This window comes from Pseudomonas sp. 8209 (genome assembly GCF_028682105.1).
Taxonomy (GTDB): Bacteria; Pseudomonadota; Gammaproteobacteria; order Pseudomonadales; family Pseudomonadaceae; genus Aquipseudomonas; species Aquipseudomonas palmensis.
Genome location: NZ_JANIAH010000005.1, coordinates 394,979 through 450,041, shown reverse-complemented (window position 1 = coordinate 450,041; position 55,063 = coordinate 394,979). Strand labels below are relative to the sequence as shown.

The following is a 55,063-nucleotide window of genomic DNA, read 5'->3' as shown; positions in this document are numbered from 1 at the left end:
GTGATCGACAGCTCGTTCCAGAACGGCGTGCCGTCCTTGCGGTAGTTGAGCAGCACTTCCCGGCATGGCTGGCCGCTGCGGATGGCGTCGCGGATGCGTGCCCGGGCCGCATCGTCGCGCGGCTCGCCCTGCAGGAAGCGGCAGTCGCGGTACAGAATGTCGTTGGCCGCGTAGCCGGTCAGGCGTTCGAAGGCCGGGTTCACATAGATCAGGATGGTGTCGTCGTCGCCTTCCTGTTCGGCTACCACGATCCCGTCGTTGGAGGCATCAATCATGCGTTGCAGCAGCTTGGCGTTGATCATCGTGTCGAACCGAATGTGAAAGGGGCACCCAGGCGAAGGATTCTAGTGGATTGCCGAGCGGTCGGCATCTGCATGCGGGCCAATTGCCAGCGTCCGGTACCCGCATCAGGTGGTAGTATCCTACGCTTTTACTCAGCTTCGGGATTAGTTATGAAAGTTGCCATTCTTTCCGGCTCGGTCTACGGCACTGCCGAGGAAGTTGCACGCCATGCCGCCTCGCTGCTCCAGGCGGCAGGTTTCGAGACCCTGCTGGCCAACCGTGCCAACCTGCAGGACGTTCAGGGCTTTGCCCCGCAGGCCTTTCTGGCGATCACGTCCACCACCGGCATGGGCGAGCTGCCCGACAACCTGGTGCCGCTGTACAGCGAGATCCGCGATGTGCTGCCAGGTGCCTGGCGCGGCTTGCCCGGTGCGGTGATCGGCCTGGGCGACTCCTGCTATGGCGACACCTACTGCGGCGGCGGCGAGCAATTGCGCGAGCTGTTCGCCGAACTGGGCCTCGACGAAGTGCAGCCGATGCTGCGTCTGGACGCCAGTGAAACCGTCACTCCCGAAACCGACGCCGAGCCCTGGCTGGCCGAGTTCATCGCCAGGCTGCGCGGCTGATCACAGCGGTTGCGGGCGCTCGCGCAGCAGCGCCAGCCAGGCCTGCGCCGCCCGTGACAGGTAGGCGCCCTCGCGCCAGATGAAGGCGATGTCCCAGCGCAGGTCGCTGGGCTCGCTCAAGGTCACACGCACCACCCCCGGCCGTTCCAGGCCCCGCGCCACCACCCGTGGCAGCAACACAACGCCCTGGCCTGCCGCCACCAGTGCCGCCAGAAAATCCGCCTGGCCGCTGCGTCCGCCTTCCTTCGGGGTAAAGCCATAGGCCTGGCAGGCCGCCAGCAGGCGATCATTGAGCACGAAGCTGCGCTGGTACAGCAGAAACGGCGTGTCGGCCAGTTGCCCCAGGTTGATGCTGCCGGCAGTGGCCAGTGGGTGGGCTACCGGCAGCAGTGCATCCAGCGGTTCGTTGCAGAAGGGCTGGCACTCGAAGCCCGGTGTGGTGGGCGTGAGGCTGCCGCCCAGCTCCAGCTCGCCGCTGCGCACGGCGTGCTCCACGTTCAGGCTGCCGCCTTCGAGCAATTGCACGGTGATGTTCGGGTAGCGCCGCCGGTACTCGGCGAACAACCCGGCAAACAGCGCGTCGCTGCCCAGCAGCGGCAGCCCCAGGCGCAACTCGCCCCGCGCCAGCTGGCCAAGGTCGTCGAGTTCGTTGTGCAGTTCCTGGCGTAGCCGCAGCATGGCCTCGCCGCGGGCCAGCACGATCTTGCCGGCGTCGGTCAGGTGCAACTGCGAGCCATGGCGATCGAGCAGGGCCATGCCCAGGTCGTGCTCCAGCTGCGCCACCTGCTTGCTCACGGCCGACTGGCTGATATGCAGGGTCTGCGCGGCCTGGGTGAAGCCGCCGCGATGAACCACTTCGACAAAACTGCGTAGTTGCTTGAATTCCACTGCCTGAATTCCATTATGGAATGGGGGCCAGTCTAACAATTCGCTTTTTGCATGGGCAGCGGGATTTTAAACTGCAGACCTCAGAGGACCCCTTCGATGACTGCCGTTTCATTCAAGAAATTTTCGCGCCTGCTCGCCGAACTGGGCGTGCTGTTGGTGCTGTACCTGCTCGGTTGCCAGCTGTCGGCCTGGCTGCACTGGCCGATCCCGGGCGGTGTGGTGGGCATGGCGCTGTTGCTGCTGGTGTTCGCCACCGGGCGGGTCAAGCCGGCCACCCTGCAGACCGGCGCCACCCTGCTGATGGCAGAGATGCTGCTGTTCTTCATTCCGGCGCTGATGAGCCTGCTCGATTACGGCCCGCTGCTGCGCAGCGAAGGCTGGCGCATTCTGCTGGTGATCGGTGCAAGCACGCTGCTGGTGATGCTCGCCACTGCCTTCACGGTGGAGTGGGCGTGCCGCTGGAGGCTGCGCCATGACGCTTGAGCCGATGTCGCTGTTCTGGCTGGCGCTGACCCTGCTGGCCTACCTGGGCAGCCGCTGGCTGTACCGACGTACCGGGCGCTACCTGCTGTCGCCGCTGATCCTGGTCCCGGTGGTGCTGCTGGCGGTGGCGGTGCCGTTGCACACCGGTTACGCCGAGTACGCGCGCAACACCCACTGGCTGATGTCGGTGCTGGGCCCGGTCACCGTGGCCTTTGCGGTGCCGATCTGGCAGCAGCGGGCGCTGTTGGCACGCCACTGGCCGGCCCTGTCGCTGGGCATGCTGGTGGGCAGCGCGGCGTCCATCGGCAGTTCGTGGGCCCTGGCCCATGCGTTGTCGCTGGACAATCAGGTGAGCCTGTCGCTGCTGCCACGCTCGATCACCACACCCTTTGCCATGCCGCTGGCCCACGACCTGGGCGGTGTGCCGGAACTCACCGCGGTGTTCGTGATGTTCACCGGGGTGCTCGGTGCCCTGATGGGCGGGGTACTGCTCAAGTACCTGCCCTTGCGCACGCCGCTGGCACGCGGGGCGCTGTTCGGGGTGGGGGCGCATGGTGCCGGGGTCAGCCGAGCCCATGAGGTGGGCGGCGAAGAGGGCTCTGTGGCGGGGCTGGTGATGGTGCTGACGGGCATTTTCAACCTGTTCATGGCGCCACTGTTACGTCACCTGCTGTAACTATTTACTGCCCTGACCCGATGGGCCAATAAGCTGGCTGGCAATGCAACACCCGCCATCGAATCGCGCCTCTAGACTGACCGGCAGCAGAGCACACCCATGTGCCGAGGTGATTGCAATGACCGCCGCCAACCCTTTGCCCGACAACGCGCTGCCCCCAGGAAGTTGCAGCCCCGAACCAGGACCTGCGTGATGCCCCTCGCCGAGATTCCCTTGAGTGTCTGGCGTACCCGTGGTCGCAGTTTCACGTTTCGCCAGCAATCGATTCGCTACTGGAGCGCAGGGCAGGGCGAGCCCCTGCTTCTGCTGCACGGCTTCCCCACCGCCAGCTGGGACTGGCACTACCTGTGGCAACCCCTGGCCCAGCGCTTTCGCGTGATCGCCTGCGACATGCTCGGCTTCGGTGACTCGTCCAAGCCTTTGCACCACACCTACAGCCTGCTGGAACAGGCAGACGTACAGCAGGCCCTGCTCGAACACCTGCAGGTTCAGGAGCCGGTGCACCTGCTGGCCCATGACTATGGCGCCACGGTGGCCCAGGAACTGCTGGCCCGTCACCACGAGGGGGCGGCCCAGGTGGCCAGTTGCGCGTTTCTCAACGCCGGCCTGTTCCCGGAGTGCCACCGTGCGTTGCTGGTGCACAAGCTCCTGCTCAGCCGGCTTGGCTGGCTGGTGGCGCGCTCGTTCGGGCGCGACGACCTGGTCAGGAATGTCACCCACCTCTATGGCCGCAGCACACGCCCCAGTGAAAGCGTGCTGGATGACTGCTGGAGCCTGATCGCCTCCAACCGCGGCAATCGCATCCTGCACAAGCTGGCAGCCTATGTACCCGAGCGCGTCACCTGGCGCGAGCGCTGGGTGGCGGCCTTGCAGCAGTCAGGCGTACCGCTGCGCCTTATCAATGGCGCCGCCGACCCGGTATCGGGTGCGCATGTGGTGGCGCGCTACTGCGAACTGGTGCCCCAACCCGACACCGTGACCCTGCAGGGCATCGGCCATTATCCGCACACCGAGGCACCGGTACAGGTGCTGCGCCACTACCTGGCATTTCGGCAGCAACCCCTGCCAAGCCTGGCGCACAAGGTCGCCTGGTCCTGATCATCCCGCTGCCTTATCGCCTGCCATTCAGCGTCCGCCCGGTTGATTGTCCGGGGCCGGGCGCTGGCTGACACTGGCTGCCATATTCCTTGCAGTTAACGGAGTGCCGAGATGACCGAGTCGATTCGCCTGGACGAAAAAGTAGTGATTGTGACCGGCGCTGGCGGGGGCCTCGGGCGTGCCCATGCGCTGCTGTTCGCCCGTCATGGTGCCCGCGTGGTGGTCAACGACCTGGGAGGCTCCACCCATGGTGAGGGCGCCAGCGCATCGGCGGCCGACCGTGTGGTGGCCGAGATTCGCGAGGCGGGCGGCACGGCGGTGGCCAGCCATGACTCGGTCACCGATGGCGAGCGTATCGTCCAGCAGGCGCTGGATACCTTCGGCCGCGTGGATGTGCTGGTCAACAACGCCGGCATCCTGCGGGACAAGACCTTTCACAAGATGGAGGACAGCGACTGGGACCAGGTGTACCGCGTGCATGTGGAGGGTGCCTACAAGCTCACCCGCGCCGCCTGGCCGCACCTGCGCGAGCAGAACGCGGGGCGGGTGATCTTCACCTCGTCCACCTCGGGCATCTACGGCAATTTCGGCCAGGCCAACTACGGCATGGCCAAGCTGGGCCTGTACGGGCTGACCCGCACCCTGGCGCTCGAGGGGCGCAAGCACGGCATCCTGGTCAATGCCATCGCCCCCACCGGTGGCACGCGCATGACCGAGGGGCTGATTCCGCCGCAGGTGTTCGAACAGCTCAAGCCCGAGCTGATCAGCCCGCTGGTGGTGTACCTGGGCAGTGATCGCTGCCAGGACACCGGCGGGCTGTACGAGGTCGGTGGCGGCTGGGTGGGCAAGGTGCGCTGGGAACGCAGCCTGGGGGTGGGCTTCGACCCGCGCCAGGGCATGAGCGTGGAAGACATCGCCGCAAGTTGGGATGCCATCGGCGATTTCGAGGGCGCGGTGCACCCGCAGGACAGCCTCGAGGCGTTGCAGCAGATGATGGCCAATCTGCACAGGCACGCAGGCTGAACCGGGCAGCACAAATAAAAAAGGCCGCTGCAAAAGCAGCGGCCAAGCAAGACGTAGATCAAGGAGCTTCAAAATCAACGTCGGTGAACCTGAAGGGGGAGGGTTCAACGTGTCAGGTGGTTACTCTAGGGGGAGAGGATTAACCTGACATTAACCGCCAAACCATCGGCCCAGCGCCTGGCGAAACCGCGTTTCGCTGCAAGCCCGGCCAGCATAGCCAGCCCCCCTACCGAAAAAAATAGACGTTTCGGACATTCACTGTTGCAAAGTGGGTAACAGTGCACCAAAACAGGTCACTGTGGTTCATAGCCCATGCGCCAGCTGATTGCCTGAGCCGCCGCCTGCAGCTGCTGCGCCGCCGGGCCCTGTTCATCGGCATGGAAAATCGAGGTAGGGCCCACCACGGTCAGCACGGCAGCGATGTTGCCCATGGCGTTGAACACCGGTGCCGACAGCGCATCCACCCCCGGCATCAGCAGGCCATGCACATGGTGCAGGCCGCGTGCGCGGATCTGCGCAAACAGCGCTTCGTAGTCTGCGGCGTCCTGGCCCAGGGCAAGCAGTTCCTGGTCGCGCAACTCGATGGTCTCGCGCTGGGGCAGGTAGGCCCCGAACACCAGCCCGGTGGACGAACTGAGCAACGGCAGCACCGAGCCGATCTGCGTCACCACCGTCACGGCGCGCACCGCAGGTTCGATGTTCACCACCGTTGCGCCCTGGTTGCCCCACACCGCGATAAAGCAGCTTTCATTGAGCGCGTCACGCAGCTGTGACAACGGCATGGCCGCCACTTTGAGCACGTCCATCCCGCCCAGCGCGGCCAGGCCCACGCGCAGGGCTTCACGGCCCAGCCCGTAGTGGTTGGTGGCCGGGTTCTGCTCGGCAAAGCCGCTGGCGATCAGGGCCTGCAGGTAGCGATGCACCTTGCTCGCGGGCATCTGCACATGCTCGGCCAGGCGCGACAGCGAGGTGGCCGGCGAGAGCTGGGCCAGCGCCTTGAGAATGTCGGTACCGACCTCCGCCGAGCGGACCTTCTGTTTGCCGTTGCTGTCGGCGGTGCTGGTTTTGCTCATGGGAAAGGGGTCCGTGTTGACAGGTGGGCGTCTTTATAGCTTGACGGGTTACAGGTATCAAATTACGTTATGCGTAATCAGTTTACGATAATAATAACGCTACCTGACTGGAGGCTCGATGAACGTCGATTCCACTCCCGCCCTCGCTTACCAGAGCGGCTTCGGCAACGAATTTGCCAGCGAGGCATTGCCCGGCGCCCTGCCGGTTGGCCAGAACTCCCCGCAAAAAGCCCCGTATGGCCTGTATGCCGAGCTGTTTTCCGGCACCGCATTCACCATGGCGCGCAGCGAGCAGCGGCGTACCTGGCTGTACCGTATCCGGCCATCGGCACTGCACCCGGCATTCGAACGCCTCGAGCGCCAGTTGAGCGGCGGCCCGCTGGGCCCGGTAACTCCCAACCGGCTGCGCTGGAGCCCGCTGGACATCCCGGCCGAGCCCACCGACTTCATCGACGGCTGGGTAGCCATGGCGGCCAACTCGGCGGCGCAAAAGCCGGCCGGCATCAGCATCTACAACTACCGCGCCAACCGTTCCATGGAGCGGGTGTTCTTCAACGCCGATGGCGAACTGCTGCTGGTACCCGAGCAGGGCCGCCTGCGCCTCGTCACCGAGCTGGGCGTGCTGGACGTGGAGCCGCTGGAAATCGCCGTGCTGCCCCGTGGCCTGAAGTTTCGCGTCGAGCTGCTCGACAGTCAGGCGCGTGGCTACATTGCCGAGAACCACGGCGCGCCGCTGCGCATTCCGGACCTGGGCCCGCTGGGCAGCAACGGCCTGGCCAACCCGCGCGACTTCCTCGCGCCGGTGGCCCACTACGAAGAGCAGCAGGGCCCGGTGCCGCTGGTACAGAAGTTCCTCGGCGAGCTGTGGGGCTGCGAACTGCAGCACTCGCCGCTGGACGTGGTGGCCTGGCACGGCAACAACGTGCCGTACAAATACGACCTGCGCCGTTTCAACACCATCGGCACGGTCAGCTTCGACCATCCCGACCCGTCGATCTTCACCGTGCTCACTTCGCCTACCAGCGTACCGGGCATGGCCAACATCGATTTCGTGATTTTCCCGCCGCGCTGGATGGTGGCCGAGAACACCTTCCGTCCACCCTGGTTCCACCGCAACCTGATGAACGAGTTCATGGGGTTGATCAAGGGCGAGTACGACGCCAAGGCCGAAGGCTTCCTGCCCGGCGGCGCCTCGCTGCACAGCTGCATGAGCGCCCACGGCCCGGATGCCGAAACCTGCGCCAGGGCGATTGCCGCCGACCTTGCACCGAGCAAGATCGACAACACCATGGCGTTCATGTTCGAGACCAGCCAGGTGCTGCGCCCGACCCGCCATGCGCTTGAATGCCCGCAACTGCAGGCCGACTACGACACGTGCTGGGCCACCTTGCCGAGCACCTTCACCCCGAATCGGAGATAACCATGAACCAGTCCGCCATTGCCCGCAGTTGGGTCGAGCACGCCAACGGGCATAGCGATTTCCCGCTGCAGAACCTGCCGCTGGGTATCTTCAGCCGTGGCAGCGACGAGCGTCGCTGCGGTGTGGCCATCGGTGACGCGATTCTGGACCTCGACGCGGTGCTGGCCGCCGGGCTGTTCGACGGCCAGGCCCGCAATGCGGTGCAGGCCACCCGCGGTGGTGCGCTGAACGCCTATTTCGCCCTGGGCCGTGAGGCCCGCGTGGCCCTGCGCGAGCGCCTGCTCGAACTGCTGGGTGCCGACAGCCCGCACCAGGCTGCGCTGAAGCCGGCCCTGTACCCGGCCGCCGAGTGCCAGTTGCACCTGCCGGCGCGCATCGGCGACTACACCGACTTCTATGTAGGCATCGAGCACGCCAAGAACGTCGGCAAGCTGTTTCGCCCCGACAACCCGCTGTTGCCCAACTACAAGTACGTGCCGATCGGCTACCACGGCCGTGCCTCGACCATTCGCCCGTCGGGTACCGATGTCCGTCGGCCCAACGGCCAGACCCTGCCCGCCGGGCAAACCGAGCCGAGCTTCGGCCCGTGCGCGCGGCTGGACTACGAACTGGAGCTGGGCATCTGGATCGGCCAGGGCAATGCCATGGGCGATGCCATCCCGGTAGCGCAGGCAGGCGAACACGTTGCCGGCTACTGCCTGCTCAATGACTGGTCGGCCCGCGACATCCAGGCCTGGGAATACCAGCCGCTGGGCCCGTTCCTGTCCAAGAGCTTCATCTCCACCGTGTCGCCCTGGGTGGTCACCGCCGAGGCGCTGGAGCCGTTCCGCTGCGCCCAGCCGGCACGCCCCGAAGGCGATCCGCAGCCGCTGGCGTACCTGCTCGACCCGCGTGACCAGGCGGGTGGCGCGTTCGACATCGAGCTGGAAGTGCTGCTGCTGACCGAGCGCATGCGCGAGCAGAACCTGCCGGCGCATCGCCTGACCCTGAGCAACACCCTGAGCATGTACTGGACCGTGGCGCAGATGGTTGCGCACCACAGTGTCAACGGCTGCCAGTTGCAGCCAGGCGACCTGTTCGGTTCGGGCACCCTGTCGGGCGCCAAGTCTGGCCAGTTCGGCAGCCTGCTGGAGATTACCGAGGGCGGCAAGGTGCCGATCGAACTGGCCAGTGGCGAGGTGCGCAGGTTCCTCGAAGACGGCGACGAGATCATCCTGCGCGCGCGCTGCAAGCGTGATGACGTGGCGTCGATCGGTTTTGGCGAGTGCCGCGGCAAGATTCTGCCGGCACATTGAGAGGGTACGAGCATGGAACTGTATACCTACTACCGTTCTACCTCGTCGTACCGCGTGCGCATTGCGCTGGCGCTCAAGCAGCTGGATTACCAGTCGCTGCCGGTCAACCTGCTCAAGGGCGTGCAGCGCGAGGCCGAGTTCCTGGGGCTGAACCCCCAGGGGCGCATCCCGGCGCTGCGTATCGACTCGGGCGAGCTGCTGGTGCAGTCGCCGGCCATCATCGAGTACCTGGAGGAGGTTTATCCACAGCCTGCGCTGTTGCCGCAGTCGCCGGTGGCGCGGGCGCAGGCGCGCGCCGTGGCGGCGTTGATCGGTTGCGACATCCACCCGCTGCACAATGTCAGCGTGCTCAACCAGCTGCGTGAGCTGGGGCATGACGACACCCAGGTGAACGCCTGGATCGGCCACTGGATCACCCAGGGGCTGGCGGCGGTGGAGCAGATGATCGGCGATGCGGGGTTCTGTTTCGGCGATGAGCCGGGGCTGGCGGATGTGTACCTGATCCCGCAGGTGTATGCGGCCGAACGGTTCAATGTGGACCTGTCGGGCTGGCCACGGATTCGCCGGGTGGTGGCGCTGGCCGGTGAGCATGATGCGTTCGTGCAGGCGCACCCTTCGCGTCAGCCGGATACCCCCTGATGGGCCATTCGCCAGCCAGGCCGGCTCCTGCAGGCGCTGCGCGGCCCGTGTAGGAGCCGGCCTGGCCGGCGAAGCTTTCAGTGCACCGAAGGCGTCGGCGGCGGCAGGTGGCTCAGCCGCTCGGTCAGGCGCAACCGCTGGATCGGGTCATCCGTCAGCATCAGCGCATGCTCCAGGTCAAACCGCTCTGCCTGCGGGCAATCCAGCCGCTGATACAGTGTCGCCCGCGCCAGGTAGTCGCTGGCGCTGGCCGAGCCCAGCAACAGCACCCGCTCGGCATCCTTCAGCGCCGCAAGGTCATCATCATTGCTCGCATGCAACTGACGCAGGTTGCGCGACAGTCGTTGCAGCATCTGCTGTGCGCTGGCCGTCACCAGATGCTCGGCGCTCAACGGCAACTGCGGGCCGAACTGGCGGCTGAGCAACTCGCGACAATCGGCCGGGTACAACCGGCGCCCGCCGCAGGGGTCCAGCAGGTGATCGGCCCCCGGCACGCGCAACAGGAAATGCCCCGGAAAATTCACCCCCTCCAGTGGTATCGACAGCCCGCGGGCCAGCTCCAGCGTGAGGATCGCCAGTGCCAGCGGTTGTCCGCGACGACGTTGCAGCACCTTGTTCAGCAGCGCCGCCTGCGGGCGCAATGGGTGGTATTCGTCCTGCTGGAAGCCCGCCGCGCTGAGCGCCCGCAGCAACGGCTGCGCCAGTTCGCTCACCGGCAGCATGGGCAGGCTCTGGCTGACCTGCTGCTGCACGAGCTGCAATTCGCCCAGCACCTGGGCCGGCTGCACGCTGGCATCGTGTTCGGCAGCGATCCACAGCGCCGCCTCGAACAGGGCGGCGGGGTTGCGTTCCAGGCAGGCCAGGCAGGCTTGGCGTGGGGTCATGGCAGTCTCCGCTCAAGCTTCTGTTGTAGCGCCGGCAGGGGCGTTCGTCCAGTGCCGCAACGTGTGCCTTCGCGCCGCCTATACTGGTGGGAGCACTGACTCACGAGGGCTGGGCAATGTTCGCTCTCATGCAAAGCACGCGCACCCACTCACTGCACCTGTGCGTCGACCCGGCCACGGGCCTCAAGGCGGTGATCGCCATTCACAACCAGCGGCTGGGCCCGGCCATGGGCGGTTGTCGCTATCTGCCTTACCCGGACGACGACACCGCAATGACCGATGCCATTCGCCTGGCCCAGGGCATGAGCTACAAGGCTGCCCTGGCGGGCCTGCCGCTGGGCGGTGGCAAGGCGGTGATCATCCGCAACCCCCATGTGGAAAACCGCGCCGCGCTGTTCGAGGCCTTCGGGCGCTTCGTCGACAGCCTGGAGGGGCGCTACATCACCGCGACCGATAGCGGCACCTCGACCCTGGACATGGACTGCATCGCCCAGAGCACCCGGCACGTCACCAGTACCACCACCGCAGGCGACCCTTCGCCGCATTCGGCCATGGGCGTGTTCGCCGGCATCCGCGCCACGGCGATGGCGCGCCTGGGCACCGACAACCTGGAAGGGTTGCGCGTGGCTGTGCAGGGGTTGGGGAATGTCGGGTTTGCCCTGGCCGAGCAGTTGCATGCGGCGGGGGCGGTACTGCTGGTCAGCGACCATGACCCGGGGCGGGTGCAACTGGCCATGGAGCAGTTGAATGCGCTGCCGGTGGCCAGCGAAGCGCTGGTCAGCACGCCTTGCGACATCTTCGCGCCGTGCGGGCTGGGCCCGGTGCTCAACAGCCAGAGCGTCATGCAGCTGCGCTGTGCCGCGGTGGCCGGCTCGGCGAACAACCAGCTGACCCACCTTCAGGTCGCCGACCAGCTCGAAACCCGCGGCATTCTGTATGCCCCGGACTACATCATCAATTCCGGCGGGCTGATCTACGTGGCGCTGACCCACCAGGGCCAGGACCTTGGCACCATCACCGCGCACCTGGCGCGCATCCCCACGCGGCTGACCGAGGTCTTCGCCCACGCCCAGGCCGAGAAGAGCTCGCCGGCCCGCGTGGCCCAGCAACTGGCCGAGAAGCTGGTGTACAACGCCTGATGCCTACTCGGCGGGCTGCTCGGCAAGCAGCTCGGACAACGCGTCGGGCTGGCTCTTGAAGGCCTTGGCGAACACATCGCGGTTCTTCGCCATGTAGATACCCGCTTCCTCGACCTGCTGTTCGCTCAGCGACGGCACGGCCTTCTGCAGCACCTCGGCGAGCAGTTCGGCCAGCTCGAGCATCTTGTCGTGACGGTCTGCTTCAGCTTTATCCATGAACAAGCGCTCCAGATCGCGGCTGCTGCGGTATACCACTTCGACGGCCATTCATCACCTCACATGCCTTTCGATAATTGATGTGTACGAGTACTGTGTTTTTATACAGGTAAAAGCATAAGGCAAACCACCACGTTTGGGTAGTGGCATTTTTATAGCTCAATTTGCTCGCAATGGTGGGGTGGCGGGTGTCTTGCGGCAATCGGTCGCCTTCTCAAGCTGTGCCGCTGGCCTTTTTACTGCATGCAGGCAAAGCGTCACCTGGGTGGCGCATCCTCCCTTCGTCGTTTCCAAGGAATTCGCATCGTGAACATCAAATGGGCTGAAAAAGTGCGCAAGGGCCTGCATGGCTCGGCGGATTCGCTGGGCAACCTGTGCGTGGAGGCCTTTCATTACCTGGCACTGTTCGGCATCGGTGCCATCACCGCCTATGCGGCGGTGTCGGCATTCATCGAGATGATCGGCAAGGGTGGGGTGAGCGTCGATGACATCCTGCTGCTGTTCATCTACCTGGAGCTGGGGGCGATGGTGGGGATCTACTTCAAGACCAACCACATGCCCATCCGCTTCCTGCTGTACGTGGCGATCACCGCGCTTACGCGCCTGCTGATCGGCGATGTGTCGCACCACAAGGCCCCCGACGTGGGCCTGCTGTATGTGTGCGGCGGGATCCTGCTGCTGTCGTTCTCGATCCTGGTGGTGCGCTACGCCTCGTCGCGCTACCCCTCCACCAAGGCCATCGACGCCAGCGGCAAGGAAATCGAAGAGGCCAAGTAGCCTTGGCTCACGCCCCCGCGCGGCGCTCGCTGGCGGCGCGCAGGCCCGGGGTGCGTGCACCGTCGCGGGTCATGCTGGCCAGAATCTCCATGGCGCTGTGGCCCTGCTCGATGGCAATACCAAAGCGCACGCTCTCGATCAGGCGCGCCAGGCGCTTGGGGTCATTGCGCTGGGCCGGGCTGATCAGGCGCTTGGCCACCACGCCCTGATCGTCGGACAGGGTCAGCATGATGCTGCCATCGAGCCGCTCGATACTCAGGTTGACCCGGTAGGTGTCGGCAAATGCAGCGTTGATCTGTTGGAAGGGGTTGACCATGGGGCTGTACCTGGCAAAGACATGTTCTGATTGACCGGGCCCTGGCCAGGTTGGTTCAGGTGGCGTTGCGAGGCAGGTGCCGAGTGGTCAATAAAAAAGGCGAGCCGTGGCTCGCCTTCTTTCATTGCCTTGGCTGTCAGGCCTGACGGGCCTGCAGGGCTTGCTCGTTCTCCAGGAATTCTTCCTGCAGCAGGGCATCGGCTGCCGGGGCGGTTGCGACCTTCTGGGTCACGCCACGTTTGCCGCGCAGTTTGCCGAACAGGTGCTCGAGGGAATGCTCGAGTTTGGTCGCGGCGCCTTCGATGGCCTGCTCCAGGCTATCGGCCTTGTGGCTGACGGAAATCGGTTGATGGCCTTTGGGGCGTGCCTCCATCTGGCAGCGCATGTCGTGGGGGCCTGGCTTGTCGCCGTTCTCATCGCGCAGGTGGACTTCGATGCGGGTGAGGTCTTCTTCGTAGCGTTCGAGCGTGCTTTCTACCGTAGTGCGTACCCACTCTTCGAGACGGGCACTGCTTTGGATATGGTTGTCGCTGTTGACTTGGATTTGCATAGTTCAATCCCTTATTCAGCTAGCTCGCAAGAGAACGATGCGGGCCATTGCGGCCTGTGGAAATCATCGCCTCTTGACTACAAGGTCAGGCAGTTGGCAGAACTTTTCAAGTGCTTGAAGAAGAAAAATATTTTGTGGCAATTAAACAGGTGAAAGGTTGTCTGGGGGTGTCCTGAGTCAATGCGCGGCCCCCCGGCAAGGTGCGCTCCTGTAGGAGCCGGCCTTGCCGGCGAAGCAGGCGCTACCGATCAGAAAGCGACCGATGTCTGCAGATAGACCGTCCGTGGCTCACCCACATACTTGCCCTTGTTGTTGTCGTCGAACGAGCGCGTGAAGTACTGGTGGTTGAAGATGTTCTTCACCCCCACCGCCACGTTCAGGTTCGACAGCTGCGGCCCGAAGTCATAGCCGGCGCGGCTGCTGAACAGCATGTAGCCCGGGATGCGCCCGGCCGCGCCGTCTGCGCTTTGGGCCGAGGTGTTGGCGTTGTCGGCGAACTGGCTGCTCTGGTAGGTGCTGTCCAGGTTCAGCTTCCACGGCCCGTCGGTGTAACCCAGCCCCAGCGTGCCCTTGTGCCTGGAGGAGAACGGCACACGATTGCCCTTGTTCGGCCCATCTTCGCGGATGGTCGCGTCAACGAAGGCATAGCTGGCGTACACATCGAACCCGGCCAGCGCCGGCGTGAGGCCGTCCAGGGCGTACTTCACGCTTGTTTCCAGGCCCTGGTGGCGGGTTTCACCACGGGCGATCACGTCGTCGGTGGTCTGGTTGCTTTCGTACTGGTTGTCGAAATTGATCAGGAACAGCCCGGCCTCGGCCTGCAGGTTGCCGTTGTCGTAGCGCGTGCCCAGCTCCCAGGTGCGGGCCTTCTCGGGCTTCACTTCACCCTGGTTCACGCGGTTGGGCATCTGGCTGTACTGCACGCTGCCGAACGAACCCTCGGTGTTGGCGTAGAGGTTCCAGCTGTCGCTCAGGTGGTACATCACGTTCAGCGCCGGCAACGCGGTGTTGTAGTCGCCCTTGTATTCCAGGCCCTTGAGCTTGTTGCTCTGCTGCGACTTGATCATCTCGTAGCGGATACCCGGGGTGATGGTCCACTGGCCGATGTCGATGCGGTCATCCAGAAACAGCGCATGGGCATCGGTGCCGCCACGGGTGTCGCGGTCGTTGGGGCTGGAGGTGGTCGGCAACTGGCCGGCGCTGACGCTCTCCATGTAGCGCAGCTCGTGCCCGGCCTCGTTGATGTAGCGGTAGCCAAGGCCCACCTCGTGGTGGCTGTCGCCCAGCGCAAAGCCCTGGGTGAAACGGGTTTCGATGCCGCGCACCCAGTACTCGCGCGGCGACAGCGAGATCGACCTGTTCTGCACCAGGTAGCCACTGCGCAGGGTCTTGGTGAAGAAGCTGTTGACGCTGAACTGGCGCTCACCTTCCTTGTAGTCGTAACCGGCGTTGAACATCGTGCGCCGGCCCCAGAACTTGTCCTGCAGGCGGGTCGACTGGTACGGGTCGGCGTCGTAGTCGACCACGTTGAGGCTGCCGGGCATCTGCGCCTCGCCCTCGTAGTACTGCGCCATGGCATGCAGGCTGTTGGCCTCGTCCAGTTGCAGCTTGCCCTTGAGGATCAGGTCGTCGATCTGCGTGTCGCTGTGCTCGCGCCAGTCGCCACCGCGGGTGCCCGAATACAGGATCGCGCCGCCCAGGCCGTTGTCGGCGGTGCCGCCGGCCAGCAGGTTGGCGCTGCTCTTGAAACCGTCGTGGCTGGAGGAGGGGCTGGTCTGGGTCTGCAGGCCGGCCTTCAGCGTGGGTTCGTCAGGGATCGCGCGGGTCACGAAGTTGACGATGCCGCCCACGTTCTGCGGCCCGTAGCGCACGGCGCCGCCGCCACGCACCACGTCCACCGCGTCCATGTTGCCCAGGCTGATCGGCGCGAACGACAGCTGTGGCTGGCCATAGGGCGCAAACGGCACCGGAATGCCGTCCATCAGCACTGTGGAGCGCGAGGCCAGGCGCGGGTTGAGCCCGCGGATGCCGAAGTTCAGCGCCATGTCGTGGCTGCCGGTGCCGTTGTTTTCCGGCGCATTCACCCCGGGTATGCGGTTGAGCACTTCCCGTGCGCTGCTGGCGCCGGTGCGTTCGAACTCTTCACGGCGGATCACGTCCCGTGCGCCGGGGTGTTCGAACACGTTGTCCTGGGTGGCTTCACCCAGCCAGTCGCCGACCACGCTGGAGCTGCCCAGCTCCAGCGGCGCGCCGGCGGCCGGGGCCAGCGGTTGCAGGCTGTAGGCGTTGTCGCCTTCGGCGCGGGCCTGCAGGCCGGTGCCTTCAAGCAGCGCGGACAGGCCCTGTGCAGTGGAATACTCGCCTTCCAGGCCACGGCTTTTCACGCCCTGGGTCACCTGCGAGCCGAACGAGATCAGCACGCCGCTTTCACGCCCGAACTGGTTCAGGGCGTCTTCCAGCGACATCGGGGCGATGTGGTAGGTGCGTGCCTGGGCGGCGTGCAGGGGCGCAACGGCGCCGAAGGTGAGGCTGGCGCCCAGCAGCAGGGCATGGGCGAGGGGGCTTAGGCGAAGCGGCATGCAAAGGGTCCTTGAGAAGGTCGGGGCAAAGGGTTCTGCCTTCTCTGTCACGCGAGATGAAAAAACGGCTCAAGGTTCTGAAAATAATCTCAGGCGCGGGCTTCTACCGTGACCCAGTAGCGGGTGAAGCGCCGCACGCGCACCGGCAGCGACACCTCCAGCAGGTCCAGGATGCGTTCGCTGTCGGCCAGCGGGTAGCTGCCCGACAGCAGCAGGTCGGCCACCGCCGGATCGCACGTGAGCTGGCCGCGACGGTAGCGGGCCAGGTCGTCGATGAAGTCCCCCAGGCGCGTATGCGCAGCCACCAGCATGCCGTCGACCCAGGCGCCGGTGTTGGCATCCACCGCATGGGTGGCGCCCCAGCGTGGCCCGTCGAAACGCGCCTGCTGCCCGGCTTCCAGCGCATGCCCGGCAAGCATCGCCCGGCCCTGCAGCACCGCCACCTGGCTGTGGTCGGCCCACTGGCGCACGTTGAAGCGTCCGCTCGACAGCTGCAGCAGGCCGTTGCCGGTCACCACGCGCAGGGGGCGGGGGTCGTCGGCCACATTGAGCAGCAGTTCGCCTTCGAGCAGGTGGATCAGCCGCTGTTCGCGGTCCAGGCGTACGTCGGCGGCGCTGGCGGTGTTCAGGTGCAGGTGCGTGCCGTCGTCCAGGCGCATCTGGCGGCGCTGGCCCAGCGGGCTGCGGTAGTCGGCCAGCAGGGGCGGCAGCGGGTTGTGCTGCTGCAGGGCCAGCCCGCAGGCGCCGCCCACCCCGAGCAGCAACAGCGCCTTGAGCGCGCGCCGCCGGCTGGCCGAGCGTGGCGCCTGCAGGGCGGCGTGCGCCAGTGGCGAAGACAGCCCGCGCAGGCGCTGATTGACCCGCTGTATGTGCTCCCAGGCGCGACGGTGTTCTTCGCTGGCCTGCAGCCAGCGCTCCATGGCCAGTTGCTGGCGGCTGTCGAGGGCACCGCCCTGCAGTTCGATCAGCCAGTGCACCGCCTGTTCTGCCACCTTTGGCGAGAATTCCTGGGCGTTCACAGGGCGAAGTAGCAGCGCATGGCCGCCTTGTTCAGATGGCGCTTCACGGTGGCCAGCGAAATGCCCAGCTCCCGGGCGATGTCGGCGTAGCCCAGGCCGTCGACCTGGGCCATCAGGAAGGCGCGCTTGACCACCACGGGCAGGCCGTCGAGCAGCCGGTCGAGTTCGATCAGGGTTTCCAGAATGATCGCGCGATGTTCTTCGCAAGGCGCCACCGCTTCGGGTAGCTGGGCCAGTGCCTGGTAGTAGGCGCGTTCCAGGTCCTGGCGGCGGTAGTGGTTGAACAGCACGCGCTTGGCCACCGTGGTGAGGAAGGCGCGAGGTTCGTTGAGCGTTGGTGTTTCGCGCGCCTGCAGCAGGCGCATGAAGGTGTCCTGGGCCAGGTCGGCGGCGCTGTGCGGGCAGCCCAGGCGCTGTCGCAGCCAGCCGGTGAGCCAGTTGTGATGGGCGCTGTAGAGGCCTTCGAGCGAAGCAGGGGCGGGCTGGGCACTGGGCACCGTGACAACTCCGGCGCCGGGGGTGCGCAAAAGAATAAGAATTGTTCGCATTGTAGGAGTTGAAGCCACAGGCTTCAAGCCACCCGCTGCGAGCGGCCATACCACCGATCTGCTTCTTCATGGCCGGTTGAAGCGGTGTCTTTGCATCTGCGAATATTAATCATTAATATTACGCCCCTCCTCACACTGGACCCGCTGTCATGAAAAGCAAAGCCGCCGGGCTGCCCTTCAGTTATCGCCTGGCCGTGACCTCGCGCAGCCTCGCGGCGCTGCTCGGCGGTTACCTGCTGGCGGCCATGGCCAGCGTGTGCATCACCCTGTTGCTGCCCATGCCCAAGGCCGACGCGGTCGTCACCGGCATGATGCTGTCGTTTCTGTTCTACCTGGTGGCGATCCTCTGGTGCTTCGCCTGTCGCAGCGCCTGGCATGCCTGGCTCGGGGTGTTGCTGCCCGGCGCCGCGCTGGCCGCCATCAACGGCCTGGCCTACTGGATGCAAACCCCATGAAAGAAGGCTTTCGCCAGGCCATGGCCTGGCTGCACACCTGGGCCGGGCTGATCTTCGGCTGGCTGCTGTTCGCGATCTTCCTCACCGGCACGCTGTCGTACTTCAAGAACGAAATCAGCCACTGGACCCAGCCGGAGATCCCGTACCGCACCCTCGACACCACCGCCAGCCTGAGCCTGGCGCAGCGCTACCTGCAAACCAACGCCGCCGATGCCGGCAGCTGGTTCATCCAGTTGCCCGAAGCGCGCGACCCGACCCTGCGCGTGGGCTGGCGTGCACCCGGCGCCGGCCGGCGCGATTTCAACGAAAAGATCCTCGACCCCGCCACCGGCAATCAACTGCACCCGCGCGACAGCAGCGGCGGCGAGTTCTTCTACCGCTTCCACTTCCAGTTGCAGATGCCCTACCCGTGGGGCCGCTGGCTGTCGACCTTCTGCGCGCTGATGATGCTGGTGGGGCTGGTCACCGGCATAATCACCCACAAGAAGATCTTCAAGGAGTTCTTCACCTTCCGCCCCGGCAAGGGCCAGCGTTCCTGGCTCGACGGCCACAACGCGATCGGCGTGCTGGTGCTGCCGTTCCACCTGATGATCAGCTACAGCAGCCTGGTGATCTTCATGGCCATGGTGATGCCGGCCAGCATCAGCACGATGTATGGCGACAACCTCCAGGCCTATTACAACGAGCTGTTTTCGCGCGACGAGCCGGTCAAGCCGGCGGGCACCCCGGCACCGCTGGTGCCGTTGGCGCAGCTGTATGCCCAGGCGCGCCAGCAGGCGCCCGGCAGCGAGGTCAGCTGGGTCGAGGTGCAGAACCCCGGTGACCTCAACGCACGGGTGCGCCTGGTGCGTGCCAGCAACGAGGGCATCGCCCAGAACCGCGGCGCCGGCTGGCTGTTCGACGGCGTGCAGGGCACCCCGCTCAAGGCCCCGGGCGAGCAGAGCACACCGTTGCTGATTGCCGCCGGCATGTACGGCCTGCACATGGGCCACTTCGCCGGCCCGACGCTGCGCTGGCTGTACTTCGTGTTCGGTCTGGCCGGCACTGCCGTGATCGGCACGGGGCTGGTGATGTGGCTGGGCAAGCGCCAGCTCAAGCACGCCAAGAGCGGCACCCAGCCCTTCGAGCTGCGTCTGGTCGAGGTGCTCAACATCGCCAGCATGAGCGGGCTGATCCTCGCCGTGGCGGCGTTCTTCTGGGCCAACCGCCTGTTGCCGGTGGCCCTTGAAGGACGTGCCGATCTTGAGGTCGACAGCTTCTTTGCCGTCTGGGGCCTGGCCCTGTTGCACGCGCTGTTGCGCCCTGGGCGCCGCGCCTGGGGCGAGCAACTGCTGCTGGGCGCGGTACTGTTCGCCGCCTTGCCGGTGCTCAACGCCCTGACCACCGGCACCGGCCTGCTGCCTGCGATCGCCCAGGGCGACTGGATGATTGCCGGGTTCGACCTCACGGCGCTGGGCTGTGGCCTGCTGCTGGCCTGGATGGCGCGCAAGATGCTGCGCCCGCAGGTGTTGGCGCCCAAGCGCGCGGCACGCACGCCCAGGGCCGCACCGCTGATCGAAAGCGAGGTGCAGTGATGCTGGCCATCGCGTTGTTCGGCTTTGCCGCAGTGGCGGCGTTGTGCCTGGCCATGGAGCGCCATTACGCCGACCTGCTGGGGCACAAGCCCACGCCCCGCCGCCTGCGTGGCCTGCGCATGGGCGGCTGGTTGCTGATCGCCGTGGCACTGGGGCTGGCGGTGCGTCACAGCGGCTGGGCCATGGGCCTGGTGGAGCTGAGCGCGGTAGTGATGGGAGGCTTGTGCGCGTGGGTGTTCGTCCTTCCCTACGCCCCGCGCCTGCTGCTGGGCCTGGCCGCGGCCAGCCTGGTGCTGGCGCCGCTGGCACTGCTGGCGCCGTACTGAAACGATGAGCGAGCCGCTCGACAGCCACGACGACGCCCCGGGCCGCGCACGTTTCGTGCAGGTGTTCGTGGCCCAGCGTGCGCGCATGGAGCGCCTGGTCAGCCGCCGCGTGGGCTGTCGGGCCACCGCCGCCGACCTGGTGCAGGAACTGTTCCTGCGCTTCTGGCGTCGCCCGCAGGTCGAGGTCGAGGCGCTGGACACCTACCTGCTGCGCTGCGCCGGCAATATCGCCATCGACCACCTGCGCAGCCAAGGCGCCCGCGAGCGGGTCAGCGACAGCCTGCTGGCGCCGCATCAAGACAACCATGCCAGCGAGCCCGAGGCCGCGCTGGAGGCCGACAGCGACCTGCGTCGGATCGAGGCTGCCCTGCGCGAGCTGCCCGAGCGTACCCGCCAGATCTTCCTGCTCAACCGTATCCATGGCCGCACCTATGCCGACATTGCGCGGGCCATGGGCCTGTCCCAAAGCGCCGTGGAAAAACATATGATGCGTGCCCTCGAGGCCTGCAAGGCGAGTATCGCCGCCGAGCCTGCCGTGCCCCGCAAGCCAGGGAATGCCCCGCGATGAACGCTCCAGCCCCACCTACCGCCGAACAGCAGCAGGCCGCGCTCGCCTGGCTCGGCCAGATCAACCAGCAGCCCGCGCGTGCCGAGGGCGCCGCGTTCAAGCGCTGGTTGCTGGCCGACCCTGCGCACCCGCAGGCCTGGCGCCAGGCCCAGGCGCTGTGGCAGCAGACCGCCGCGCCTGCAGCACGCCTGGCCGCCGAAGACGCCCCGGCACTGGACGCCTACCTGCGCGCGATGGACCGGCCTCGGCGCCGTTGGCCGGCCCGTGTGGCCGGGTTGGCACTGGCTGCCAGCGTGGTACTGGGCGTGGCGATGGGGGCGGGCTGGCACCCGGCCAACTGGGTCGATGACCTGGGCGCCGATTACGTGGCCTCGGTGGGCGAGCTCAAGGCCGTGACCCTGGCCGACCGGTCGCACCTGCTGCTGGATGCCGACAGCGCCATCGACGTGGACTTCAGCGGTGGGCAGCGTCGCGTGCAGGTGCGGCGCGGTGCGGTGTTCTTCGAGGTCACGCATACCGGTGCGCCGTTCACCGTGCAGGCCGATGGCGGCGAGGTGCGGGTGATGGGTACCCGGTTCGAGGTGCGTCGCCAGCTCCGGGGCACCACCGTTACCGTGCTCTCGGGCAAGGTCGGGGTCACGCCGGCGCCGGGGCAGGCGCAGCAGGTGCTCACGGCCGGCCAGCAGGTGGAGTACGCCCAGGGCCTGGCCGGTGCAGTGCAGGGCGTGGACAGCGAGAACCGCCTGGCCTGGCGCCAGGGCTGGCTCAACTACTACCAGGCGCCGCTGGCGCAGGTGGTCGACGACCTGGCGCGGCATTACCCCGGGCGCATCGTGCTGCTGGACGACGCCCTGGCGGCGCGCAAGGTCAGCGGCAGCTTCCCCGCCGCCGACCCGCTGGCGGCGCTGGACGCCCTGGGGGCGGTGGCCGGCTTCCAGCGCAAGACCCTGCTCGGGCGGGTCACGCTGCTGCGCTGAAAAATATTTTCACGGCCCGGTGAGGTAAGTACGTGCGGCAACCGTGTAGTGATTGAAAGTGCGATTCATTCGCATGAAACAGGTTCACTCACAGGTCGACGGCATGAAGTTCAGGGCAAAATCATCGTTGGTGCGTTGCGTTTCAATCGGGCTTGGGGCGGCAGCGTGGCTGCCGCTGGGGGCGGGCGTGAGCCAGGCGGTGGCGGCGCAGCAGGTCGAGCAGGTGTACCGCTTTGCCCAGCCCAGCAAACCCTTGCCCCAGGCGCTCAACGACTTCAGCCGGGTCACCGGGTTGAGCGTGGTCTACACCGTCGAGCTGCCCGGCCTTGCCGCGCCGGCCCTGACGGGCACGTTCAGTGCCGAGCAGGCCCTGCAGCGCCTGCTGGGCAACAGCGGCTTCACCTACCGCCGCGTGAATGCGCGCACCCTCACCGTTGAACCGCTGGCCCAGGCCGGTGCACTCAACCTCGAGCCCACCACGGTCTCGTCCCAGCAGGACAGCGTCGGCAGCTACCAGCCGCCGGCCACCAGCGCGATCATGCGCAGCCAGGTGCCGAACCTGGAGATCCCCCAGGCCATCAACGTGGTGCCGGCCCAGGTGCTCGCCGACCAGGCGCCGCGCAACCTCGACGATGCGCTGAGCAACGTCAGCGGCATCACCCAGGGCAACAACTTCGGCGCCACCGCCGACACCGTGATGAAGCGCGGCTTCGGCGACAACCGCGACGGCTCGATCATGCGTGACGGCATGCCGCTGGTGCAGGGGCGCAGCCTCAATGCCAGCACCGAGCGGGTCGAAGTGCTCAAGGGCCCGGCCTCGCTGCTGTACGGCATCCAGGACCCGGGCGGGGTGATCAACGTGGTCAGCAAGCGCCCGCAACTGCAGCGCTACAACGCCGTGAACCTGCGCGGTTCCAGCTATGGCAGCGGCAAGAACGGCAGCGGTGGCGGGCTCGACAGTACCGGCGCGCTGGGCGACAGCAACTTCGCCTACCGCCTGGTGCTCGACCACGAGGACGAAGACTACTGGCGCAACTTCGGCACCCACCGCGAGACGCTGGTGGCGCCGTCGCTGGCCTGGTTCGGTGAAGACACCCAGGTGCAGCTGGCCTATGAGCACCGCGAGTTCCTGTACCCGTTCGACCGCGGCACGGCCATCGACCCGCGCACCAACCACCCGCTGAACATCCCCAGCACACGTCGGCTGGACGAGCCCTTCAACAACATGGAAGGGCGCTCGGACCTGTACCGCCTGGAGGTCGACCATCAGCTTGCCGATGACTGGAAACTCCACTTCGGCTACAGCTTCAACCGCGAAACCTACGATGCCAGCCAGGTGCGCGTCACCGCGGTTGACCCTGCCAAGGGCACCCTCACGCGCAACCTGGACGGCACCCGTGGCGCCCTGAGCAGCGACCGCTTCGCCACCGTCAGCCTGGACGGCAAGCTGCAACTGGCAGGCATGCAGCACGACGTGCTGGTGGGGGTGGATGACGAGTACCGCAAGGTGTTTCGTGCCGACCTGATTCGCGGCGCCCGCAACACCTTCGATTACCTGGACCCGGTGTACGGCCAGGTCCAGCCCGGCACCGCCGTGCGCGACAGCGACAGCGACCAGACCGACAAGCTGCGTAGCAACGCGTTGTTCTTCCAGGACTCGATCCACCTCGACGAGCACTGGATTCTGGTGGCCGGTGCGCGCTATCAGCAGTTCGACCAGTACGCCGGTCGCGGCCGGCCGTTCAAGGCCAACACCGACAACAGCGGCCAGGCTTGGGTGCCGCGTGCGGGGCTGGTGTACAAGGTCGACGACACGCTGTCGTTCTATGGCAGCTACACCGAGTCGTTCAAGCCCAACTCCAGCATCGCGCCGATGACCGGTGGCCTGGTGCTGGATTCCTCGATTGCCCCCGAAGAGGGCAAGTCGTGGGAGCTGGGGGCCAAGCTCGACCTGCCGGGGGCGATCACCGGCAGCGTGGCGTTGTTCGACATCACCAAGCGGAACGTGCTGGTGGCCAATTTCGACACGGCCACCGGCGACACCCTGTACAGCAGCGCCGGCGAAGTGAAGTCGCGCGGCCTGGAGATGGACCTCACCGGGCAGGTGAGCGAGCGCTGGAGCCTGATCGGCAGCTATGCCTTCACCGACGCCCAAGTGTCCCAGGACCCCAAGCTCAAGGGCAACCGCCTGCAGAACGTGGCGCGGCATACCGGGTCGTTGTCGGCGGTGTATGACGTGGGCAGCCTGTTCGGTGGTGATCGCCTGCGGGTCGGCGCCGGGGCGCGCTATGTGGGCGAGCGGGCCGGCAACGCGGAGAACGATTTCGACCTGCCGGCGTACACCGTGGCGGATGCGTTCGCCAGTTATGAAACCCGGCTGGATGAGCACAAGGTGCGCTTTCAGCTGAACGTGAAGAACCTGTTCGACAAGACCTACTACAGCTCGGCGGTGAACCGCTACTTCGTGGCAGTGGGGGATTCGCGGCAGGTGAGCCTGTCGAGCACCCTGGAGTTCTGAGGGCCTCTTCGCCGGCAAGGCCGGCTCCTACAAGGGCATCGCAAACTCTGTAGGAGCCGGCCTTGCCGGCGAATCTCAGCGGCGCATGGCCAACCGGTAATCCCCCGGCGTGGCCCCCACCACCTGCCTGAAGCGATTGCTGAAATGGCTGGCACTGGCAAACCCGCACGCCAATGCCACCTCGCCCAACGCCCCGTCGCCACAGCGCAGCAGCTGGCGTGCCCGGGCCAGGCGCCGCGCCAGCAGGTACTGGTGCGGCGGCAGGCCGAAGCTTGCGCGGAACATCCGTGCAAAGTGGTAGTGCGACAGGTTGCACAGCAACGCCAGCTCACCCAGGCTGATCGCCTGCTCCAGGTGCGCCTCGATGTAGTCGGCCAGGAGCCGGCGCTGATGCGTCGCCAACCCGCCCTTCAGGCGCAGCCCCCGACGCAGCCCCACCTGGTTGAGCACGGCATGGTCGAGAATCTCGTGGGCCAGGCTGCTGGTCAGCAGGCGCTCGCCCGGCTCGTCCCAGTTCAGCTCGATCAGCCGGCCAAAGCGCAGCGCCTGCTCCGGGTCGTCGATGAAGGTCGCTTCGTGCAGTTGCACCTCGCGCGGTTCGCGGTCCAGCAGGCGGGTGCAGGCCAGGGCGAACTGCGCCTGGCTGATGTACAGGTGCGCCAGGCGGATGCTGCCATTGATCACCCAGTTCGAGGCGTGCTCGGCCGGCAGGATGCACAGCTTGCCGGGCCCGCCCTTGGCGGCGGGGCGATCCCGGCGAAAGGTGCCGGTGCCGCCGGCGATATAGCACGACAGCGTGTGGTGGCTGGGCGCTTCGTAGTCGCGGGCGTCGTGGCGGTTGTTCCACAGGGCTGCGACCAGCTCGTCGCCGAGCTGCGCACTGTGTTCCAGGCGGGCATTGGGCGAGGCGTGCATGGCTTGAAAGACTTGCAACTGGTCCAGCGGCGTCATGGGGTCTACCTCTGTCGGCCATCCTACTCGCGGCCACCGGGCCTGACAGCCCCGCCCAGCAAAAAACCGCAAGTTTGTGCAAGCGCACGGGGCGGCCCGCGCCGGACACTGCAGGCTGTCGTGAGGAGTGCATGCCATGAACCTGTCGTTGTACCTGCTGACCGTGCTGATCTGGGGCACCACCTGGATCGCCCTGAAACTGCAACTGGGGGTGGTGGCCATCCCGGTGTCCATCGTCTATCGCTTTGCCCTGGCGGCGCTGGTGCTGTTTGCCGTGCTGTTGATCGGGCGGCGCCTGCAGGTGATGAACCGGCGCGGGCACCTGATCTGCCTGGCGCAGGGGCTGTGCCTGTTCTGCGTGAACTTCATGTGCTTTCTGACGGCCAGCCAGTGGATCCCCAGCGGCCTGATCGCGGTGGTGTTCTCCACCGCCACGCTATGGAACGCACTCAATGCGCGGGTGTTCTTCGGGCAGCAGGTGGCGGCCAACGTGCTGGCGGGTGGGGCGCTGGGGCTGGGCGGGTTGGGGCTGCTGTTCTGGCCGGAGCTGGCCGGGCATGCGGCCAGCCGCGAAACCCTGATCGGCCTGGGCCTGGCGTTGCTGGGTACGCTGTGTTTCTCGGCGGGCAACATGCTCTCGAGCCTGCAGCAGAAGGCCGGCTTGCGGCCGATGACCACCAATGCCTGGGGCATGCTCTACGGGGCCGGAATGCTGGCGCTGTACTGCGTGGTCAGCGGTATTCCGTTCGCGATGGAATGGAATGTGCGGTATGTGGGGTCGCTGCTGTACCTGGTGATCCCGGGGTCGGTGATCGGCTTTACCGCGTACCTGACGCTGGTGGGGCGCATGGGGCCGGAGCGTGCGGCGTACTGCACGGTGCTGTTCCCGCTGGTGGCGCTGAACGTGTCGGCGTTCTACGAGGGGTACCAGTGGACAGCGCCGGCACTGGGCGGGCTGGTGCTGGTGATGCTGGGCAATGTGCTGGTGTTCCGGAAGGGGCGGGTGGTGACGCCTTCGCCGGCAAGGCCGGCGCCTACCAGGGCCGCGTAACCCTTGCAGGAGCCCGCCTTGCTGGCGAATGGCAGCCTTACTTCCACACCTGCGGGTTCACCAGGTCGCGCGGGCGCTCGCCCAGCAGTGCCGCGCGCAGGTTGTCGATGGCACGGTTGGCCATCGCCTCGCGGGTTTCGGCCGTGGCCGAGCCCACATGCGGCAAGGTCACCGCATTGGCCAGCTGGAACAGCGGCGATTCGCTCAGCGGCTCCTTCTCGTACACATCCAGCCCTGCACCGCGAATCGTGCCCTGCTGCAACGCCGCCGCCAGCGCCGCCTCATCCACCACCGGCCCGCGCGACACGTTGACCAGAAACGCACTGGGCTTCATCAGCATCAGTTCGCGCTCGCCAATCAGGTGCCTGGTGTTGGCCCCCAGCGGCACCACCAGGCACACGAAGTCGGCTTCGGCCAGCAGTTCATCCAGGCTGCGGTACTGCGCGCCCAGTTCCTGCTCCAGCGCGGTCTTGCGGCTGTTGCCGCTGTAGATCACCGGCATGTTGAAGCCGAACCGGCCACGCCGCGCAATCGCCGCGCCAATGTTGCCCAGCCCGACGATGCCCAGCGTCTTGCCATGCACGTCGCTGCCAAAGTGTGCCGGGCCCACGGTGGCTTTCCATTCGCCGGCCTTGGTCCAGGCGTCCAGCTCGGCCACCCGCCGCGCCGCGCTCATGATCAGCGCAAAGCCGAGGTCGGCGGTGCTTTCGGTGAGGACGTCAGGGGTGTTGGTCAGGGCGATGCCGCGCTGGTTGAAGTAGGCCAGGTCGTAGTTGTCGTAACCCACCGACACGCTCGACACCACCTGCAACTGCTCAGCGTTGTGCAACTGCGCTTCGCCCAGCTTGCGCCCCACCCCGATCAGGCCGTGGGCCTGGGGCAGCGCTTCGTTGAACTGGGCATTGATGTCGCCCAGCTTGGGGTTGGGCACGATCACGTTGAAGTCTTGCTGCAGACGCTCGACCATCGGGGCGGTGATGCGGCTGAAGGCCAGTACGGTCTTTTTCATCGGCGAACTCGCTGCGGGCAGGGGAGAATGGGTAGCACGCTATCATTCTCCGCCGCCACTGTGCAGCAAGATTTCAGGTGGCGATGAGCAGCTCGTGGGTCTTGAGGTCGGCCTCGTGGGCCGCGAGGATTTCCGGCAGCGAGTTGCGCAGGTACTCGACCCAGGTCTTGATCTTCGCATCCAGGTACTGGCGCGAGGGGTAGATCGCGTACAGGTTCAGCTCCTGCAGGCGGTACTCGGGCATCACCCGTACCAGGCTGCCGTCGCGCAGGCCGTCGATGGCCGAGTAGATCGGCAGCACGCCCACGCCCATGCCGCTGCGGATCGCCGCCTTCATGGCATCGGCCGAGTTCACCTGGAAGGGCGCCTGGGTGATGTTCACCACCTCCTGGCCCTCGGGGCCGTCGAACAGCCATTTTTCCAGCGGGATCACCGGGCTCACCATGCGCAGGCAGGCGTGCTTGAGCAGGTCGGCCGGCTTGTGCGCCACGCCGTGGCGCTTCACGTATTCGGGCGAGGCGCACACGATGCTGTAGGTGATGCCCAGGCGCTGCGACACGAAACCCGAGTCCGGCAGCTCGCTGGCGAGCACGATGGACACGTCGTAGCCCTCGTCCAGCAGGTCGGGCACACGGTTGGCCATGGTCAGGTCGAAGGTCACGTCGGGGTGCGTTTCGCGGTAGCGGGCGATGGCGTCGATGACGAAATGCTGGCCCACGCCGGTCATCGAGTGCACCTTCAGTTGCCCGGCCGGGCGCGCATGCGCGTCGCTGGCCTCGGCCTCGGCTTCCTCCACATAGGTGAGGATCTGCTCGCAGCGCATCAGGTAGCGCTTGCCCGCTTCGGTCAGTGCGATGCGCCGGGTGGTGCGGTTGAGCAGGCGGGTTTGCAGGTGCGCTTCAAGATTGGAAACCGCCCGCGACACGTTCGCGGTGGTCGTATCCAGTTGCACGGCAGCGGCGGTGAAACTGCCGACTTGCGCGACGCAACTGAAAGCACGCATGTTTTGCAGGGTGTCCATGGGGCGCTCTCAAGGAAGACGACAGAATTGTGACATGAAGTAACCAAAGCAGTCTTCAGACTAAAGCCGGATTATCGCGGTTTTCGTAACAAAGATTCGCAGTAAAGCACGCTTATCGCCAGTGCGGCGGCCCCCTAGAATTGCGTCACCTAGCGTCATCCACCTTCTAGTCGGGAACTCGCAGCTGTGCCGCGTCGCATCATCAGAGCGCTGAATGCGCTCAGTGTCTGTGCCTTTAGCTTGACCTTGAGCGGCTGTATCGGAACCTGGGGCATCGCCCCGCAAAGCAAGACGCTGCAAGCCAATACCCTGACCACCGACGCGGCCATCCGAGCAGCCGCGCAGGATGCCCACTGGCCCGACCAGCAATGGTGGCAAGCCTATGGCGACCCGCAACTGGCGCGCTGGATCGCCCTGGCGCTCCAGGGCAGCCCGACCATGGCCATGGCCGCTGCCCGCGTGCGTGAAGCCAGGGCCATGGCCGGGGTGATCGAGGCCGACGAAAAACTGCAGGTCAACGGCCAGTCCAGCCTCAAGCGCCACAACTGGCCCGAAGACCAGTTCTATGGCCCCGGCGCGCTGTCCGGTGCCAACACCTGGGACAACAATGCCACCCTGGGCCTGAGCTATGCGCTGGACCTGTGGGGACGCGAGCGCAATGCCAGCGAGCAGGCCGTGGACATGGCCCACATGAGCGTGGCCCAGGCGCGCCAGGCGCAGCTCGAACTGCAGAACAACATCGTCAAGGTGTACATCCAGCTGTCGCTGCACTTTGCCCAGCGCGACATCGTCAAGGCCGAGCTGGCCCAGCAGGAGCAGATCCTGGCCCTGGCCGAACGGCGCCTGGCCGGTGGCATCGGCACCCATTTCGAGGTCAGCCAGGCGCAGACGCCGCTGCCCGAAACCCATCGCCAGCTCGACAGCCTCGATGAAGAAATCGCCCTGGCGCGCAACCAGCTGGCCGCGCTGGCCGGCAAGGGCCCGGGCGAGGGCGCGCAGTTGCAGCGGCCGAATCTCTCGTTGGCCACCGCACTCAAGCTGCCGTCGGCGCTGCCTGCCGAGCTGGTGGGTCAGCGTCCCGACGTGGTTGCCAGCCGCTGGCAGGTGGCGGCCCAGGCGCGCGGTATCGATGTGGCGCATGCCGGCTTCTTCCCCAACGTCGACCTGGTCGGCGGGCTCGGCTTCATGGCCACCGGCGGCGGTGCGCTGGAGTTTCTCACCGGGCGCAAGTTCAACTACAACGTCGGCCCGGCCATCAGCCTGCCGGTGTTCGACGGTGGCCGCCTGCGCTCGCAACTGGGCGTGGCCTCGGCCGGCTACGACATCGCCGTGGCGCGCTACAACCAGACCGTGGTCGAGGCCCTCAAGGGGGTGTCCGACCAGTTGATCCGCCGCCACTCGATGGACGAACAGCAGCACTTTGCCGCCGAGTCGGTGGCCTCGGCGCAGAAGACCTACGACATCGCCATGATCGCGTTCCAGCGCGGCCTCACCGACTACCTCAACGTGCTCAATGCGCAGACACTGCTGTTTCGCCAGCAGCAGATCCAGCAGCAGGTGCAGGCCGCGCGCCTGACCGCGCATGCCGAACTGGTCACCGCCCTGGGCGGTGGGCTGGGCGCCGGCAACGATGTGCCGACGCCGGATAAGCAGGCCGCACCGGCCACCCCGCGCACCCTGGCGGTGTTCGACAAATGAGCGCCATGACCCTGCCGTTTCGCTGGCTGGCATCACTTGAATGGCGTCGCGGCTTCTTCGAATGGGCGCGTAGCGACGGCGTCACCTGGGTGTACATCTTCAAGGTGCTGAGCGCGGCGTTTCTCACCCTGTGGCTGGCCATGCGCCTGGAGCTGCCGCAGCCGCGCACCGCGATGATCACCGTGTTCATCGTGATGCAGCTGCAGAGCGGCCACGTGTTCGCCAAGAGCTTCTACCGCCTGCTCGGCACTCTGGCCGGTTCGTCGGTGATGGTCGCGCTGATCGCGATCTTCCCGCAGAACACCGAGCTGTTCCTGCCCAGCCTGGCGATCTGGGTGGGCATCTGCTCGGCGGGGGCGATGCGCTACCGCAACTTTCGCGCCTATGGCTTCGTGCTGGCCGGCTACACCGCGGCCATGGTCGGCCTGCCGGCCCTGCAGCACCCCGACGGTGCATTCATGGCGGCAGTGTGGCGGGTGCTGGAGATCTCCCTGGGCATCCTGGTGTCGACCCTGGTCAGCGCCGCGATCCTGCCGCAGTCGGCCAGTGCCTCGATGCGCAACGCCCTGTACCAGCGCTTTGGCGTGTTCGCCGGCTTCGTCGCCGAAGGCCTGCGCGGCGACAGCCAGCGCGACCGTTTCGAAAGCAGCAACGTGCGCTTCATCGCCGAGGCAGTGGGCCTGGAAAGCCTGCGCAGCGTGACCGCCTTCGAAGACCCGCACATGCGCCGGCGCAACGGCCGCCTGGGCCGCATGAACAGCGAGTTCATGGCCATCACCACGCGCTTCAACGCCCTGCACCAACTGCTCGAGCGCCTGCGCCAGCGCGGCCCGCTGCAGATCGTCACGGCCATCGAGCCGGGCCTCGACGCCCTGGCCAACCTGCTCGACGGCTATGCCGGGCGCTCGCTGACCCACGCCGATGCCGCGCGCCTGGCCGAGCAACTGGCCGCCTACAAGGACGACCTGCCCGAGCGGGTACGCAGCCTGCGCGCCGCCTACCTCGACACCGCGCCCAGCGACGCCGACCTGCTCGACTTTCACACCGCCTACGAACTGCTGTACCGCTTCGTCGACGACCTGCACAGCTATGCCCAGACCCACGCCTCGCTGGCCGAGCACAGCCACGCCCGTGAGCAATGGGACGAACCCTACGTGGCCCAGACCAACTGGCTGGTGTCGCTGGCCGCCGGCGTGCGGGCCGCGTTCATCCTGCTGGTGCTGGGCAGCTTCTGGCTGGCCACGGCGTGGCCCAGCGGGGCCATGATGACCCTGATCGCGGCGGCCACCGTGGGCCTGTCGGCGGCCACCCCCAACCCCAAGCGCATGTCGTTCCAGATGGCCTGCGGCACCCTGTTCGGCGCGCTGGTGGGGTTCTTCGAAACCTTCTTCGTGTTCCCCTGGATCGACGGCTTCCCGCTGCTGTGCATGGTGCTGGCGCCGGTGTTCGTGGTGGGCGCGTTCCTGGCCTCGCGCCCGGCCTACGCCGGTTACGGCCTGGGCCTGCTGATCTTCTTCTCGACCGGCTCGGTGCCCGACAACCTCACCGTGTACAACCCCTACACCTTCGTCAACGACTACATCGCCATGGTCATCGGCATGCTGGTGTGCGCGGCGGCCGGGGCGATCATCCTGCCGCCCAACAGCCGCTGGCTGTGGAGTCGCCTGGAGCAGGACCTGCGCGGCCAGGTGCTGTTCGCCATCAGCGGGCGCCTGCGCGGGCTGGGCTCGGCGTTCGAGAGCCGCACCCGTGACCTGCTGCACCAGGCCTATGGGCTGGCCGTGGGCCAGCCCCAGGTGCAGAGCAAGCTGCTGCGCTGGATGTTCGTGGTGCTGGAGGTGGGCCACGCGATCATCGAGCTGCGCAAGGAACAGGCGATACTCCCGGTGCACCCGTGCTATGCCGAGTCCCAGCCCTGGCGCCAGGCCATCCGCGTGATGGGCCGGGCGCTGGCGCGGCTGTTCCTGCAGCCCACCGCCAGCAACCACGAGCGTGCGCTGGTGGCAGTGGACCATGCGATCAGCCGCGTGCAGGCCACCGACGAACCTTTTGCCCGGCACTTCGACACCTCGGCCCTGCGCCGGGTGCAGAGCTACCTGCACTTCATCCGTACCTCGCTGCTCGACCCACAATCGCCGCTGGCCCACCTGCCCGCGACGCAAGGACTGCCCGATGCCCCGTGAAATCGCCTTCCACGGCCTGTACATGCCGACCATGACCTTGATGTTCCTGTTCGCCGCAGGGCTTGCCTGGGGGCTGGACCGGTTCATTGCCGGGCATGACGGCTACCGTTTTTTCTGGCACCCGGCGCTGCTGCGCCTGTGCCTGTTCATTTGCCTCTTTGGCGCCATGGCGCTGACCGTCTACCGTTGAGACCCTAGTCGATGAAAAAGTTTTTCAGCCTGATCGCCACCTTGCTGGTACTGGCAGCTGCCGTGGCGATCGGCCGGCAATTGTGGGTGCAGTACATGAACACGCCCTGGACCCGTGACGGGCGGGTGCGCGCCGACATCATCAACGTGGCCGCCGACGTGCCCGGCTATGTGGTGGACGTGCCGGTGCGCGACAACCAGCTGGTGAAGAAGGGCGACCTGCTGATCCAGATCGACCCCGAGCACTACGAGGTGGCGGTCAGGCAGGCGCAGGCGCTGGTAGCCTCGCGCAAGGCCACCTGGGAGATGCGCAAGGTCAATGCGCACCGGCGTGCCGACATGGACAACCTGGTGATCTCGCGGGAGAACCGCGACGACGCCAGCAACATCGCCAACTCGGCCCTGGCCGACTACCAGCAGGCCCAGGCGCAGCTGGCGGCGGCAGAGCTGGACCTCAAGCGCACACGCATCCTGGCCACGGTGGACGGCTACGTGACCAACCTCAACGTGCACCGCGGCGACTATGCGCGCACCGGTGAGCCGAAGATGGCGGTGGTCGACAAGGACTCGTTCTGGGTCTACGGCTTCTTCGAGGAGACCAAGCTGCCGCACGTGAAGGTGGGCGATCAGGCCGACCTGCAGATGATGAGCGGCGAGGTGCTCAAGGGGCATGTGGAGAGCATCTCGCGCGGCATCTATGACCGCGACAACCCTGAAAGCCGCGAGCTGATCGCCGATGTAAACCCCACCTTCAACTGGGTGCGCCTGGCCCAGCGGGTACCGGTGCGCATCCACATCGACGAGGTGCCCGAAGGCTTCCTGCTGGCAGCGGGCACCACCTGCACGGTGGTGGTCAAGCCGCGCGATTGAGCGCGTGCCGCTGCCATGGCGAACGTTCAGCGGTGCATGAACTGCGGCTCGCGCTTCTCGGCGAAGGCGGCCATGCCTTCCTTCTGGTCCTCGATGGCGAAGGTGGAATGAAACAGCCGGCGCTCCTGGCGTACGCCTTCGCTCAAGGTGGTTTCGAAGGCGCCGTTCACCGCCTCCTTGGCCATCATCGCTACCGGCCCGGAGTAGCCGGCGATCCGCGCCGCGACACGCAAGGCTTCGTTGAGCAGCGCCGCATCGCTCACCACCCGGCTCACCAGGCCGCAGCGCTCGGCTTCGTGGGCGTCCAGGGTGCGCCCGGTGAGCACCATGTCCATAGCCTTGGCCTTGCCGATGAAGTGCGCCAGGCGCTGGCTGCCGCCGGCACCGGGGATGGTCCCCAGCTTGATTTCCGGCTGGCCGAAGCGCGCGCTCTCGGCGGCGATGATGAAGTCGCACATCAGCGCCATCTCGCAGCCACCGCCCAGTGCGTAGCCGGCCACCGCGGCGATCACCGGCTTGCGAAAGCTGGCCAGGCGCTCCCAGTCCACGGTCACGAAGTCGCTGGTGTACACGTCGATGTAGTTGCGGTTGCGCATGGCCATGATGTCGGCCCCGGCGGCGAACACCGTGTCGGTGCCGGTCAGCACCACGGCGCGCACGCTGCGGTCCTGTTCCAGGCGGTCGAGCACGCCGGCCAGCTCCGCCGCCAGCTCGGCGCACAGGGCATTGAGCGACAGCGGCCGGTTGAGGCGAATCAGCGCCACCGCGTCAATCTGTTCCAGCAGCAGGTAATCGAGTTTCATCCGTGTAGTCTCGTTCAAGGGGTGAGTGCAAGGGGGCGTCAGAGATGACGCGCATCGACCAGTACCGGGCAACCGGCCTTGTCGATGACTTTGCTGCTGATCGAGGGGTCGAACATGCGGTCCAGCCGCGACAGGTGGCGGTGGCCCATCACGATCAGGTCGCTGCCCAGGCGCTTGGCCTCGGCGACGATGCTCGACACCGGGTCGCCATTGACCAGGTTGCCTTCGGTCTGGAAGCCGCGTTCGCGCAGGTGGGTCACCGCCTGCAGCATGCTCATGTCGGCCACCTGCTGTTCATGGCTGGCCGCCGGGTATTCGGTTTCGTCCTGCGGGCTGATGTGGCCGTCCTGTTCGGGCAGCGCGTAGGCACGGTCGACCGCCAGCAGCACATGCAGGCGATGACGGGTCTGCTCGCAGAACGTGCTGACGGTTTCCAGGATGCCGTGGCTGCGTGGCGAGCCATCGATGGCGATCAAAACGACGCTGTACATGGGGCAGGGTCCACTCACTGTGCAAAGAGCAGCATTCTTGAAAAAAGCATGCGGCGCGGTAAATGGTGCAGCGTGCAATGACTAGTTGCGCCACATGCAGGGGCTGTGAGCGCGGCGGAAACTGTTAAGCTTTGCCCCGGACTCAACGAAGCAATGAATGGATGCTTGCCATGCACTTTCCAGATATGAATTTGCTGGTCGCGCTGGATGCGCTGCTCGATGAAGGCAGTGTGGTCGGCGCGGCGCGGCGGATGAACCTGAGCCCCGCGGCCATGAGCCGTACCCTGACGCGCATTCGCCATGCGGTGGGTGACCCGATTCTGGTGCGCGCCGGCCGCGGCCTGGTGCCCACGCCCAAGGCCATGGCCCTGCGCAGTCAGGTGCGCAGCGTGGTGGAGCAGGCCAACCAGGTGTTCAGTTCCAGTGACGAGGTCGACCTGCAGAGCCTGGAACGGGCCTTCAACCTGCGCGCCAACGATGTATTCATCGCGCCCTTTGCCGCGCCCCTGCTGGAAACCATGCGCGAACAGGCGCCGCACACGGTGCTGCGCTTCGTGCCCGAAGGCGAGGGCGGCGACGAGGACGCCGCACTGCGCGACGGGCGCCTGGACCTGTACATCAGTGCCACGCGCAACCTCGGCCCCGAGATCAAGGTGCAGAGCCTGTTCTCCACCACCTTCGTCGGCCTGGCGCGGGTCGATCACCCGATCTTCGATGACGAGATCACCCCCGAGCGCTTCGCCGGCTACGAGCAGATCAGCGTGTCGCGCCGTGGCCGCGCCGCCGGCCCGATCGATGCGGCGCTGGCCGGCATGGGCCTGCAGCGGCGCGTGGCGCTGATCACCCCGAGCTTTCATTCGGCGATGTTCTCGCTGCCCGACTCCGAGTTGCTGCTGGCGCTGCCCGAGCACGTGCTGATGAGCGTGGCCCGGCTCGGCCTGCCGCTGCGCTCGTTCCGCATCCCGATGGCGCTGGAGGCGGTGACCATCATGCAGGCCTGGCACCCGCGCTTCGACAACGACCCCGCCCACCGCTGGTTGCGCCAGACCCTCAAGGAATGCTGCTCCAGGCACTACGCCTGAGCCCGGGGCAGGCACGCGTTAGCGCGACTTTTGTGGATTGCGTTTGACGCAGCAATAAACTGCGAATATGTCAGTTTTCGTCATCTATTGGCCTCCATAGACTTGCCGGGTACTTAACTACCCGGAGTCCTCCTGCCATGTGTGTGCCTTTTTTCTGCCGTGCTTCAGCGCCTGTGGGCGGGGGCCGGCCATGACGTCGCTGGCGGCCCAGGCGCCCTTGGGGGCCACCCCGGCGCCCGCCGCGGCGCCTGCCAAACCGGCCGCCCCGGCTGCTTTCGGCCTGCGTATCGTGGTGGGCCTGGTCGGCGTGCTGCTGGCGGTGCTGTGCGCCGGCCTCAACGAGATGGTCACCAAGATGGCCCTGGCCGACATCCGTGGCGGGATGCACATCGGCGCCGACGAAGGGGCCTGGCTGGTGGCGCTGTACTCGGCCACCTCGGTGTCGGCCATGGCCTTTGCGCCCTGGTGCTCGGTGACCTTCTCGCTGCGCCGCTTCACCCTGTGTGCCATCGGCGCCTTTGCCGTACTGGGGCTGCTCTGCCCGTTTGCACCCAACCTCGAAAGCCTGATGCTGCTGCGCACCCTGCAAGGCCTTGCCGGGGGCGCGCTGCCGCCGATGCTGATGAGCGTGGCGCTGCGCTTTCTGCCCCCCGGCATCAAGCTCTACGGCCTGGCCGGCTACGCCCTGACCGCAACCTTCGGGCCGAGCCTGGGCCTGCCGCTGGCGGGCATGTGGACCGAGTATGTCGGCTGGCAGTGGGCGTTCTGGCAGATCATCCTGCCCTCGCTGGTGGCCATGGGCTGCGTGGCCTGGGGCCTGCCGCAGGACCCGTTGCGCCTGGAGCGCTTCAAGCAGTTCGACTGGCGCGGCCTGTTGCTGGGGCTGCCGGCCATCTGCTCGATCGTGATCGGCCTGTCCCAGGGCGACCGCATGGGCTGGTTCAACTCGCCGCTGATCTGCTGGCTGCTGGGCGGCGGGGTGGTGCTGCTGGTGCTGTTCATGATCAACGAATGGTCGCACCCGCTGCCGTTCTTCAAGCTGCAGATGCTGCGCAACCGCAACCTGACCCACGCCCTGATCACCCTGGGCGGGGTGCTGGTGGTGCTGTCGGCCGTGATCATCATTCCCACCAACTACCTGGCCCAGGTCCAGGGCTATCGGCCCGTGCACAGCGGCCCGGTGATGCTGCTGGTGGCGCTGCCGCAACTGCTGGCGCTGCCGCTGACCGCGGCGCTGTGCAACATCCGCGCGGTGGACTGCCGCTGGGTGCTGGCCATCGGCCTGGGCATGCTCGCCATGTCATGCCTGGGCGGCACGCAGATCACCTCGCAGTGGGTGCGCGAAAACTTCTATGTGCTGCAACTGTTCCAGATCTTCGGCCAGCCGATGGCGGTGATCCCGCTGCTGATGCTCGCCACCGGCGGCATGACCCCGCAGGACGGCCCGTTCGCCTCGGCCTGGTTCAACACCATCAAGGGCCTGGCTTCGGTGGTGGCCGCCGGGGTGCTGGAGGCCCTGACCACGGTGCGCCGGCATTTCCACTCCAACATGCTGGTGGACAACCTGGGCAACTCGCCGCTGGCCGCCAGCGATGCGCCGGGGTTGGCCAGGCGCATCCATGAGCAGGCCGTGGTGCTGACCTCGGCCGACCTTTACCTGTGCATGGCGCTGCTGGCACTGGCGCTGATCGTGCTGATTCCCTTTGTGCCTACCCGGATCTACCCGCCGCGTGCAGTGGCCTAGTCCCGTCGAGAGAGAAAGACATGACCTCAAGTAAAACTTCCAGACTCACCCTGATCGCCGTGGCGGTGATCGTCGTCGCCGGCCTGGCCTATGTGGCGCTGCCCGCGCTGTTCGGCAGCGGCGGCACGCAGTCCACCAACGATGCGTACGTCACGGCCGACTACACCGTGGTGGCGCCCAAGGTGTCGGGCTTCATCAAGGCGGTCCACGTCGAGGACAACCAGCAGGTCAAGGCCGGCCAGGTGCTGGCGCAGATCGACGACCGCGACTTCCAGGCGGCGCTGGCCGCCGCCGACGCGCAGTTGCTGATGTCCCGCGCGCAGTACCAGAACGCCCGCGCCACCCTCGAACGCCAGGCTTCGCTGATTGCCCAGGCCCAGGCCACGGTGGCTGCCGACGAGGCGGCGCTGGCGTTCGCCAACCATGAACTGACCCGTCACACCCGCCTGGCCGAGCAGGGCGCCGGCACCGTGCAGAACGCCCAGCAGGCGCGCAGCCGGGTCGACCAGGCCCAGGCACGCCTGGCCAACACCCGTGCGGCGCTGGCCGCGGCACGCAAACAGGTGGACATTCTCACCGCGCAGGTGGAGGCGGCCCAGGGCGGCCTCAAGCATGCCGAGGCCGCGCTGGACCGTGCCCGCCTGGACCTGTCCTACACGCAGATCGTCGCACCCATCGACGGCATGGTCGGCGAGCGCGCCGTGCGCGTGGGCGCCTACGTCAACCCGGGCGCACGGCTGCTCTCGGTGGTGCCGCTGGCGCAGGCCTACGTGGTCGGCAACTTCCAGGAAACCCAGCTGACCCACGTGCAGCCAGGCCAGGCAGTGCTGGTGAGCGTGGATACCTTTGCCGGTGAACAGCTGCGCGGCCATGTGCAGAGCGTGGCCCCGGCCACCGGCCTGACCTTTGCCGCAGTCAAGCCGGACAACGCCACCGGCAACTTCACCAAGGTGGTGCAGCGCATCCCGGTGAAGATCGTGCTCGACGCCGACCAGCCATTGCTCAGCCGCCTGCGCGTGGGCATGTCGGTGATCGCCAGAATCGATACCCAGAGCCCGGCCAGGGCCCAGGCCGGCAACGAGGTCAGCGCTCGATGAACTTCGCACAGGCTACTTCGCCCTTGCTGCTGGGCGCCACGCTGACCCTCGGCGCCTGCAGCCTGGGCCCCGATTTCGAAGCGCCGCGCTCCACCGCGCCGTCGGCCTGGCCGACCCTGCAGGACAAGGCCGGCCCCAGCCAGCCCGAGGCGACACCGCTGCAGGCGCGCTGGTGGGAGCAGTTCAACGATGCGCAGCTGTCGTCACTGGTGCAGCGCGCGGTCGAACGCAACCTGGACCTGCAGGTGGCCACCGCCCGGCTGATGCAGAGCCGCGCGGTGCGCAGCAGCATTGCCTCCGAGCAGTACCCGTCGGTCGACCTGAACGGCAACTACAGCCGCGCCCGCAACAGCGAGGATGGCCTCAACGACCCGTCCGGCAAGAACGGCAAGTCGGCCTTCAACCTGTGGCAGGGCGACTTCACCGCTGCCTGGGAACTGGACCTGTGGGGCCGGGTGCGGCGTGAGGTGGAGGCCGCCGACGCCAGCGTCGAGGTGGCCGAAAACGACCGCCAGGGCGTGCTGCTGTCGTTGCTGGCCGAGACCGCCCACGACTATATCCAGCTGCGTGCGGTGCAGAGCACCCTGGCGGTGATCCGCGAGAACCTCGACGTGTCGCGCCACAGCCTGCGCCTGTCGCAGATGCGCCTGAACGATGGCGTGGCGACCAACCTCGACGTGGCCCAGGCCAAGGCGCAGGTGGCGTCCATCGAGGCGCGCCTGCCCACCCTGGAAGACCGCCAGGCGCAACTGATCAACGCCCTGAGCCTGCTGCTGGCCGAACCGCCACGCAGCCTGCAGAACGAACTGCTGCAACCGGCACCGATGCCGCAGACCGCGCAGCGCTTTGCCATGGGCCTGCCCTCGGAACTGGCCGAGCGGCGCCCCGACATCCGCCAGGCACAGGCGCAACTGCACGCCGCCACGGCCAGCATCGGGGTGGCCAAGGCCAACTTCTATCCGAGCATCCGCCTGTCGGGCAGCGCGGGGTTCCAGTCGCTGCAACTGTCGGACTTCGGCAACTGGAGTTCGCGCCGGTTTGCCATCGGCCCGCAGTTGAGCCTGCCGATCTTCGAGGGCGGGCGCCTGACCGGCGTGCTCAAGCTGCGCGAGGCGCAGCAGCAGGAAGCGGCTGTGCAGTACCAGCAGGTGGTGCTGCGCGCTTGGCACGAGATCGACGATGTACTGCGCCTGTACAACGCCAGCCAGCTGCGCCGCGACCTGCTCGACGAAGCGGTGCGCCAGAGCCGGGTGGCGCTGGACACCGCGCGCAACCAGTACGTGGAGGGCGCGGTCGACTTCCTCAACGTGCTGACCGTGCAGAGCGCCTTGCTGGCCAACCAGGAGCAGTGGGTCGAAAGCTCGGCGGCGGTGTCGCTGGCCATGGTCGGCCTGTACAAATCCCTGGGCGGGGGCTGGCAGTCATTTGCCCCACCGGCCCAGGCCAGCGCTGAACTCGATCGAGGGCAGCGGTCAAAGCACCCATGAGGCCTGCGCCGGCCGTGCCCCGGCACGGCCGGCGCCGCGCCGGGGTTCACATGTCATCCAGAAAAGGACGCAGGTATGAATATTTCCTTGCACGGCAAGCGTGCGATCGTCAGCGGCTCCACCGCCGGTATCGGCTTTGCCATTGCCCACGGGCTGGCCGAGGCCGGTGCCGAGGTGGTGGTCAACGGGCGCACCAAGGCCCGTGTCACGCGCGCCGTCGAACAGATCCAGCGCAAGTTGCCGGGGGCCAAGGTCAAGGGCATTGCGGCCGACCTGGGCACGGCCGAGGGGGCGGACATCCTGTTTGCCAAGGAGTCGGAAACCGACATCCTGGTCAACAACCTGGGCATCTTCGAGCCCAAGGGCTTCTTCGAGATCAGCGACGAGGACTGGCAGCGCTTCTTCGAGGTCAACGTGATGAGCGCGGTGCGCCTGTCGCGCCATTACGCCAAGGGCATGGCCACGCGCGAGTGGGGCCGGGTGCTGTTCCTGTCGAGTGAATCGGCGCTGCAGATCCCGACCGAGATGGTGCACTACGGCACCACCAAGACCGCCCTGCTGGCGATTTCCCGCGGGCTGGCCGAGACCCTGGCCGGTACCGGCGTGACCGTCAATGCGGTGCTGCCGGGCCCGACCCGCTCCGAAGGCGTGGGCGGCTACTTCAGCCAGATGGCCAGGGAGCAGGGGGTGGACAGCGAGACGCTGGAGGCCCGGTTCATTGCCGAGCACCGCCCCAGCTCGGTCATCAAGCGTCTGGCCACGGTCGAGGAGGTCGCCAACATGGTGGTCTACCTGGCCTCGCGCCAGGCCAGCGCCACCACCGGCGCAGCCCTGCGCGTGGATGGCGGCGTGGTTCGTTCCATCGCCTGATGCACCCTGCCGCGCCCGGGCGAGCGACTCGCCCGGGCGCGGCCTTCAGCCGGCAATCGCCGGCAGGCTGGCCGGTTGCAGCCCGTAGTCGAACTCGGCGAACAGCCGGGCAAAGCGCTTGAGCGATTCGGGCGCGTCCATGCGTTCCATCACCACTTCGATGAACACCAGCGTGTCGGCCTGTGCGGCCTGGGCCAGCGCATCTTCGAGCTGGTCCTCGGTGTGCACGGTGAAGCTGCGCGAGCGCTCGCGGGTGTCCAGCACGCTGGCCAGTTGCGCATAGCGCCAGGGGTTCACGTCGTTGTAGCTGGCATGCTCGCCCAGGATCAGCCGTTCGATGGTGTAGCCATCGTTGTTGATCAGGAAGATCACCGGCTTGAGGTTGTGCGCCAGAATCGTCGACAGCTCCTGCACGGTCATCTGCAACGAGCCGTCGCCGATGAACAGCAGTTGGCGGCGTGTCGGTGCGGCCAGCAGGCTGCCCAGCAGCGCGGGCAGGGTGTAGCCGATCGAACCCCAGATCGGCTGGGTGATGCAGGTTGCCCCGGTCGGCAGGCGCAGGCCGCTGATGCCCGCCGACGAGGTACCGCTTTCGGCGATGACCAGGTCGTCGGCTTCGATCAGGTGGCCGATGCGCTGCCAGAAGCGCAGCTGGCTCAGCGGCTTGCCCGACAGCGCGGCGAACGCCGGGCTGGCACTAAACGGCGGGATGCGCTGGGCGCGGCGCTCGCGTGCCAGCGCCTGTTGGCCCAGCGCCTGGAGCACCTGGCCCAGGCTCACGGCGGTGTAGTGCTGCCTGGCGATCGAGGCCGCGTAGGCATGCAGCTGGATCAGCGCGCCGTCCATGAAGCTGTGGGAGAACAGCGCGGTGCTGGTGTCGGTGAAGCGTGCGCCAAGGCTGATCACGCAGTCGGATTGCTCCAGTGCCGCACGCACGCCGGGCGCGGAGCCGGCACCGGCGTAGGTGCCGAGGAACAGCGGGTGCGACTCGGGCAGCATGGCCTTGGCCGGCGGCAGGCAGGCGAAGGGCAGGTCGAAGCGCTCGATCAGCTCGAGCACCTGGGGCACCAGGCCAAAGCGCGCCACGTCCATGTCCACCAGCAGCACCGGCGAGCTGGCGGCATCCAGGCGTGCCACCAGCGCCCGTACCACCGCCTGCAGTTGCCCCGGCTCGCTGCGCGGCTCGCTCAGTTGCAGCGGCGTGTCGGGCACCTCGATCGGCAGGGTGGCCAGGTCGCTGGGCAGTTGCAGGTACACCGGGCGGCGTTCGCGGTAGCAGGTCTGCAATACGCGGTCGATTTCCATGGCGGCGTTTTCCACGGTGATGCGCGCCTGGGCCACGGTGAACTGGCGCAGGGTCACCATGATGTTGTCGTAGTTGCCGTCGCCCAGGGTGTGGTGCATCAGGGCCCGGTCGATGATCGCGTGCAGCGGCGGCATGCCCGACACCATGATCACCGGCACCCGCTCGGCATAGGCGCCGGCGATGCCGTTGAGTGCACTGAGGTCGCCCACCCCGTAGGTGGTCAGCACCGCGCCGAAGCCCTGGGTGCGGGCGTAGCCGTCGGCCGCGTAGGCCGCGTTGAGTTCGTTGCAGTTGCCGATGAAGTCGAGCGTGGGCAGCGCCTCGACCTGTTCGAGCAGGGTCAGGTTGTAGTCGCCGGGCACGCCGAACAGGTGGCGGATGCCGAATTCCTGAAGGCGGCGCAGCAGAAAATCGCCAATGGTCATGTCCATGAGTAGGGGAGCCTCGTGATCCTTGAGAGAGGGTGCGCCGCTAGGGCTGGCGGCGCAGGTCGATGACGTTGCCGGCCTTGCCTTCGGAACGCTTGAGGGTGTGGCACGGGTGCAGCTGGATGTGGGTGCTGATGCCCACGTGCACCTTGATCTGGTGGCTCAGCTGCTGGCAGGCGGCCTGTTGCTGCTGGGCGCTCAGGCCGCTGTGTTCCGGGCGCAGCTCGACGTGGACGGCCAGCACGTCGAGGTTACCCTGGCGGCTGACATGCAGCTGGTACACCGGGCTGAACATCAGCAGCTTGAGCAGTTGCTCCTCGATCTGGCTGGGGAACACGTTGACCCCGCGGATGATCAGCATGTCGTCGCTGCGCCCGGTGATGCGGTCGATGCGGCGCATGGCGCGACCGTTGCCGGGCAACAGGCGGGTGAGGTCGCGGGTGCGGTAGCGCACCATCGGTAGCGCTTCCTTGCTCAGGGTGGTCAGCACCAGTTCGCCGAACTGCCCGTCGGGCAGCACCGCGCCGGTGACCGGGTCGATGATCTCGGGGTAGAAGTGGTCTTCCCAGAGTGTCGGGCCGTCCTGGGTGTCGAGGTGCTCCATGGCCACCCCCGGGCCCATCACTTCCGACAGGCCGTAGATGTCCAGGGCCTTGATGCCCAGGCGCTGTTCCAGCTCGCCGCGCATCTGTCCGCCCCACGGCTCGGCGCCGAAGATCCCGGCGCGCAGCGACAGCGACTGCGGGTCGATGCCCTGGCGTTCGATCTCTTCGGCGATGTTGAGCATGTAGGACGGCGTCACCATGATGATGTCCGGCTGGAAGTCCTTGAGCAGCTGCACCTGGCGTGCGGTCTGCCCGCCCGACATCGGGATCACCGTGCAGCCGAGTTTCTCGGCGCCGTAGTGTGCGCCCAGGCCGCCGGTGAACAGGCCGTAGCCATAGGCGATATGGATGCGGTCGCCGCGCCGCCCGCCCGCAGCGCGGATCGAGCGCGCCACCAGCGAGGCCCACACGTCGATATCGTTGCGCGTGTAGCCGACCACGGTGGGCTGGCCGGTGGTGCCGCTGGAGGCATGCAGGCGCAGCACCTGGTCCATCGGCACGGCAAACAGGCCAAAGGGGTAGTGGTCGCGCAACTGTGCCTTGCTGGTCAGCGGGAAGTGCGCCAGGTCGTCGAGGTGCTTGAGGTCGTAGGGGTGCACGTCCAGTGCATGGAACTGCTCGCGGTACCAGGCCACATGGGTATAGGCATGCAGCAGGGTCTGGCGCAGGCGCAGCAACTGGTGCTGGCGCAACTCGTCGAGGCCGGCTTGTTCCAGGTGGTCATCGAACGGTTGGGCGAAGGGCACCGGGGCCAGGGCGGCGACAGGGCTTGCGTGCAGTAAAGTCGATTCGATCGGCATCGGGTCTGTTCTCTACCAGGAAGGGGAGTGGTCAAGGGCGCCCACGCTCGCGCTGCCATGCCCGCGCGCCGGGTGGGGCCGGGCGCGCAGGTGGCAGGGGCGGGCGCTGCGGGATCAGCCGGCCTGGGTCAGGCGCAGCAGCTGGTTGAAGATGTTCTTCTGGTGCATCTCTTCGGTGCCGCCCACGCTGGCAAAGCCCAGCGCGTCCTTGACCAGGGTGGCGATGTCGCCTTCGTGGTAGCCCAGGCTGCCATACAGCTTGAGCAGGCTGATGGCGCTGTGGATGAAGTCCTGCGCGGCGCCGAGCTTGGCGATCGAGCAGCTCATCAGCGCCTGGGGGTCGTTGCCCAGCAGCTGGTCGAGCGCGGCGTACACCATCCAGCGGTTGCGCTCCATGCCCATGGCGATGTCCACCAGGCGCTTCTGCACGTACTGGTGGGTGTCGATGGCGCTGTTGAAGCTCTGGCGGTTGGCCGCGTAGTGCATGGCCTCGGCCAGGAACGGCGTGGGCAGGTTGGCCGCTACCAGGCCGTAGTACGCACGCCCCAGCGAGATGATCCTGATCAGTTGCTGCAGGCCGCGGCCCGGCTCGCCCAGTACCTGTTCGGCCGGCACCGGCAGGTTGTCGAAGTGCAGCGGGCCGGTGGGCAGGTGCTTGTTGCCCAGCTTGTCGTCCGGCTCGCCACGGGTCAGGCCGGGGGTGTCCTTGTCGATGATCACCAGGGCGATGTTGTGCTTGGAGTCGGTGGCCAGGCGGGTCACGATCAGCAGGAAGTCGGCCACCGGTGCATGGGCGATGTTGAACTTGCTGCCGGTCAGCCGGTAGCCGTCCGCGCACGGGGTCAGCAGGCTGTGGATACTGCGCACGTCGGTGCCGGTGCCCGGTTCGGCGATGCCGGTGGCGCTCAGCGCGCCGGCCAGGATCGCGCTCAGGTAGCGGTCCTTCTGGGCGTCGCTGCCGTAGAGCATCAGGGCACGGACCATGCCGGCCTGGGCAATCACCGACAGCAGCAGCTCGGGCGTGCGGATCGACGAGGCCAGGCCTTCCAGCGCGGCACTGAAGCCCCACCAGTCTTCACCCAGGCCGCCGTATTCGAGCGGGATGACCAGCTTCCACAGGCCCGCGTCGCACAGGCGCTGCCAGCCGTAGTGATCGAAACCGGGGGCGGCGCTGCGCCGCGCCTCGGCCAGTTCCACGCCGATGGCGCGGTAGGTCGACAGCAGCGCGAGCTGCTGTGGAGTCCAGGAGAGTTTCATTGAGCGTACCTTTGCAGTCGGTTCGCCGGGGCGCCTGAGCGTCGGCGAACGGTTCGTCCCTGAGCGCCGGCTCAGCCTTCCTGGAAAGCCAGGACCTGATCCTTGAATGCCTGGGGCACAGGCACGGTGGCCTGTTTGTCGTAGTCGAACATCACGTGGTACGACTTGGCCCTGGCCACCACCTCGTGGGTATCGTCCTGGCGGCGCATGGTGTGCTCGATCTCGAAGCTCTTGGTGCCGAATTTCACCACGGCGCTGCTGACCACCAGGGTTTCGCCGTACATGGCCTGCTTGAGGTAGTCGCACTCGCTGCGCACCATGATGTGCGGCAGTTTTTCGCTCTTTGGCAGTTGCAGCAGGTGGTGCATGTAGCAGAGGTAGGCATGTTGCATGTAGTCATAATAGATGGGGCTGCTTACATGGCCCATCGAGTCGGTGTCGCGGTATTTGATTTCAATGACGGTCTCAAAGCCTTTCTGGCTCATGGTGCACTTCCTTTTGTTTGTTCTGTTTGAAGTTGGCGAAATGTTCTTGAAACTTCTCGGCAACTTGTTCGGTCCCTTGAAAGTGGGTTTCAAGTTGTTTCAAATGCTAGGCAAGTTGAACTTGCAAGGCTACTCGCGTTTGTTTGCGTAAAACTCGATTTCGCGCTGCAACGCTTGTCTGCCGTGGGGTTGCTGGCTGCTGGTTGTACGCCATGGTTCGTTTGTGGGGGCGGCCTTGAGGGTGGCGTTGAATTGCTCGCATTTCGCCGCCGACAACGAACTTTGGTCATGAATATTTAATATTCCTGGCAATGCGAGCAATCCACGGCGGGTACACGGGCACGGCTCTTGTGTGTGGGGTTTTTAATGCGAGTAGTTGTTCGGCAGGCATTCTTTTAGCATGGCCGCCACTCAGGCGCCGTTGTTGTAGCGGCCCTGTATCGCCATTCAGGGAGTGCAGTGTTCATGACCAATCAACACAAGGTGGCGGTGGTCACCGGTGCGGCCAGCGGTATTGGCGCGGCGACCGCCCTGCAGCTGGCACGGGAGGGTTTTCAGGTGGCGTGCCTGGACCGTGACGAAGGCGGCCTGGATCGCACCCTGCATGCGCTGGGCCCAGGCCATCGGCCGTTCGCCCTGGACCTGTGCGATGAACAGGCAGTGGCCGCGGTGTTCGCCGAAATCGCCCGGTGGCACGGGCGCATCGATGGCCTGGCCACCTGCGCCGGGGTGGTCGACACCACGGCATTCGACGACCTGAGCGTGGCGCGCCTGCGCCAGTTGCTGGAGGTCAACCTGCTTGCCACCTTCAGCGTGGTGCAGCACAGCGTGCCCTTGATGCGCGCCGGCGGGCATATCTGCACCGTGGCCAGCGTCGCCGGCATTCGCGGCGGTGGCCTGGCCGGCACGCTCGGCTACGCCACCAGCAAGGGCGCGGTAATCACCCTGAGCAAGGGCCTGGCGCGCGAACTGGGCCCGCGCGGGCTGACCGTCAATTGCGTCGCCCCGGCGGTGATCCGCACGCCGATGCTCGATGACACCACGCGCGTCGCCGGCAAGCTCGAACAGCTGCACGGCATGACCGCCTTGCGCCGCGAGGGCCGTGCCGAGGAAGCCGCCGAGGTGATCGCCTGGCTGCTGTCGGGCAAGGCCTCGTTCGTCAGCGGCACCACCATCGCCGTGGACGGCGGCCTGGCGATGCTCTGAGGCGCTTTCTTTTCTTCCTTTTCTTCTCTGTACAGGACGTCAACCATGGCAGTTTCCAAGGACAACCCACTGGCGCTTTGCCGCACCTTTTTCTTCATTCCCGGCGCCGACGAGCGCGCGTTGCTGGCGGCACTCGACGGCGATGGCGACGTGCTGGTGCAGGAGCTGGAGGACTTCACCCCACCGGCCCGACGCCCCGAGGCGCGTGCACTGGCGGTGGATATCCTGCAGCGCTGGCGCGCCTGCGGGCGGGTCAGTGCGGTGCGCATCAACCCGTTTGAAACCTGTGGCCACGAGGACCTGGCGGCAGTGATGGCTGGCCGCCCGCAGGTGGTGATGATGTCCAAGGTCGAGCGCCGCGAGCAGATGATCGAGCTGGACCAGTTGATCACCGAGCTTGAGGGGCGCCATGGCATCGCTGCCGGCAGCACGTTGATCGTGCCGAATATCGAGACCGCGCTGGGCGTGGTGCGCGCCATCGAGATCGCCGCCGCCAGCCCGCGTATCAAGGCGATGCTGGTGGCCACCGAGGACATGGTGGCCGACCTGGGCGCCGGGCGCAGCCGCGCCGGCACCGAGCTGTATTACCCGCGCTCGCGCTTTCTGCTCGAATGCGCAGCAGCGGGGGTGCTGGCCATCGACTCGCCCTACACCTTTGCCGACGCGCAGGGTGCCGAAGCCGACATGCAGTTCGCCCGCTCCATCGGCTACCAGGCCAAGGGTGTGGTCAACCCGGCGCACGTGGCGGTCGCCAATCGCTACCTCACCCCCGCTGACGCGGACGCCGAACTGGCGCGCCGGCAGGTGGCGGCGTTCGAGGCGGCGGCCCAGGGCGGCAACGTGCGTGCCGAAGTCGATGGCCTGGTGGTGGAAGTGCCCAGCTACCTGCAGGCGCTGCGCTTGCTGGAGCGTTACGAGCAGTTGCAGGCGCGCCAGGCGCTACGCCGCTGAGCTGTGCGGCTGCGCGCGGGCGCGGGCGGTGGCCAGCGGCATGGCCGGCGGGAGGCACAACAGCCCGATCAGCGAGCTGCTGATCGCATCCTCGATCTGCGCCTGGCTCATCTGCGGCGAGTCGAGGATGTAGGCCTTGACCATCGAGGTGATCACCTGCGCCGCCAGCCAGGCGGCCAGGTGCAGGTTGCTGTGAGCCAGCGTGGCCCGCCAGCGGTCCAGCAGGCGCTCGATGGACAGGGTGATGCGGGCCTTGTGCTGCAGGTCGTCGACGCTGCGGCTCAGGTTGGCCAGGTCGGTGTCGAGCAGCCGGTGCAGCTCCGGTTCCTGCTGGTGCAGGTGCAGCAGGGCTTGCACCAGCAGCCTGAGGTGGGCCGGCAGGTCGGCCACCTCGTGTGCGCCGGCGACCTCCAGAATCACCCGGTTCATGGCCTGCGCATGGCGCTCATGCAACGCCGCGATCAATGCATCCTTGTTCGGGAAGTACTGATAGACCGAGCCCACGCTGACCCCGGCGCGCTGGGCCACCAGGTTGGTGTTGGTGCCCTGGTAGCCATGCTTGACCACCACCTTGGCGGTGGAGGTGAGGATGGTTTCGACCATCATCCGCGAGCGGGCCTGGGTGGGGATCTTGCGCGGAAGGTTAAGGTGTTTCACGAATGTCTCCAGAAAGGGCCTGATTGCATTTGTGAGAAAGGCTGCCAGCAGGCAGCGGTGCTCCGACCTTGGAGATTTCTCCCTGATTGCCTGGAGCGCGCCGCCGCTGTGGCAATGCAGCCGATCCAGTACGAGGGCGATTCTTGGCCTTGGAGACGCTTTGGAAAATGCTCTGGTGTGCACTTTATAGTTAGCGATAGGGTCAGCTATCGCCGGCGCAGGCCCCCGCAAACCGGGCAGATCACAGGCTGCGGTCGAGGCCGAAACGTTTCTTCAGCACCTTTTCCAGCAGCCGTTTGGGCAGCACGCCGGCCAGCAGCGGCAAGGCGCGGCTGCCGTTGCCCAGGCGCAGCAGGTCGGGCGGGGTACGCTGCTGTACGGCCTTGAGCAGGCCCTGGGCGAACGCGCTGGCGGGGGTCGGTCTGTCCTGCGAGGCGCGGGCGCGGGCGCGCACCTGCTCGCGCAATGGCCACCACGGCGAGTCTTGCGCCAGCACCTGCTCGGCCTCGCGCCCGGCATTGCTGGCGAAGCTTGAGGCGATGGCGCCGGGCTGCACTTCCATCACGCCGATGCCGAACGGCGCCAGTTCCAGGCGCAGCGCATCGCTGAGCGCATGCACCGCCGCCTTGGATGCGCAATAGGCGCCGGCGAACGGGGTGACCAGCACACCCGACACGCTGCCGATGTTCACCACCAGGCCGCGATTGCGTCGCAGCAAGGGGAACAGTGCACGGGTCACACCGATCAGTGCGAACACGTTGGTCTCGAACTGGCGCTGCATGGCCTCGACACCGCCGTCCAGCAGCGGCCCCATCGCGCCGTAGCCGGCGTTGTTGATCAGGATGTCGAGGCCGCCATGGGCCGTTTCGATGGCGTCGGCCAGGCGCACCAGGGCGTCCTCGTCGTTGACGTCCAGCTGGCGGCTGCTGAAGCCGGCCTTGATCAGCGTGGCGACGTCATCGGCCTTGCGCGCGGTCGCCCACACGTCGTAGCCGGCGGACTTGAAGCTGTCGGCGAGGGCGCGGCCGATGCCGCTGGAGCAACCGGTGATCAGGACGACGGGCATGGAAGGGGGCTCTCCTCAGAATGTGGTGTTCGGTCAGGGCGTCGATCAGCCGGGTGATGCTCGTGGCGCACACCACGAGGTTGGGGCCGGCGACGGGCAACAGGATATGTGAAGGCAGATAGTGCAGCGACAGGCTCTGGAACAGGAGGGTCAGGGCCGGTTCTTGCGGGTGATCCTCGAACAGGTCGACGTTGAAATAGTGGAAGTCGACCTGAGGATGTTGACTGCCAAGCCGTGCAACACCGGGATGCATCGTGCAGCAAGGCGGGCAACTGGCCGAGCCCACCATGACCATGGCCGGGCGTTGGCGTGTGCAATCGTCGAGCAGCGCCTGGAGCTGGTCGAGGCGGGTCACGGGCCTGAGTGACATGGTGGTGCCTCCTGCAAGAATTGCGGTGCGCTCCATTCAACCCCGGCTGGCGTGTCTGAGGTAACTGGCAAAAATACTAGTTGGCAAAGCCACCCTGCAGGTGCTCGGCACGAAATTCCAGGGTTTGCGGGCGGTAGCCTGAGCGCAGGGGGGGCAGGGGCAGGCAGTCGTGCCAGCTGGCCTCGGGCTGCAGGTCGCCGGGGCCGCGGTAGCGCGGTGCGGCGTAGGTGTTCTCGGCCAGGTTGACGGTGTCGCCGGGGGCGTAGGCGGCCACGCGCCAGCGCAGCTCGACCAGCGGCACGCGGTTGGCGTTCTTTATCTGTACGCGCAGCGGCCGGTCGGCCGGGCAGGCGTCGGGGGCGTAGTCCAGGCGCAGTTCCAGGCGGGCCAGCTGGCTGGCCTCGCGGTTGTCCAGCCACACCACCCACAGGCCCACCAGGCCCAGGCCGAGCAGCGCGGCCATGGAGATCGGCAAGGCCTTGGCCGGGTAGCGCAGCAGCAGGACCAGCCAGGTGAGGATGAGCAGGATACCGATGAACATGGAGGGCGCCTTGGGTGCGGATGAAGGATCATCCTACCCTGATAAAAGCATCGCGGGTCAAGCCCGCTCCCACAGGTTCGATGGCGACCGTTGTGGGAGCGGGCTTGACCCGCGAAAGGGCCCTCCGGGCTTCAGATCACTGTGCGATGGTCTTGATCGACACCCCGCGCTCCACTGGCGTGGAGCGCCCGTAGATGTCTTCGAAACGCTCGATGTCGTCCTCGCCCAGGTAGCTGCCCGACTGCACCTCGATGATCTCCAGCGGGATCTTGCCCGGGTTGCGCAGGCGGTGCACCGAGGCGATCGGGATGTACGTGGACTGGTTCTCGCACAGCAGGAACACGTTCTCGTCGCACGTCACCTCGGCCGTGCCCGACACCACGATCCAGTGCTCGGCACGGTGGTGGTGCATCTGCAGCGACAGGCTGGCGCCGGGTTTTACCGTGATGTGCTTGACCTGGAAGCGCCCGCCCATGTCCACCGAGTCATACGAGCCCCACGGGCGGTACACCTCGCAGTGGTTCTGGGTTTCGTTGCGGCCCTGGGCGTCCAGGGTGTTGACCATCTGCTTGACCCCCTGAACCTTGTCCTTGTGCGCGATCATCATGGCGTCCTTGGTCTCGACCACCACGATGTTCTCCAGGCCGATCACCGATACCAGCTTGCCGTTGCCGTGGATCATGCAGTTGTGGCTGTCCTGCACCACCACGTCGCCCTTGGTCACGTTGCCGTTGGTGTCCTTCTCGTGCACGTCCCACAGCGACGACCAGCAGCCCACGTCGCTCCAGCCCGCACTCAGCGGCACCACGCAGGCGCGCTGGGTCTTTTCCATCACCGCGTAGTCGATGGAGTTGTCCGGGCAGCAGGCGAAGGTGGCCTCGTCGATGCTGATGCTGTCGCCGTCTTCCAGGCTGCGCTCCAGGGTCAGCAGGCAGGTGTCGTAGATGTCGGGGTCGTGCTTTTTCAGCTCTTCGAGGAAGCGGCTGGCGCGGAACAGGAACATGCCGCTGTTCCAGTAGTAGCCGCCACTTTTGACGAACTCGGTGGCGCGTTTTTCGTCAGGTTTCTCGACGAACTGTGCCACGCGGCTGATGCCTTCGGGCAGCAGGGCGTCCTGGCTCGACTTGATGTAGCCGTAGCCGGTTTCCGGCTTGGTCGCCGGCACCCCGAACAGCACCATTTCGCCGCGTTCGGCGGCCACCGTGGCCAGGGCCAGGGCGCGTTGCAGGGCCTTCTGGTCGTCCAGCACGTGGTCGGCCGGCAGCACCAGCATCAGCTCGTCGCGGCCTTCGTTGACCAGTTTCATGGCCGTGAGCGCCACGGCCGGCGCGGTGTTGCGCCCGAACGGTTCCATCAGGATCGCCTGGGTGTCCAGGTTCAGGTTGGCCAACTGCTCGTTGACGATGAAACGGTGGTCCTTGTTGCACACCACGATGGGCGCGTCCATGCCGTCGAACACCAGGCGCGACAGGGTTTGCTGGAACAGCGTGTGTTCACCGGTCAGGGCCAGGAACTGCTTGGGGAATTGCTTGCGCGACAGGGGCCACAGACGCGAGCCGCTACCACCGGACAGGATGACTGGAATCATGGGTAATCTCCGAACGTTGAAAGGGGCAGTTGATTAACGGGTGGACACAGGGCGCTTGACCCAGACCGGCGACAGGTTGCTGCCACTGCCGGTCACATACAGCACGGCCGCTTCGCCACGTTCGAGCGCAACGGGCTTGAGGTCGCTGACTTTCTTGTCGCCTTCATACAGCGCCAGGCTGACCTTGACCGGGTTGATCTCGCGCTCGCCGCGCGCCTTGGCCGCCACCGGCTTGACCACTTCGGTCTTGCCATCGGCGGTCTTCAGGGTCAGGGCCTGGTCGCTCAGGTTCTGCACGCGTACCAGGGATTTCTGCTTGTTCTTGAACGGCGGTTCCTCGACCAGTTGCGGCTGGCCGCTGCCGTGGTTGACCAGGGTGTAGTAGTGATCGCCCGCCAGCTTGACCGGTACGGTCTGGCTGCCGACCTTGGCGCTGTAGTCGCCCTGGGGCATGAAGCTGAAATCGCTGCTGCCCTGGGCGGCCACTTCGCTGATCTGGGTGTTGCCGACACTGGCGGCCACCGGCTGGTTGCCGGCGTTGTACAGGCGCACGAAGGTCGAGCCCTTGGGCGCGCTGGGGCCATACAGTGCGGCGTCGGCGCCGGCCCAGGCCTGCAGCGAGAGCAGGCTCATGCCGGCGGTCAGGGCGAATGCTTTGGCAATGCGGTGCTTGGTGGTCATGTGCAGTTCCTCTCAGTGTTGCGTCCGATTGGACGACAGGGCCATGTCTTGATTGGCGGTACGGGTTTGCTTCAGCTGGGCGATCCACTGCGGATCGAAGGCGCTGAGGTCGTTTTTCATTGGCAGATAACGTTCCGGGAACTCCCATACCAGCACCTGTGGGGCGCTGGTCTTGAAGGCGTCGGTCTGCAGGTACTTGAGCATCGGCAGCAGCGGGCCATGGCCGTCCTCGGCGTAATTGACCACGTCGCTGCGCAGCGCCTGCTGCAACGCACCGAGGAAGTTCCAGTGCGGGTTGGCGCTGTAGCTGGTGCCGATCAGCGCCACGGGGATCTCGTTGTCGGCAAACAGCGCGTCGTCGCTGTCGGCCTGGTCCTGGGCCCGGGCAGGGCGGGTGGTGCGTTGCTGCAGGCTGTCCGGGGCCGGCAGCAGGTGGCTGAACAACGGGTCCAGCGGCAGGAAGTTGGTGAGGTCGCCCTTGTACGGTGTGGCGGCTTTGGCTTCGGTGACGAACTGCTGCGGCGTGCCGCTGAGCAGGGTCTGGCGGGCCACGGCTTCGGCCAGGTGGCGTGCCACCACCTCGGCGCCCAGTGGTGTCCAGTGGGTGTCGGTGCGCAGGAACACCTGGCCCTGGGCCTTGGCCGCCTGCAGCGGGCCGAGCAGGTCCGGGGCGAACACGCCGGCCTGGCGCGCCTTGGCATGGAACTGGTTGTACAGGTCGGCATGCAGGCTGGCGGGCGTCTGCTCACCGATGTACTCCGGGTACAGGCGGGCCTTGGCCGGAATGATCGCCAGCACCAGTTGCACACCGTGCTGCTTGAGGGTGTCGCGCACGCCGCGGATCAGTGCGAGGTTCTCGGCCTCGAACTGTTCGCTGCCGGCCACCGGCTTGAACTCTTCATCGCTGAACAGCCATTGCTCGCGGCCCAGCACCACACCCGGGCGGCCTTCGTTGAACAGTTTGAAGTCCAGCGCCGCCCAGAGGTTGGTGCCCAGGCGCTTGATCGGGAACTGCGCGTCGTAGTGGGTTTCGGCGGCCTTGGCCAGCTTGCCGTCGAGCAGGGACATCTGCGCGGTACGCTGGAAACTGCCCAGGCCCCCCAGCGACCAGATACCCAGGCCCAGCAGCAGGGCCATGAACAGCACGGCGTAGAGTTTGCGTAATGATCGGGTCATGGTCGGCTCGCTCAGAACTGGAAGTAGAGGAACGGCGAGTAGCTTTGCGCCGAGAGTTTGAGGATCGAGGCCACGAACAGCAGCAGCACCAGCGCGCGGGTCATGTACAGGCCCCAGTCCAGGCTCACGCTGCCGTCGCCATGCACGGCCACCGGGCTGGCCTTGGCCGTGGGCTTGGCGTTGCGGTAGAAGTCGCGCAGGCCGAAGAACGCCAGGCTCAGGTAGGCGATCACCAGGGTGGCCACTTGCAGGCCGGTGAGGCTGGCGCGGTTGAGCTCCGACAGCTGCCATTCACCGAAGCTGAACATGGCGCCGTACATGCGCCCGGCCACGTGCAGGTTTTCGGCGCGGAAGATCACCCAGCCCATCACCACCAGCAGGAAGGTGAAGGCCCACTTGACCGGGTTGAAGCGCTGCGGGTTGGTGTCCAGGCCCAGTGCGCGCTCGATCGCCAGCCACATGCCGTGCCAGGCGCCCCAGATGATGTAGGTGAAGTTGGCACCGTGCCACAGGCCGCCCAGCAGCATGGTCAGGAACAGGTTGCGGTAGGTGGCGAAGGTGCCGCCGCGGTTGCCGCCCAGGGTGATGTACAGGTAGTCGCGCAGCCAGGTGGACAGGCTGATGTGCCAGCGCCGCCAGAACTCGGTGATCGACTGGCTGATGTAGGGCTGCTTGAAGTTCTCCATGAAGCGAAAGCCCATCATCAGGCCCAGGCCGATGGCCATGTCGCTGTAGCCGGAGAAGTCGAAGTACAGCTGCGCGGTGTAGGCCAGTGCGCCCAGCCAGGCGTCGCCGGTGGTCGGGTTCTGCAGGGCGAAGCAGTGGTCGGCGACCACCGCCAGGGTGTCGGCGATGAATACCTTCTTGATGAAGCCCTGCATGAAGCGCGTGCAGCCTTCGGAGAACTTGTCCAGGGTGTGGGTGCGGTGGTTGAACTGGTCGGCCAGGTCGCGAAAGCGCAGCACGGGGCCGGCGATCAGGTGCGGGAAGATCGCCACGAACGCGGCGAAGTCGATCAGGTTGCGGGTGGCCGGGGTGTCGCCGCGGTACACGTCGATGATGTAGCTGATCGACTCGAAGATGTAGAACGAGATGCCGATGGGCAACAGGATGTGGGTGAGGATGAACGGCTCCAGGCCGTACGAGGTCATGATCGCGTTGATGCTGTCGACGCCGAAGTTGGCGTACTTGAAGTAGCCCAGGATACCCAGGTCGACCACCACCCCCAGCAGCAGCCAGCGCTGGGCCGGCTTGGTGCGCACGCCGGCGGCGCCCACCTTGAGGCCGATCCAGTAGTTCCACAGGGTGACCGCAGCGAACAGCGCCAGGAAGTCCACCCGCCACCAGGCGTAGAACACGTAGCTGGCCAGCAGCAGCAGGGCGTTGCGGTAGCGTTGCCCGCTCAGGTAGTACAGGCCGAGAAAGATCGGCAGGAACAGGAACAGGAACAC

The 55,063-nt window shown here is 66.4% G+C and carries 55 protein-coding genes (2 of these 55 cut by a window edge); 28 read left to right on the top strand and 27 right to left on the bottom strand.

Annotated elements, in window-relative coordinates; all coding sequences use genetic code 11:
• Positions 1-302 carry the 5' portion of a PAS domain-containing protein gene (locus tag NP552_RS13675; protein ID WP_078479492.1) on the bottom strand. It extends 160 nt beyond the left edge of the window, so only the first 302 of its 462 coding nucleotides appear in the window; its start codon is at positions 300-302; the stop codon falls past the left edge of the window.
• A gap of 150 nt (positions 303-452) precedes the next feature.
• On the opposite strand from NP552_RS13675, the gene NP552_RS13670 reads away from it, so the two are divergent.
• Positions 453-908, top strand: coding sequence for a flavodoxin (locus tag NP552_RS13670; RefSeq protein WP_043860425.1), 456 nt, complete (start codon positions 453-455; stop codon positions 906-908).
• On the opposite strand, the gene NP552_RS13665 is transcribed toward NP552_RS13670, so the two are convergent.
• Positions 909-1,796, bottom strand: coding sequence for a LysR family transcriptional regulator (locus NP552_RS13665; RefSeq protein WP_274096817.1), 888 nt, complete (start codon positions 1,794-1,796; stop codon positions 909-911). It lies immediately after the preceding gene.
• Between the two features lie 96 nt (positions 1,797-1,892).
• Between NP552_RS13665 and NP552_RS13660 the strand changes: the two genes are divergently transcribed.
• The 4 genes from NP552_RS13660 (at position 1,893) to NP552_RS13645 (ending at position 5,076) form a co-directional block, all read left to right on the top strand.
• Positions 1,893-2,279, top strand: a complete 387-nt coding sequence (locus tag NP552_RS13660; protein WP_043860423.1) for a CidA/LrgA family protein — start codon at positions 1,893-1,895, stop codon at positions 2,277-2,279.
• On the top strand, positions 2,269-2,955 hold the full coding sequence (locus NP552_RS13655; RefSeq protein WP_043860422.1) for an LrgB family protein: 687 nt from the start codon (positions 2,269-2,271) through the stop codon (positions 2,953-2,955). Before NP552_RS13660 ends, NP552_RS13655 begins: the two co-directional genes overlap by 11 nt.
• Before the next feature lie 192 nt (positions 2,956-3,147).
• Positions 3,148-4,053 (top strand): alpha/beta fold hydrolase, encoded by a 906-nt coding sequence (locus tag NP552_RS13650; protein WP_043860421.1) that lies wholly within the window; start codon positions 3,148-3,150, stop codon positions 4,051-4,053.
• A gap of 111 nt (positions 4,054-4,164) precedes the next feature.
• Positions 4,165-5,076, top strand: coding sequence for an SDR family oxidoreductase (locus tag NP552_RS13645; protein WP_043860420.1), 912 nt, complete (start codon positions 4,165-4,167; stop codon positions 5,074-5,076).
• A 293-nt stretch (positions 5,077-5,369) separates the two neighbouring features.
• On the opposite strand, the gene NP552_RS13640 is transcribed toward NP552_RS13645, so the two are convergent.
• A complete protein-coding gene (locus NP552_RS13640; protein WP_043860419.1) occupies positions 5,370-6,149 on the bottom strand; it encodes an IclR family transcriptional regulator in 780 nt (259 codons plus the stop codon).
• A gap of 118 nt (positions 6,150-6,267) precedes the next feature.
• Between NP552_RS13640 and hmgA the strand changes: the two genes are divergently transcribed.
• From hmgA to maiA, 3 genes are read left to right on the top strand one after another with little or no spacing between them, the layout of a single operon-like run.
• Entirely contained in the window at positions 6,268-7,569 is a 1,302-nt protein-coding gene (gene hmgA, locus NP552_RS13635; RefSeq protein WP_043860418.1) for a homogentisate 1,2-dioxygenase, read from the top strand.
• A gap of 2 nt (positions 7,570-7,571) precedes the next feature.
• Entirely contained in the window at positions 7,572-8,864 is a 1,293-nt protein-coding gene (fahA, locus tag NP552_RS13630) for a fumarylacetoacetase (RefSeq protein WP_274096816.1), read from the top strand.
• A gap of 12 nt (positions 8,865-8,876) precedes the next feature.
• Positions 8,877-9,503, top strand: coding sequence for a maleylacetoacetate isomerase (maiA, locus tag NP552_RS13625; protein ID WP_196932562.1), 627 nt, complete (start codon positions 8,877-8,879; stop codon positions 9,501-9,503).
• Positions 9,504-9,580: 77 nt separating this feature from the next.
• Here the strand turns inward: maiA and NP552_RS13620 are convergent, their stop codons facing one another.
• Complete coding sequence (locus tag NP552_RS13620) at positions 9,581-10,387, bottom strand: SirB1 family protein (RefSeq protein ID WP_043860415.1); 807 nt, start codon at positions 10,385-10,387, stop codon at positions 9,581-9,583.
• A gap of 116 nt (positions 10,388-10,503) precedes the next feature.
• Between NP552_RS13620 and NP552_RS13615 the strand changes: the two genes are divergently transcribed.
• On the top strand, positions 10,504-11,526 hold the full coding sequence (locus NP552_RS13615; protein ID WP_054914877.1) for a Leu/Phe/Val dehydrogenase: 1,023 nt from the start codon (positions 10,504-10,506) through the stop codon (positions 11,524-11,526).
• A 3-nt stretch (positions 11,527-11,529) separates the two neighbouring features.
• Here the strand turns inward: NP552_RS13615 and NP552_RS13610 are convergent, their stop codons facing one another.
• Positions 11,530-11,793, bottom strand: coding sequence for a YebG family protein (locus tag NP552_RS13610; RefSeq protein WP_043860413.1), 264 nt, complete (start codon positions 11,791-11,793; stop codon positions 11,530-11,532).
• A 255-nt stretch (positions 11,794-12,048) separates the two neighbouring features.
• Between NP552_RS13610 and NP552_RS13605 the strand changes: the two genes are divergently transcribed.
• The gene (locus NP552_RS13605) at positions 12,049-12,519 is read left to right on the top strand and encodes a phosphate-starvation-inducible protein PsiE (RefSeq protein WP_043860412.1); all 471 of its coding nucleotides are present in this window, start codon (positions 12,049-12,051) and stop codon (positions 12,517-12,519) included.
• A gap of 7 nt (positions 12,520-12,526) precedes the next feature.
• On the opposite strand, the gene NP552_RS13600 is transcribed toward NP552_RS13605, so the two are convergent.
• From NP552_RS13600 to NP552_RS13580, 5 genes are all read right to left on the bottom strand, one after another.
• Positions 12,527-12,835 (bottom strand): DUF3509 domain-containing protein, encoded by a 309-nt coding sequence (locus NP552_RS13600; RefSeq protein ID WP_054914876.1) that lies wholly within the window; start codon positions 12,833-12,835, stop codon positions 12,527-12,529.
• A 136-nt stretch (positions 12,836-12,971) separates the two neighbouring features.
• The gene (locus NP552_RS13595; RefSeq protein ID WP_043860410.1) at positions 12,972-13,385 is read right to left on the bottom strand and encodes an HPF/RaiA family ribosome-associated protein; all 414 of its coding nucleotides are present in this window, start codon (positions 13,383-13,385) and stop codon (positions 12,972-12,974) included.
• 248 nt (positions 13,386-13,633) lie between these two features.
• Positions 13,634-15,964, bottom strand: a complete 2,331-nt coding sequence (gene fecA, locus NP552_RS13590; protein ID WP_274096815.1) for a TonB-dependent Fe(3+) dicitrate receptor FecA — start codon at positions 15,962-15,964, stop codon at positions 13,634-13,636.
• A gap of 89 nt (positions 15,965-16,053) precedes the next feature.
• A complete protein-coding gene (locus NP552_RS13585) occupies positions 16,054-16,983 on the bottom strand; it encodes a FecR domain-containing protein (RefSeq protein ID WP_058540849.1) in 930 nt (309 codons plus the stop codon).
• Positions 16,980-17,480 (bottom strand): sigma-70 family RNA polymerase sigma factor, encoded by a 501-nt coding sequence (locus NP552_RS13580; RefSeq protein ID WP_088515558.1) that lies wholly within the window; start codon positions 17,478-17,480, stop codon positions 16,980-16,982. The genes NP552_RS13585 and NP552_RS13580 overlap by 4 nt, the downstream gene beginning before the upstream one ends.
• Before the next feature lie 200 nt (positions 17,481-17,680).
• Here NP552_RS13580 and NP552_RS13575 point away from each other — a divergent pair, with 200 nt between their 5' ends.
• From NP552_RS13575 to NP552_RS13550, 6 genes are all read left to right on the top strand, one after another.
• A complete protein-coding gene (locus NP552_RS13575; RefSeq protein WP_043859706.1) occupies positions 17,681-17,986 on the top strand; it encodes a DUF3649 domain-containing protein in 306 nt (101 codons plus the stop codon).
• Entirely contained in the window at positions 17,983-19,560 is a 1,578-nt protein-coding gene (locus tag NP552_RS13570; RefSeq protein ID WP_274096814.1) for a PepSY-associated TM helix domain-containing protein, read from the top strand. Before NP552_RS13575 ends, NP552_RS13570 begins: the two co-directional genes overlap by 4 nt.
• The gene (locus NP552_RS13565) at positions 19,560-19,886 is read left to right on the top strand and encodes a DUF3325 domain-containing protein (RefSeq protein WP_210015460.1); all 327 of its coding nucleotides are present in this window, start codon (positions 19,560-19,562) and stop codon (positions 19,884-19,886) included. Before NP552_RS13570 ends, NP552_RS13565 begins: the two co-directional genes overlap by 1 nt.
• A gap of 4 nt (positions 19,887-19,890) precedes the next feature.
• Positions 19,891-20,454, top strand: coding sequence for an RNA polymerase sigma factor (locus tag NP552_RS13560; RefSeq protein WP_078479500.1), 564 nt, complete (start codon positions 19,891-19,893; stop codon positions 20,452-20,454).
• The gene (locus tag NP552_RS13555; protein WP_274096813.1) at positions 20,451-21,431 is read left to right on the top strand and encodes a FecR family protein; all 981 of its coding nucleotides are present in this window, start codon (positions 20,451-20,453) and stop codon (positions 21,429-21,431) included. The genes NP552_RS13560 and NP552_RS13555 overlap by 4 nt, the downstream gene beginning before the upstream one ends.
• 103 nt (positions 21,432-21,534) lie before the next feature.
• Positions 21,535-23,949: a TonB-dependent siderophore receptor gene (locus tag NP552_RS13550; RefSeq protein ID WP_274096812.1), complete on the top strand. Its 2,415-nt coding sequence runs from the start codon at positions 21,535-21,537 to the stop codon at positions 23,947-23,949.
• 75 nt (positions 23,950-24,024) lie between these two features.
• Here NP552_RS13550 and NP552_RS13545 read toward each other — a convergent pair whose 3' ends face one another.
• Positions 24,025-24,900 carry a helix-turn-helix domain-containing protein gene (locus NP552_RS13545; RefSeq protein WP_058540853.1) on the bottom strand — a complete coding sequence of 292 codons (876 nt, stop codon included), beginning with the start codon at positions 24,898-24,900 and terminating at the stop codon, positions 24,025-24,027.
• Between the two features lie 136 nt (positions 24,901-25,036).
• On the opposite strand from NP552_RS13545, the gene NP552_RS13540 reads away from it, so the two are divergent.
• On the top strand, positions 25,037-25,951 hold the full coding sequence (locus tag NP552_RS13540; RefSeq protein ID WP_054914866.1) for a DMT family transporter: 915 nt from the start codon (positions 25,037-25,039) through the stop codon (positions 25,949-25,951).
• Between the two features lie 37 nt (positions 25,952-25,988).
• Here NP552_RS13540 and NP552_RS13535 read toward each other — a convergent pair whose 3' ends face one another.
• The gene (locus tag NP552_RS13535; RefSeq protein ID WP_274096811.1) at positions 25,989-26,960 is read right to left on the bottom strand and encodes a 2-hydroxyacid dehydrogenase; all 972 of its coding nucleotides are present in this window, start codon (positions 26,958-26,960) and stop codon (positions 25,989-25,991) included.
• Between the two features lie 73 nt (positions 26,961-27,033).
• A complete protein-coding gene (locus NP552_RS13530; RefSeq protein ID WP_043860975.1) occupies positions 27,034-27,981 on the bottom strand; it encodes a LysR family transcriptional regulator in 948 nt (315 codons plus the stop codon).
• A 186-nt stretch (positions 27,982-28,167) separates the two neighbouring features.
• On the opposite strand from NP552_RS13530, the gene NP552_RS13525 reads away from it, so the two are divergent.
• Genes NP552_RS13525 through NP552_RS13510 form a run of 4 tightly spaced genes read left to right on the top strand, consistent with a single transcriptional unit; the run spans position 28,168 to position 32,921 of the window.
• Positions 28,168-29,679, top strand: a complete 1,512-nt coding sequence (locus NP552_RS13525; protein ID WP_043860976.1) for an efflux transporter outer membrane subunit — start codon at positions 28,168-28,170, stop codon at positions 29,677-29,679.
• A complete protein-coding gene (locus NP552_RS13520) occupies positions 29,676-31,862 on the top strand; it encodes an FUSC family protein (RefSeq protein ID WP_054914863.1) in 2,187 nt (728 codons plus the stop codon). Before NP552_RS13525 ends, NP552_RS13520 begins: the two co-directional genes overlap by 4 nt.
• Positions 31,852-32,052 carry a DUF1656 domain-containing protein gene (locus NP552_RS13515; RefSeq protein WP_043860978.1) on the top strand — a complete coding sequence of 67 codons (201 nt, stop codon included), beginning with the start codon at positions 31,852-31,854 and terminating at the stop codon, positions 32,050-32,052. The genes NP552_RS13520 and NP552_RS13515 overlap by 11 nt, the downstream gene beginning before the upstream one ends.
• Positions 32,053-32,063: 11 nt before the next feature.
• Positions 32,064-32,921: an efflux RND transporter periplasmic adaptor subunit gene (locus NP552_RS13510; protein ID WP_043860979.1), complete on the top strand. Its 858-nt coding sequence runs from the start codon at positions 32,064-32,066 to the stop codon at positions 32,919-32,921.
• A gap of 26 nt (positions 32,922-32,947) precedes the next feature.
• On the opposite strand, the gene NP552_RS13505 is transcribed toward NP552_RS13510, so the two are convergent.
• A complete protein-coding gene (locus NP552_RS13505) occupies positions 32,948-33,724 on the bottom strand; it encodes an enoyl-CoA hydratase (protein ID WP_043860980.1) in 777 nt (258 codons plus the stop codon).
• 38 nt (positions 33,725-33,762) lie between these two features.
• Positions 33,763-34,215, bottom strand: a complete 453-nt coding sequence (locus NP552_RS13500) for a universal stress protein (protein ID WP_043860981.1) — start codon at positions 34,213-34,215, stop codon at positions 33,763-33,765.
• A 170-nt stretch (positions 34,216-34,385) separates the two neighbouring features.
• On the opposite strand from NP552_RS13500, the gene NP552_RS13495 reads away from it, so the two are divergent.
• The 5 genes from NP552_RS13495 (at position 34,386) to NP552_RS13475 (ending at position 40,495) form a co-directional block, all read left to right on the top strand.
• Positions 34,386-35,297: a LysR family transcriptional regulator gene (locus NP552_RS13495; RefSeq protein WP_043860982.1), complete on the top strand. Its 912-nt coding sequence runs from the start codon at positions 34,386-34,388 to the stop codon at positions 35,295-35,297.
• A gap of 190 nt (positions 35,298-35,487) precedes the next feature.
• Positions 35,488-37,041: an MFS transporter gene (locus tag NP552_RS13490; RefSeq protein WP_043860983.1), complete on the top strand. Its 1,554-nt coding sequence runs from the start codon at positions 35,488-35,490 to the stop codon at positions 37,039-37,041.
• A 20-nt stretch (positions 37,042-37,061) separates the two neighbouring features.
• Positions 37,062-38,138, top strand: coding sequence for an HlyD family secretion protein (locus tag NP552_RS13485; protein WP_054914861.1), 1,077 nt, complete (start codon positions 37,062-37,064; stop codon positions 38,136-38,138).
• Positions 38,135-39,625, top strand: a complete 1,491-nt coding sequence (locus NP552_RS13480; protein ID WP_054914860.1) for an efflux transporter outer membrane subunit — start codon at positions 38,135-38,137, stop codon at positions 39,623-39,625. The genes NP552_RS13485 and NP552_RS13480 overlap by 4 nt, the downstream gene beginning before the upstream one ends.
• 75 nt (positions 39,626-39,700) lie before the next feature.
• Complete coding sequence (locus NP552_RS13475; RefSeq protein WP_274096810.1) at positions 39,701-40,495, top strand: SDR family NAD(P)-dependent oxidoreductase; 795 nt, start codon at positions 39,701-39,703, stop codon at positions 40,493-40,495.
• 45 nt (positions 40,496-40,540) lie between these two features.
• Here the strand turns inward: NP552_RS13475 and NP552_RS13470 are convergent, their stop codons facing one another.
• From NP552_RS13470 to NP552_RS13455, 4 genes are all read right to left on the bottom strand, one after another.
• On the bottom strand, positions 40,541-42,232 hold the full coding sequence (locus NP552_RS13470; protein WP_043860987.1) for an alpha-keto acid decarboxylase family protein: 1,692 nt from the start codon (positions 42,230-42,232) through the stop codon (positions 40,541-40,543).
• Between the two features lie 40 nt (positions 42,233-42,272).
• Entirely contained in the window at positions 42,273-43,634 is a 1,362-nt protein-coding gene (paaK, locus tag NP552_RS13465) for a phenylacetate--CoA ligase PaaK (protein WP_100633482.1), read from the bottom strand.
• A gap of 114 nt (positions 43,635-43,748) precedes the next feature.
• Positions 43,749-44,891 (bottom strand): acyl-CoA dehydrogenase family protein, encoded by a 1,143-nt coding sequence (locus NP552_RS13460; protein WP_078479507.1) that lies wholly within the window; start codon positions 44,889-44,891, stop codon positions 43,749-43,751.
• A 71-nt stretch (positions 44,892-44,962) separates the two neighbouring features.
• On the bottom strand, positions 44,963-45,376 hold the full coding sequence (locus NP552_RS13455; RefSeq protein ID WP_043860990.1) for an acyl-CoA thioesterase: 414 nt from the start codon (positions 45,374-45,376) through the stop codon (positions 44,963-44,965).
• Positions 45,377-45,841: 465 nt separating this feature from the next.
• Between NP552_RS13455 and NP552_RS13450 the strand changes: the two genes are divergently transcribed.
• Positions 45,842-46,582: an SDR family NAD(P)-dependent oxidoreductase gene (locus NP552_RS13450; protein WP_274096809.1), complete on the top strand. Its 741-nt coding sequence runs from the start codon at positions 45,842-45,844 to the stop codon at positions 46,580-46,582.
• 45 nt (positions 46,583-46,627) lie between these two features.
• Positions 46,628-47,533: an HpcH/HpaI aldolase/citrate lyase family protein gene (locus NP552_RS13445; RefSeq protein WP_043860993.1), complete on the top strand. Its 906-nt coding sequence runs from the start codon at positions 46,628-46,630 to the stop codon at positions 47,531-47,533.
• Here NP552_RS13445 and NP552_RS13440 read toward each other — a convergent pair.
• The 8 genes from NP552_RS13440 to NP552_RS13405 all read right to left on the bottom strand — a co-directional run.
• A complete protein-coding gene (locus NP552_RS13440) occupies positions 47,522-48,190 on the bottom strand; it encodes a TetR/AcrR family transcriptional regulator (RefSeq protein WP_052504232.1) in 669 nt (222 codons plus the stop codon). The genes NP552_RS13445 and NP552_RS13440 overlap by 12 nt on opposite strands.
• Before the next feature lie 241 nt (positions 48,191-48,431).
• Positions 48,432-49,256 (bottom strand): SDR family oxidoreductase, encoded by an 825-nt coding sequence (locus tag NP552_RS13435; RefSeq protein ID WP_054914855.1) that lies wholly within the window; start codon positions 49,254-49,256, stop codon positions 48,432-48,434.
• Positions 49,147-49,626 (bottom strand): thioredoxin family protein, encoded by a 480-nt coding sequence (locus tag NP552_RS13430; protein ID WP_210014189.1) that lies wholly within the window; start codon positions 49,624-49,626, stop codon positions 49,147-49,149. The genes NP552_RS13435 and NP552_RS13430 overlap by 110 nt, the downstream gene beginning before the upstream one ends.
• Positions 49,627-49,702: 76 nt before the next feature.
• Complete coding sequence (locus NP552_RS13425) at positions 49,703-50,167, bottom strand: hypothetical protein (protein ID WP_043860996.1); 465 nt, start codon at positions 50,165-50,167, stop codon at positions 49,703-49,705.
• A gap of 136 nt (positions 50,168-50,303) precedes the next feature.
• Entirely contained in the window at positions 50,304-51,755 is a 1,452-nt protein-coding gene (locus NP552_RS13420; protein WP_043860997.1) for a mannose-1-phosphate guanylyltransferase/mannose-6-phosphate isomerase, read from the bottom strand.
• Positions 51,756-51,788: 33 nt separating this feature from the next.
• Positions 51,789-52,436: an alginate O-acetyltransferase AlgF gene (locus NP552_RS13415; RefSeq protein WP_043860998.1), complete on the bottom strand. Its 648-nt coding sequence runs from the start codon at positions 52,434-52,436 to the stop codon at positions 51,789-51,791.
• Positions 52,437-52,448: 12 nt separating this feature from the next.
• Positions 52,449-53,612, bottom strand: coding sequence for an alginate O-acetyltransferase (locus NP552_RS13410; RefSeq protein WP_054914853.1), 1,164 nt, complete (start codon positions 53,610-53,612; stop codon positions 52,449-52,451).
• A gap of 11 nt (positions 53,613-53,623) precedes the next feature.
• Positions 53,624-55,063, bottom strand: partial view of an MBOAT family O-acyltransferase gene (locus NP552_RS13405; RefSeq protein ID WP_054914852.1) — the 3' portion only. Its footprint extends 18 nt past the window's final position; only the last 1,440 of its 1,458 coding nucleotides appear in the window; its start codon lies beyond the right edge, outside the window; the stop codon is at positions 53,624-53,626.

Coding starts and splice junctions, on each gene's coding strand:
- NP552_RS13555 (WP_274096813.1), top strand. CDS start 20,451: ATGAACGCTCCAGCCCCACCTACCGCCGAACAGCAGCAGGCCGCGCTC.
- NP552_RS13595 (WP_043860410.1), bottom strand. CDS start 13,385: ATGCAAATCCAAGTCAACAGCGACAACCATATCCAAAGCAGTGCCCGT.
- NP552_RS13515 (WP_043860978.1), top strand. CDS start 31,852: ATGCCCCGTGAAATCGCCTTCCACGGCCTGTACATGCCGACCATGACC.
- NP552_RS13485 (WP_054914861.1), top strand. CDS start 37,062: ATGACCTCAAGTAAAACTTCCAGACTCACCCTGATCGCCGTGGCGGTG.
- NP552_RS13645 (WP_043860420.1), top strand. CDS start 4,165: ATGACCGAGTCGATTCGCCTGGACGAAAAAGTAGTGATTGTGACCGGC.
- NP552_RS13620 (WP_043860415.1), bottom strand. CDS start 10,387: ATGACCCCACGCCAAGCCTGCCTGGCCTGCCTGGAACGCAACCCCGCC.
- NP552_RS13610 (WP_043860413.1), bottom strand. CDS start 11,793: ATGGCCGTCGAAGTGGTATACCGCAGCAGCCGCGATCTGGAGCGCTTG.
- NP552_RS13540 (WP_054914866.1), top strand. CDS start 25,037: ATGAACCTGTCGTTGTACCTGCTGACCGTGCTGATCTGGGGCACCACC.
- NP552_RS13575 (WP_043859706.1), top strand. CDS start 17,681: ATGAAAAGCAAAGCCGCCGGGCTGCCCTTCAGTTATCGCCTGGCCGTG.
- NP552_RS13425 (WP_043860996.1), bottom strand. CDS start 50,167: ATGTTCATCGGTATCCTGCTCATCCTCACCTGGCTGGTCCTGCTGCTG.
- NP552_RS13650 (WP_043860421.1), top strand. CDS start 3,148: ATGCCCCTCGCCGAGATTCCCTTGAGTGTCTGGCGTACCCGTGGTCGC.
- NP552_RS13520 (WP_054914863.1), top strand. CDS start 29,676: ATGAGCGCCATGACCCTGCCGTTTCGCTGGCTGGCATCACTTGAATGG.
- NP552_RS13535 (WP_274096811.1), bottom strand. CDS start 26,960: ATGAAAAAGACCGTACTGGCCTTCAGCCGCATCACCGCCCCGATGGTC.
- NP552_RS13480 (WP_054914860.1), top strand. CDS start 38,135: ATGAACTTCGCACAGGCTACTTCGCCCTTGCTGCTGGGCGCCACGCTG.
- NP552_RS13420 (WP_043860997.1), bottom strand. CDS start 51,755: ATGATTCCAGTCATCCTGTCCGGTGGTAGCGGCTCGCGTCTGTGGCCC.
- NP552_RS13545 (WP_058540853.1), bottom strand. CDS start 24,900: ATGACGCCGCTGGACCAGTTGCAAGTCTTTCAAGCCATGCACGCCTCG.
- NP552_RS13490 (WP_043860983.1), top strand. CDS start 35,488: ATGACGTCGCTGGCGGCCCAGGCGCCCTTGGGGGCCACCCCGGCGCCC.
- NP552_RS13655 (WP_043860422.1), top strand. CDS start 2,269: ATGACGCTTGAGCCGATGTCGCTGTTCTGGCTGGCGCTGACCCTGCTG.
- NP552_RS13565 (WP_210015460.1), top strand. CDS start 19,560: ATGCTGGCCATCGCGTTGTTCGGCTTTGCCGCAGTGGCGGCGTTGTGC.
- NP552_RS13510 (WP_043860979.1), top strand. CDS start 32,064: ATGAAAAAGTTTTTCAGCCTGATCGCCACCTTGCTGGTACTGGCAGCT.
- NP552_RS13450 (WP_274096809.1), top strand. CDS start 45,842: ATGACCAATCAACACAAGGTGGCGGTGGTCACCGGTGCGGCCAGCGGT.
- NP552_RS13435 (WP_054914855.1), bottom strand. CDS start 49,256: ATGCCCGTCGTCCTGATCACCGGTTGCTCCAGCGGCATCGGCCGCGCC.
- NP552_RS13615 (WP_054914877.1), top strand. CDS start 10,504: ATGTTCGCTCTCATGCAAAGCACGCGCACCCACTCACTGCACCTGTGC.
- NP552_RS13445 (WP_043860993.1), top strand. CDS start 46,628: ATGGCAGTTTCCAAGGACAACCCACTGGCGCTTTGCCGCACCTTTTTC.
- NP552_RS13500 (WP_043860981.1), bottom strand. CDS start 34,215: ATGTACAGCGTCGTTTTGATCGCCATCGATGGCTCGCCACGCAGCCAC.
- NP552_RS13660 (WP_043860423.1), top strand. CDS start 1,893: ATGACTGCCGTTTCATTCAAGAAATTTTCGCGCCTGCTCGCCGAACTG.
- fahA (WP_274096816.1), top strand. CDS start 7,572: ATGAACCAGTCCGCCATTGCCCGCAGTTGGGTCGAGCACGCCAACGGG.
- NP552_RS13550 (WP_274096812.1), top strand. CDS start 21,535: ATGAAGTTCAGGGCAAAATCATCGTTGGTGCGTTGCGTTTCAATCGGG.
- NP552_RS13455 (WP_043860990.1), bottom strand. CDS start 45,376: ATGAGCCAGAAAGGCTTTGAGACCGTCATTGAAATCAAATACCGCGAC.
- NP552_RS13410 (WP_054914853.1), bottom strand. CDS start 53,612: ATGACCCGATCATTACGCAAACTCTACGCCGTGCTGTTCATGGCCCTG.
- hmgA (WP_043860418.1), top strand. CDS start 6,268: ATGAACGTCGATTCCACTCCCGCCCTCGCTTACCAGAGCGGCTTCGGC.
- NP552_RS13670 (WP_043860425.1), top strand. CDS start 453: ATGAAAGTTGCCATTCTTTCCGGCTCGGTCTACGGCACTGCCGAGGAA.
- NP552_RS13470 (WP_043860987.1), bottom strand. CDS start 42,232: ATGGACATGACCATTGGCGATTTTCTGCTGCGCCGCCTTCAGGAATTC.
- NP552_RS13415 (WP_043860998.1), bottom strand. CDS start 52,436: ATGACCACCAAGCACCGCATTGCCAAAGCATTCGCCCTGACCGCCGGC.
- NP552_RS13430 (WP_210014189.1), bottom strand. CDS start 49,626: ATGTCACTCAGGCCCGTGACCCGCCTCGACCAGCTCCAGGCGCTGCTC.
- NP552_RS13570 (WP_274096814.1), top strand. CDS start 17,983: ATGAAAGAAGGCTTTCGCCAGGCCATGGCCTGGCTGCACACCTGGGCC.
- maiA (WP_196932562.1), top strand. CDS start 8,877: ATGGAACTGTATACCTACTACCGTTCTACCTCGTCGTACCGCGTGCGC.
- NP552_RS13495 (WP_043860982.1), top strand. CDS start 34,386: ATGCACTTTCCAGATATGAATTTGCTGGTCGCGCTGGATGCGCTGCTC.
- NP552_RS13475 (WP_274096810.1), top strand. CDS start 39,701: ATGAATATTTCCTTGCACGGCAAGCGTGCGATCGTCAGCGGCTCCACC.
- NP552_RS13530 (WP_043860975.1), bottom strand. CDS start 27,981: ATGGACACCCTGCAAAACATGCGTGCTTTCAGTTGCGTCGCGCAAGTC.
- paaK (WP_100633482.1), bottom strand. CDS start 43,634: ATGCCGATCGAATCGACTTTACTGCACGCAAGCCCTGTCGCCGCCCTG.
- NP552_RS13640 (WP_043860419.1), bottom strand. CDS start 6,149: ATGAGCAAAACCAGCACCGCCGACAGCAACGGCAAACAGAAGGTCCGC.
- NP552_RS13600 (WP_054914876.1), bottom strand. CDS start 12,835: ATGGTCAACCCCTTCCAACAGATCAACGCTGCATTTGCCGACACCTAC.
- NP552_RS13505 (WP_043860980.1), bottom strand. CDS start 33,724: ATGAAACTCGATTACCTGCTGCTGGAACAGATTGACGCGGTGGCGCTG.
- NP552_RS13460 (WP_078479507.1), bottom strand. CDS start 44,891: ATGAAACTCTCCTGGACTCCACAGCAGCTCGCGCTGCTGTCGACCTAC.
- fecA (WP_274096815.1), bottom strand. CDS start 15,964: ATGCCGCTTCGCCTAAGCCCCCTCGCCCATGCCCTGCTGCTGGGCGCC.
- NP552_RS13560 (WP_078479500.1), top strand. CDS start 19,891: ATGAGCGAGCCGCTCGACAGCCACGACGACGCCCCGGGCCGCGCACGT.